The organism is Paracoccus aerius (assembly GCF_014656455.1).
Taxonomy (GTDB): domain Bacteria; phylum Pseudomonadota; class Alphaproteobacteria; order Rhodobacterales; family Rhodobacteraceae; genus Paracoccus; species Paracoccus aerius.
This window is the reverse complement of record NZ_BNCL01000012.1, coordinates 56,379-111,471: the sequence shown is the minus strand read 5'-3', so window position 1 is coordinate 111,471 and position 55,093 is coordinate 56,379. Positions and strand designations below refer to the sequence as shown.

The window sequence follows — 55,093 nt, the reverse complement described above, 5'->3', positions numbered from 1 at the left end:
GCTTGACCGGGACGAGGCCAACAGGCGCTGATGCCCGGCGTCTTCTTCGACACGAATGTCATCCTCTACCTGCTGGACGAAGGCCCCAGATGCGACCGGGCCGAAGCCCTGCTGGCTGGGGGGGGCACCATCAGCGTGCAGGTTCTGAACGAGGCCCTGGTCAACTGCCTGCGCAAGGCCCGCATGACCCCGGACGAGGCCGCGGATTTCCTGCACGGCGTCCGCCAGCTTTGCACGGTGCGGGATCTGGATCTGCGCAGCCATGACATCGGCCGGGCGCTGAACGCGCGCCATGGCTTTTCGGTCTATGATTCCATGATCGTCGCCTCGGCCCTGCTGGCTGGCTGCGACATCCTGTGGTCCGAGGACATGCAGGACGGGATGCTGGTCGAAGGCCAGTTGCGGATCCGCAATCCCTTCGCCTGACCCGCCCTATTCGGCCGCGTGGAGCCGGCGCAGATACAGAAGCTCGCTGAGAATCTGGCGCAGCGAGGTCGGCGGAAAGGGCTTCTGGATCAGGGGCGCATCCTCGAAGCCCTGCGGCAGATGCTCGCGCCCATAGCCCGACACGAAGCAGAAGGGCACCGACGCCTCGCGCAGGCGCAGCGCCACGCTGTCCACCGGCTCTCCCTTCAGGTTGCCGTCCAGCAGCGCCAGGTCGAAACGATGTTCGGAAAGGGCTGACAGGGCGGCATCCACGGTCCGGGCGATCCGGACATGGCCCGCCCCCGCCAGCTCCAGTTCCTCCTGGATGTCCAAGGCGACAAGGGGTTCGTCCTCGATCACCAGGACGGCGCAGCCATGCAGAACAGCGGCGGGACGATCCGCAGCCTCGGCCGAGGCCCGGGGGGCCGCAGGGGTGCTGTCCAGGGCCTTCACGCCCTCGGACAGCCGGATGGCCCAGACGACGCCCTCGGGGCGCCAGTCGGCGGCAACTGCCCCGTCCTCGCCCCCGGCCACGGCTGCGATCAGATCGGACCCGAAGCCGCTGTGGGCGGGGGGAATCACGGCAGGCCCGCCGGTCTCGCGCCAAGTCAGGGCCAGGCCCCCCGCGTCAAGCCGCCAGTCCAGATGCACCATCCCCTGCGGCACCGACAGAGCGCCATACTTGGCCGCATTGGTCGCCAGTTCGTGCAGGGTCAGCGCCATGCGCAACATCGTGTCGGGCGTCAGTTCGACCGGGGGGCCGTTGCGGCGCAACCGGTCGGCGTCCAGCGTGCCCACCCGGATCTGGTCGTCGATCAACTGGTCCAGGGGCGCACTGGCCCAGGTGGAATCCGACAGAATCGAATGGGCGCGCGACAAGGCCTGCAGACGGCCAACGAAGCTTTGCTCGAACTCGGCCAGATCGCGCGACCGGCGCAGGCCCTGTCGTGCGATGGCCTGGACATTGGCCAGGGTGTTCTTGATGCGGTGGTTCAACTCACCAACCAGCAGGGACCGCACCTCCTCGGCGCGGCGGCGTTCGGTGATGTCCAGGATCTGCAGCGACAGGGTGCGCTGCCTGCTGCCCGACAGGATCGATCCGTGGATCTCGCAAGGGATCAGGCCCCGTTCGGCATGGCCCAGCGACAGTTCGGTCGAATGACGGGGCGCGGCATCGCCCGGCGCCAGCCAGCCCGCCAGGACGGCTGCCCCGTCGTCGTCCAGCCAGCAGGTATCAGTGGCCGGCTGGCCCAGCAGGTCTGCGGCCAGGCGGCCGAACATCCGTTCCGCCCCCTTTGACCAGGCTCGGATCACCAGATCCTGGTCGAGCGTCACGAAGGCCAGGGGCGAGTTGTCGGTATGGGCGCGCAACAGGCTGGCCGCGCGGTCGCGGTCATGGGCGATGCGCTGCATCTCGTCGTGCTGGCGCTGCAGGTCGCGGGCCTGCTGGCCGATGCGGAAGAAGACCTCGGCCTTGGATTTCAGAACCACCGGATCGACGGGCTTGAAGATGTAATCGACCGCGCCCGCCTCGTATCCCCGGAAGCGGCGGGTTTCGTCGCGTTCGGCGGCGGTGACGAAGATGATGGGCACGCCCCGGGTCCGTTCCGTGGACCGCATCAGTTCCGCCAGCTCATAGCCGTCGGTGTCGGGCATATGCACGTCCAGCAGCGCCAGGGCATAGTCATGGACCAGCATCAGCTCCAACGCCTCGGTCGCGGAATGGGCGTGATCGACCAGCAGACCGTCGCGGCGCAGCAGCGCTTCAAGCGCCAGGATGTTCTCGGCGATGTCGTCGACGATCAGGAAGCGGATGGGTCTGTCAGGCATGGGCATCTTCGCGGCTGGCGGTGCGACGCCAGATCCGGTCCGGTTCATGGAAGGCGGCGAAATGGCGGGCCTGGGACGAAAACCGCAGCGTTTCGTGGGATCCGAGGCCCAGGAAGCCGCCACGCGTCAGCGCCTCGGCGAACAGGCCAAGCGCCCGGTCCTGAAGCGGGCTGTCGAAATAGATCAGCACATTGCGGCACGACACAAGATGCACCTCGGAAAAGACCTGGTCGGTGGCCAGGTTGTGTTCGGTAAAGACCGTGCGGTCCCTCAGCCGCCGGTCAAAGGCTACCCGTCCATAGGCGGCGGTATAATGATCCGCAAGCGTTCCCGTCCCGCCTGCACGCTGATAATTCTGCGAAAAAGCGGGAAGGCGGTCAATGGCATAGACGCCGGCCTCGGCCCGGGCCAGGGCGCGGCGGTTGATCTCGGTCGCATAGAACAGCGTCCGGTCCAGCAGTCCCTCCTCCTGGAACAGGATCGCCAGCGAATAGACCTCTTCGCCATCCGCGCAGCCCGCCACCCAGACCTTGAGCGAGGGGAAGGTCCGCAGATGCGGCACGACCTCGCGCCGCAGGGCAAGGTAATAGGACGGGTCGCGGAACAGTTCGCTGACCTGCACGGTCATGGCGTCGATCACGTCTGGCAGGATCAGGGGATCGCGAAGCAGCCGCCCCTGCAGATCCGACAGGGTGGCGCAGCCCAGCCGTTCCCGCGCCAGATCCGCCCGCCTGACCAGCGAGGCGCGGGAATAGGACCGGAAGTCGTAATGCCAGCGGCGGTGCAGGGCTTCCAGGAACAGGTCCAGTTCCACCTCGTCGGCGGGATCGGCAGGAACGGGCGCGACGCTCATCTGGGCATCCAGACCCGGGTCAACGACAACAGCTTGTCCACGTCCAGGGGCTTGGACAGATAGTCGTTGGCCCCGGCCTCGATGCAGCGGTTCTGGTCCTCGGCCATGGCCTTGGCAGTCAGCATGATGATGGGCAGCGTCTTCCAGCGGTCGATCTTGCGGATCTCTCGCGTGGCGGTCAGCCCATCCATTTCCGGCATCATCACGTCCATCAGGACCAGGTCGACCTTGGGCGCCGCACCGTCGTTGATCCGTCCCAGGGCCTCGAGCGCCTCGCGCCCATTGCGCGCGATCTGGACGGTCGCGCCGTGGGGTTCGAACACGCCGGTCAGGGCATAGATGTTGCGGATGTCGTCCTCGACCACCAGGATGCGGCGGCCTTCAAGCTGGGCGTCGCGGTTCAGCGATGCGGCCAACATCCGGCGCTGCTTCTCGGGCAGTTCGGACACGACCTGGTGCAGGAACAGCGTCACCTCGTTCACCAGCCGTTCGGGAGACTTGGCGCCCTTGATGATGATCGACTTGGAATAGCGGCGCAGCCGCTGCTCCTCGGCCTCGGACAGGGCGCGCGCGGTATAGACGATCACCGGCGGGAACCCCGCGGTGCCGTCGCCGTCCAGCCGTTCCAGCAGATCGAAGCCCGACGCGTCGGGCAGCGTCATGTCCAGGACGATGCAGTCGACCGTCTGGCTCTGGCAGATGTCGAAGGCCTGGGCGGCGGTGCCCGCGCCCACGGTTTCCACCTCGTCGCTGGCCAGAAGGGCGCGCAGCCCCTCCATCTGGGCGGGATCGTCCTCGACGATCAGCACGCGGCGCAGGCGGCTTTTCAGCCGCTGTTCCAGGCTGCGGATCGCGATCTCCAACTGGTCGCGGGCCACGGGCTTCAGCATATAGCTCATCGCGCCCTGGGCCATCGCCTCGCGGGTGTAATCCTCGGCCGAGATGACATGGACGGGGATGTGCCTGGTCGCCGTGTCGCGCTTCAGCCGGTCAAGGGCCGACAGGCCGGAATGATCGGGCAGGCGCACATCCAGCACGATCGCATGGGGCATGAAGCGCCGCGCCGCGCGCACCGCGTCATCGGCCCTGTCCACGCAGACGCAGGCAAAGCCCAATTCATGCGCCAGGTCGCGCAGGACGCCGGCAAAGACCGGGTCGTCCTCGACCACCAGCATCACCCGGTCGCCGGGACGGATCGTGTCGCGATCGTCGGTGACGCCCGGCAGGCGGGCCAGCGCTGCGCCGTCATCCTCGCCTGCCCCGGCCGGGGCCAGATCGGGCGCGGGCGAGGTTTCAGCCACCGGCCGGGCGGCCGCCGCGGCCTTGCCCGGCGCGTCGGGCAGGATCAGGCTGAAGGTGCTGCCCTTGCCCTTGGCGCTTTCCAGGGTGATCCGGCCCCCCAGCAGATCGGCCAGTTCGCGCGAGATCGAGAGCCCAAGCCCCGTTCCCCCGAACCGACGCGAGATCGTGCCGTCGGCCTGCCGGAACGCCTCGAAGACTGCCTCCTGCTGGTCGGTGTCGATGCCGATGCCGGTGTCGCTCACGGAAAAGGCCGTGCCGCCGCCGGCCGCGGGACCGATGCGCAGCGTGACCCGCCCGCGCTCGGTGAATTTCAGCGCGTTGGACAGGAAGTTCCGCAGGACCTGTTCCAGCCGGGCCGGGTCTGTCTGGATCGGCTTCAGCGCCGGCGCCAGCTCGAAGCCAAGCTCCAGCCCCTTTGCCCGTGCCTGTTCTTCGAAGGCGCGCACAAGCTTTCGGGCGACGGTCTGCGGATCGACGGCTTCCGCCGCCAGATCCATCTTGCCCGCCTCGATCTTGGACAGATCCAGGATGTCGTTGATCAGCACCAGCAGATCCTTGCCCGAGCTTTCGATGGTCTCGGCCCAGCGGACCTGCTCGTCGGACAGGTTGCGGCCCCGGTTCTCGGCCAGAAGCCGGGCCATGATCAGCAGCGCGTTCAAGGGCGTGCGCAACTCATGGGACATGTTGGCCACGAATTCCGACTTGTAGCGGCTTTCGCGGGCCAGTTCGACGGTCTTCGCCTCAAGCTGGCGGCGCGACTTGGCCAGGGCGTCGCGCTGATCCTCCAGTTCCTGGGTCTGGCTTTCCAGCTGACTGTTCTGCTGTTCCAGTTCGGCCTGCTGCTCCTCCAGCCGCCGCTGGCTTTCCTGCAGGGCGCGGCTCTGCTCCTCCAACTCCTCGTTGGTCGCGGCCAGTTCCTCGGCATGGCTGCGCAGTTCCTCGGCCTGGTGGCGGGTTTCCTCCAGCAACTCCTGCAGGCGCTGCCGATACTTGACCGACCGCAGCGCAAGGCCGATCCGCTCGCCCACCCGGTCCAGCAATTCCGTTGCCCGCGGCGGCGGCGGGCCGTCGAAGCCGAATTCCAGAAGGCCGTCGATCTGTCCCCCCTCGCCCACCGGAACGATAAGCGCATGGGCGGCACGGCCCCGCGACAGGCCCGACCCCCAGCCCAATGCCTGGTCGGGGGCCAGTTCCAGATGCACGGGCCGGTCCTCGGCCAGGGCGCGGGCAAGGTGCCCGCGCGCAGCCCCGCCCCCTGCCCCAAGGCTTGCCTCGTCCACGCCCCAGGCAGCAAGCCGCGAAACCCCGGGCGCATCGCTGCCATAGGCCACGGCTGCCCGCGCGCCGATCCGGCCGGCAAGGGTCGACAGCACCCGCTCGCCCAGTTGCGCGGCGCCCGGATCGCCTTGGACCGCCTGCGACACCTCGACCTCGCCCTGGCGGATCCAGGCATCGCGGTCCAGGGCTTCGCGGTTGCGGATCAGCAGGCGGCCCATGTTGCCCAGCACCAGATAGACGATGCTGGCCATGGTCCGGTTGACGGCCGCGATGCGCGGGTCGATCCCGGCAAGATGGCTGTCGAAATAGAAGCCGGCCAGCATGGCGATGCAGGATGCAATGGCCACGGCCAGCGGTATCCAGGGCAGACTTGCGGAAAAGCTGATCGCCAGCGGAACGATGTAGATCAGCCAGACCGCCGTCCCCAGAGGAACGTAGAGATCAAGAAGAAACACGGCGCAAATGATGACAGCGATCAGCGACAGGATCGCAAGGTCCTTGGTCTTCAACACGTTCTCTCCTTGCAGCAAAGGCCGGCCGCAAGCAGCCAGCCTCGAACGCCCGGCCTGCGGCCGGGGTTCCTGGCACTGTGTGGCAAACCCGCGCCCATCTGGCAATGATTCCCGCGGCGTGGCCCGGAACCACTGGCCGAAAGTTTACGTAAGGTAAACTTTAGGTTTCGCCGCGAAACCTATCGTTCCAGAAGCGACTGGATTTCCGCAATCAGGCTCTCCATCAGGTCGTTGTCGATCGCCGCGCCTTCAAACCGCAGAACATGAGCCTTTCCGTCGCGCGCATGGCGGATCGTGATGCCGCTGGTCGTCCGCAGGGTCTGGTCGTCGATCCATCCAAAGCTGGCCTGCGGCTTGGTCCGCGGCCGGCCGCCGCGCGCCGGGCTGCGCGGCGCACCCTCGGCCTGGGTCACGACAGGCTCCAGCAGCGCCCATTCCTCCTCGGCATCGTCGGGCGTTCGTGGTGACAGCGCCTGCCGCAGCCTGGCCTCGGCCCCGCTGCGAAGGGCCGCCGACAGCCGGAGGCCGCGCTTTTCGGTCAGCGCTTCGGGAAAGCGAAGCATGTCGCCCAGTTCCTCGAAGATCAGGGCAAAGGACCGGACCTTGGATCGCTTGGCCTTGGACCCGGTGGCGAACAGCCGGTTGACCGCATCCTCGACATTGGCGAAGGCGCCCTGGTTGGCGGCGATGACCGCGATGCGGCCACGCTCGAAATGGCTCAGTTCCTCGCGAACCTCGTTCTCCTCGACCATGGCGACAAAGGCGGCATCTGCCTGGGTGCGCGGGCGGACCAAGGCACGGATCCGGGCATGGGCGGCGGAGCCGGTCAGTTCATGCAGCGCCCGCATCGCATGAAGCCTGCGATATCCCGACAAAAGGCCATAGCGCGCGCCCTGCCCCGGCTTCTCCAACTCAAAGACCTCGATCGGAAGGCGCAGGCCATTGGCGGCGATGGACAGACGCAGTTCGGTCATCTCGGCTTCATCCATGACCATGCGGTCACGGATCATCGCGCCTTCGTCGATCTGTTCCAGCGGCAGTTCGACGATCAGCAATCCCTGCCCTTCGGCCTGCCGCAGCCGTTCGGCGTCGGCCTGGTCCCGTGCCCTTGCCGCCCGCGCGTCGGCCCCTTCAGGCGCGCCGCTGGCCGCACTTTCTGCAGCCACCTGGGCAATCGGCGCAATGCCCGGCCCGACCGACGGACGGCCCGAGGTTTCGCGGCGAAACTCCGCCTCGATCCGGCTGAGGTCGTCGGTGCTGGGTGTCTCAAGGCGCCTGCGCTTAACCATCTGCCTTCTCCTGCTGCTTGTCCTGTTCGGCCTGTTCCATCTGAAGATCACGCCACCACGCGCCCAGGATCAGTTCCTTCACCTCGGCCCAGGTGCGGTCGAATGTCTCGCGCCCGCGGACATAGGTGTCGCGGTTGAACTCGCGGTAATCGGCTTCGTAGATCCCGTTCACCTGCTCGCCTGCCTGGCCGATCATCGCCGTGACCTCTTGCCGGAAGGTTGTCATGAAGTCCCCGAAATAGGCCTGGATGACATTGGCAAGGTCGGTTTGCTGGGCTGCGTCAAATCGGGTGATGATGGCCCGGACGGCATCCCATTCGAAGCGGATCTCGGGCAGGCCCTCGCGGCGGCGGGCGGCGTTCTCTCCATCCTCGACGCTGGCGAAGGTGGAATAGAGCATGTCGAAAAAGCGGCCGGTGGAATCGAACTCGAGGAAGGACGCTCCCAGCGGCACAAGCAGGATGTCGGCCGCGGCCAGGGCGTTGATGGTCAGGTAGCCCAGGGCAGGGGGCGTATCCAGGATGATGATGTCATAGTCATTGACGATCCCGTCCTTGGTCAGCGCGTTGCCAAGCGCATCCCAAAGAGGCCAGCCCCGCAAGCCCATCCGCCAGACCGGCACCTGGAACTCGGCCCAGTAGAGGTTCAACTGCGCGCCCAGAAGGTCGATGTTGGGCCAATGCGTCGTCTGGATCAGGTCGCGGGCCGAGATGGTAAGCGCCTCGGTCAGTGTCTCGTCGAAGGGCAGGGGGGGCTGGCCCGCCGCGTCGCGGACCCGGTTCTCGTCCTGCAGCGCCAGGGCATAATCCTTGGCCAGCAGCGGGAAGGCCGTGGACCATTCGTCGGCCACGCGGCCGCCCATGATCGACGTCATGCTGCCCTGGCTGTCCAGGTCGATCACCAGCACCTTGTAGCCATCAAGCGCGGCAGACATGGCCAGATGGGCGGCGGTCGAGGTCTTGCCGACGCCGCCCTTGAAGTTCGCGACCGCAATGGTCTTGGCCGGAAGACCCTCGGGCCGCCAGGGGCGGTATTCACGACCCGCCGCGCCCTCGGCTGCGAAATGATCGCGCAGGCGCAGGACATCGTCGAGGCTGAACCATTTCGAATTGCCCTCGCCCGTGCCCTGGGGCAGGTCGGGGAACTTGCGCAACACGCGGCGGAAGTGGGCCGGGGCAACCGGGATCAGGTAGCGGCAGACCTCCCAGGTGGAAAAGCGTCGCAGGCGTTTCTGACCGTCGGGGGCATAGCCACGTTCAGCCAAGTCCTGGCGGCCACGGGTGGCAAAGGCCGCGGCCTTGGCGAATCGGGCCGTGTCGATTGGTTCGGACAGGCGCCGCGCCGCCTTGGCCGGATCGATGTTGAAGTAGGGGGGCAAGGGATCTTTGCCAGAGGACATGTCAAGTTTCCAACGATGTGCTGCTTCCGCAGTCTTTTTCGAAAACTGTAGCACATGCAAAGGAAAAACATCTCGCATCGGCTCAGGTTTCGTGGCGAAACCCCCAGGAACACACGATGAATCAGCGTCTTGGCTTTAAGATCCTATGAATCCTTTAAAGTCTTTGTATTCATCTTCATTATTATTATCAACATTTTACGTCCCATACGGCACCCGTTCTCGGGATCGAAGGAACCCGATTCCGGGATGAGAGGTGCCCGATTCCGGGGCCAAGCGCGCCGATTCGCAGGAAATGCCAAAATAGAGCGGTTTCCGCCCTTCCTGAACCTCGGATCAGCCCCCCCGAGGTTGAGAAGATCCCGTAAACGGGTGCCTCCGAACCCCGCGTCCTATCGAAAGGAACCCGTTTACGGGATCGCCGGACCGGGGCGGTTGGACGCCCACAGGTGCCTGCAGGCGCGTTGCATTCGGGCACCTTTCCGGCCATCATGGAGGCAGGTGAACGCAGATCGGGACCGACAGGCCATGCAGGACATTCCCCGCGACCAGTTGACCGGCGCGTTGCGCCGAGGGGCGGTCAAGAAGCATGTTGCGGCGATCCATGTGTCGGGCAAGCTGACGCTTCTTCAACGCAAGCTGTCCAATGTCCTGCTGCTCAACGCCTATGACACGCTGATCAGCAGCACGCGCCACCAGATCGACGCGCGGACGCTGTGCCTGATGATCGGCTATAACTCGAACGACCTCGATACGCTGAAGCAGTCGCTGCGCGGCCTGGCCGAGACGGTGGCCGAATGGGACATGCTGGACGAGAAGGGGCAGCAGGAATGGGGGGTGTCCAGCCTTCTGTCCTTTGCGCGGCTGAAGGGGGGCGTCTGCGAATACGCCTATTCGCCCGCCCTGGCGGAAAAGCTGCACGACCCCAAGGTCTTCGCGCTGATCAACCTGAACATCCAGCGTCGCTTCACCAGCGGCCATGCGCTTGCGCTGTATGAAAACTGCTATCGCTTCGTCAGGACCGGATCGACCGGCTGGTGGCCGATCGAGCTGTTCCGGCGGCTGATGGGCGTTGACGGGTCGGCCTATTACGAGACCTTCAAGCACCTGAACGCCAAGATCATCAAGCCCGCCGTGGCCGAGGTGAACCGGACCAGCAACATCGTCCTGACACCCGAGACGAAGAAGACCGGCCGTGCGGTGACGGACATCCGCTTCCTGATTGCCGAAAACCCGCAACTGGCGATCCTGGACATCGACGACGGCGAGGGCGCGCGCCACGGTCCGGTTTATGCCCGGCTGCGCGCGCTTGGGGTCAGCGACCGGCTGGCCCGGCAATGGTTGTCATCGCATGGAGAAGAGCAGGTGCTTGCGAAGCTGGCCTATGTCGAAAGCCGCGACGGGGTGCGCAGCAAGATCGGCTACCTGACGGCCGCGCTTGACGGAAAGGAGATCGCCGCATCGGCGGGGCAGGGGGCTGCGCCAGTCCCGCAACCTTCGCCGCGGGCGGAACGGCTGCGCCGCATCCTGGAAGCGGTGAAGGCGCGCACGCCCACGCAGCGCGACGCGGACAAGCGCCTGTTCATGAGCCAGCTTGCCGATGCGCGGCTGCGGGACGATTTTCAGCGGCATGGATGGATGTCGCCGCTGAACGCGGCGCGCATCGTCGAGTTCTGGCAGGACATGTCGCCCGAACTGATGGCCGGCACCGAGGCCGACTGAAGCCGGGTCGGGGCCGCGCGGGGAAGGCCACGCGGCCCCGGCAGATCACTCGGCCGGAAGAACGGCCAGATCCCGCAGATCGGCCGCGTCCGTGTCCGCAACCTTGGCAGCAGCGCCAGTCGCAAGATCGACCGAGTGGACCGCGCCATCGACGACCAGCCAGGCACCGTTGCCGCCCTGGCCGTCCGCCACGATGTCGAAGGCCGCCTGCGACGGCGTGGCGCCCAGTTCGCCCACCGGGTTCAGCACCCCGTCATTCGGCGGATCCTGCAGCACCAGCCAGCCCGCCGCGCCATCGATATTGTAAAGCTGCGTGGCCTCGGCGCCTGCCATCGAATTGGTATAGGCTCCGGCGATCACATTGGGGGTGGCATCGCCTTCGGCATAGGAATGGCTGCCGTCGGTCACGACCTCGCCCGTCTCGACCGTCACGCGCAGGCTGGTGCCGTCGCTGCCCATCACCCGCAGCTTGTCGGCGACCGGGTTGAAGTCGACCGTCGCCGTCGCATCCGCGGGCAGCATGGTGGCAAGCGTGCTGACCGATTCCGCAGCGCCAGTCATCGGGTCGATGACGGCCAGGGTTCCGTCCTCGAACAGGCCGTAAAGCCTGCCATCGGCCGGGCGCACGTCGATGCCCAATAGACGGCCTTCGACGCCGGTGACCGTGGCGCCGCCGGTGCGCTGCCAGGTTTCGGTATCGATCCAGTGCAGATCGGCATCGCCGCTGACGCCTACGGCGGTGGCCGCAAGGGCAGGCGCCGCGCCGGTCAAGGCAAGCGCGGCAAGAAGGGCGGGTTTAAAGTGACGCATGAAGAAATCCTTTTGGGACGGAAAGAGGGGGGCAGGCGGGAATGTCCCGCCTGCCGGAACGGGCCGATCAGCTTTTCGGCAGCAGCACCGCGTCGATCACGTGGATGACGCCGTTCGACTGATCCACGTCGGCGATGGTCACGGTGGCGACCGTGCCATTCTCGTCCGTCAGGGTGATGGTGCCGTCGTTGGCCTGCGCCGTCAGCTGGCAGCCGCCCAAAGTTTCGATGACATGGCTGCCGCCGTCGTCGGCGATCATCTGGGCAAGGGCTTCGGACATGACCTCGGCGCCGACCGCGTGGCAGGTCAGGATGGTGGTCAGCTGTTCCTTGTTTTCAGGCTGCAGCAGCGTGTCCACCGTGCCGGCGGGCAGGGCCTCGAAGGCAGCGTTCACGGGGGCGAAGACGGTGAACGGGCCTTCGCCGCTGAGGGTTTCCGCAAGGCCCGCGGCCTGGACGGCGGCAACCAGCGTGGTGTGATCGGCCGAATTCGCCGCATTCTCGACGATGTTGCGGTCGGCCATCATCTCGGCGCCGCCGACCATCGGGTTTTCTTGCGCAAAAGCAGCAGCGCCGGTGGCGATGGCCAGGCCTGCGATCCATGCCGTCGTGGTGGTCTTCATTGCAAAATCCTCCTTGGTATTGCCCCCCTTTTCAGCGGGGGATGACCAAGTCACGAGGGCGCAGGCGCGGAAGTTTCACCCGATGGCATCTTTTTTCGACATTTCACCGACGATCGATGCGGCTTCAGATGCCGCGCAGGTCGCCCGCCGCCACGACGTCGCCGGTTGGCAGGCCGGTGGCCGATCCGCCCTGCGGTTCAAGGGTGATGGCCAGTTGCGCGCCGGCCTCGACCAGGGCGCGGGTGCGGGCGTCGACGGCCAGATGGGCGGCGGGCTGCCCCGCGGGGATCACCCCCAGCGAGACCGGGGCCTGCTGCGGATCCTGGATCACCCACAGCTCGAAATCCTGGCCCGCAGCCGGGTTTCCGGACAGGTGGGACAGCCCCACCTCGCCATCGTCGGTGTCATAGACGGCCATGTAATGGACGTTGCTTCCTTCATGCGCCAGAAGCGCGACCAGCCGGACTTCCGGCGTGGGGGGCGACAGGGCCGGCAGGGCCAGGGCCAGAAGAAAGGCCGCCGTCGCCGCCGCCGTCAGGCCACGCCACAGGCCCAGGCTGCGCCAGATGCCGGGACGGGCCTGCGCCGTTCCGAACAGATGGGTGTCAAGCGACTGCTTCACCGAAGGCGCCGGGTCGGTCGGTGCAAAACCGTCAGCCAGGGGCAGAAGACGGTCCTGCCAGTCCGACACCAGGCGGGCGAAGGCCGGGTCGGTCTCGGCCCGCCGGGCAAGCGCGGCCTGATCCTCGGGCGGCAGGACGCCCAGGGCGAATTCCGCCGCCAGGATGTCGTCGCCGCCGTCGGGCTGGTCTTCCCCGGGGCGCTGCTGGTCCACGCCGCTCATGGCTCAAGACACTCCTTCAGGCGCATGAGGCTGCGCCGCAGCCAGGTGCGCATGGTATTCAGGGGCACGCCGTGGCGTTCGGCCAGGTCGGCATAGCTGTGCCCATCCAGATAGGCGCCCTTTACCGCGGCGGCGCGTTCGCCGTCCAGTTGCGACAGGCAGCCGTCCAGCCGGGTGCGTTCAGCGGCGGCCAGCACATGGCCTTCGGGCGTGGGCGAGGGGTCGCGGATCTCAAGCGCCGCGTCGTCAAGCGCGCCCGTGACGCCGGCGGATGCGCCGCGCCGGGACCGCAGCCGGTCGATGGCATGGTTGCGGGCGATGGCGATCAGCCAGGACATCGGGCTTTGGCCCGTGACGGAAAAGCGTCCGGCCTTGAGCCAGATCTTGACGAAGACCTCCTGCACGGCCTCCTCGGCCTCGGCGCGGTCGCGCAGGATCCGCAGGCAGGTGCCGAACAGCTTGGGCGCGGTGGCATGATAAAGGCTGTCAAAGGCGCGCCTGTCGCGCAGCGACACGCGCAGGATCAGGCCCGAAATCTTGTCCCCGTGGTGGTCTTCGGGCATTCCCACATCCTGCCTGCGACTTGCCGCAAGAATGCATGTCCCGGGGCGCAGCGCAAGAACCTGATCACCCCGCCACGTCACCCGCGCCGCCCGGTTTCCTTCTGGGTGATCAGGCGGGCGGGGTTCTGGCGGGACAGAAAGCTCCACAGCCAGTTGATCCCGACGGCCAGGCGGGACCGCACGCCGATCAGGAAATAGATATGCGCGATGCCCCAGATCCACCAGGCAAGTCCGCCGGTGAGGCGGAAGCGGCCATAATCGATCACGGCCGCATTGCGCCCGATCGTGGCCAGGTTGCCGCGATGGACATAGCGGAACGGCGCGGGCAGGGGCTTGCCTGCCAGCCTGGCCCGAATGACCGATGCCGCATACTGCCCCTGCTGCTTGGCGGCGGGCGCAAGGCCCGGCACGGGCTTGCCGTCGGTCTCGACATGGGCGGTGTCGCCCAGGACGAAGACCTGCGGATCGTCGGGCAGCGTCAGATGCGCGTTCACCATCACCCGCCCGGCCCGGTCGGCCTCGGCCCCCAGCCAGTTCGCGGCGGGCGAGGCTTGCACGCCCGCGGCCCAGATCACGGTCCGGCAGGGTACCGGCTGGTCGCCGATCACCACCTGATCGCGCGACACCTGCGTGACGGGCCGCCCGGTCAGCACCTGCACGCCGCGCCGTTCAAGCGCCGCGGCCGCGTAATCCGACAGCTTGGGCGCAAAGACCGACAAAAGGCGCGGCCCGGCCTCGATCAGCATGATCCGGGCGGTGCGGGTGTCGATGGCGCGGAATTCGCGGGGCAGGACGCGATGGGCAAGGTCGGCCACGATGCCCGCCAGTTCGACCCCGGTCGGGCCGCCGCCGATGATCGCGAAGGTCAGGTTCGCGTCGCGTTCAGCCGGATCGGACGCAATCTCGGCCCGCTCGAAGGCCAGAAGCAGGCGGCGGCGGATCGTCGTCGCATCCTCGAGCGTCTTGAGACCGGGGGCATCGGCTTCCCATTCGTCATGGCCGAAATAGGCGTGGCGCGCGCCGGTGGCCAGGACCAGCGTGTCATAGGAAACGGTGGTGCCGTTTTCCAGCGTCACCCTCTGGGTCACGCGGTCGACGCCGGTGACGCGGGCCAGCAGCGTGGTCACGTCGGGGCGGTTGCGCAGCACCCTGCGGATCGGCCAGGCGATTTCCGAGGTAGAGAGCAACGTGGTGGCCACCTGATACAGCAGCGGCTGGAACAGGTGGTGGTTCCGCTGGTCGATCAGCGTGACGCGGCATCCCGCGCCGGCCAGACCCTTGACCAGTTGCAGTCCGGCAAAACCTGCCCCGACAACGACGACGTGGTGGGTCAAGGAAACCTCATGTGCAATCTAGGGATGCGGCCAGGGACAGGCCCCGGTCTGGTGGAATCCGCGTCAGGGAAAGCAACCGGGCTTCGCGCCATTTGTTCCTGAGGATCCGGGCTGCCGATGGCGGGTTTTCAGTGATCGCGGCGCTTGCGGGCCTCGGCCAGGGCCTTGCTCAGGCGGTCGGCCAGTTCCTTGAGGCGCGGCGGGATGGGCTGCTGTTCGACATCGCCCAATAGCTCTGCCATCCTCGGATCGCGGTTGGGGTCGCAGAAGGGGCTATCGTCGTCGGTTTCCATGAAGACCATCATAGGGTTCTATTACCGCCAAGCCAATGAAGTTCGGCAGGGATTCGACGCGGACGAAAAACATCGCGCTTTCTTGCATATTCCCGGGAACAAACCCATCCTGACCTGGTTCAGACGCCGCAGCAGCGGCAGGGACAGGCATGTCGGGAAGAGGTATCTTTGGGACAGGCCGACCATCTGCCGCCGGGATGACGGGCCTTTCGCATCGGTCGAACGGCCCGGCATTCCGCCACACCGCAACCGCGGACCCCAAGGAGAGATCGCATGATTGACCAGGTCGGTTCCCTCGAACTTCCCAAACCACCACTACCCTCAAGGCCGACCCTGGCGGCACGCCCGGCTGCAGGCGCATCCGACGACATTCTTGACCATGTTCCGGCCCTGCGGGCCTTTGCGCGGGGATTGTGCCGGGGCACCCAGGATCCGGACGATCTGGTGCAGGAAACACTTTTGCGCGCCATCGAATATGCCGACAGCTACCGGCCCGGGACGAACCTGCGGGCCTGGCTGTTCACCATCATGCGCAGCCGGTTCTACAACAACTGCCGCAAGTCCAGCCGGGAACCGACCGGGCAGGCGGATTGCGTTTCCGCCATGCCGAAAAGCCAGCCGACCCAGGAATGGCATCTTCGGCGCAAGGAATTGCTGCATGCCGTGGACCAGTTGCCGCAGCATTACCGCGAGGCGCTGATGCTGATCACCGTGCTGGGGGAAAGCTACATCAACGCCGCCCAGATCCTGGAATGCGACATCGGCACGATCAAAAGCCGGGTCAGCCGCGCCAGGCGCATCCTGCGCGAAACCCTGCAGCCAGAGTTCTGACAATGCCCTGTCCGGACAGATCTGCGACTTTCATCGCAGACTGCGAAGCCCGGCGCGCCAGCCGACCAAATTGCATTATAAACAGGGGTTCAACGATGCCCGCCCCATGCCATGAAGCGGAGCCGACGATGGAAACAGATTTGAAGGACTGGGGTCGCAAGCTCCAGCAGGAATCCGTGCCGGAACGGCTGCAGGTTCTTGCGGCGCAGTTGCGCGACGTCCTGCTGCAGCGCAAGGCCGGCACCGAAGGCCGAAGGGACAGCTGACGGCCTCAGGTCACTGCAGGTGGATCCGGCCGCGTTCCTTGTATTCCCTGTCCAGCAGATGACATAGCCAGCCGCGGACATTGGGGGGGACCGAACCCTCTCCCTGTTCCTGGATGGCCCGGATCAGCGCGGCTTCGACCAACCGTTCGGCCGAGGCCTTGTCGGGCATCAGGCCGCGCGCGATGTGGATCATCTCGATCACGGCCGATTCCACCGTGTCTTCCTGAAGGTCCGCCCTCAGGCCGTATTCGCGGTGGAGGTTGCTGAGAAGGGGGGCAGCCGGACTGGGCTTGTAGAAGACACTGCGCGCCGAGAACCGCGACGGGATGTGGCGTCGATCGTATCCGGTCAGGAAGACGAAGGGCACGCCCCCGTGGATCAGGGAATCCGCGACCTGGAACGAGGTTTCGTCCTGGACGCGGACATCCAGGATCGCAGCTTGGGCCAGGCCGACGCAATGGATGGCGTCATGGACATCGGCAAACGGGCCCACGACATGATCGCCATTCGCCCGTATTTCCGTTGTCAGCCGTTGCGCTGTGAGAAAGTCATCCTCGACGACCAATATTCTGAGCGAGGTGTCTGTCATTTCTGGCACCAATTGCAAATTATTTCAGCCATACGAACGGGTTGAAAGATCGACCATTTGAACTGCACGCCGAATGATTAACCGATTAATCCACAGGTGCCAGAGCTATCTGCCTTTGCTGGAGATTTGTCTAAGCATGTTTCCGCCGAAGCCTTGTTTCGGCAAAAAACAATTTCGTCCAGCTTGGAAGGACATTTTCTGGAGGGCGAGACTGATCCGGCTTCGGCTCTTCTGCGCATTTGGGCGATCCATTAGATCGTTACCCACAGGAACATTTCAAAGACTTTCCGGTTCCCCGGCTTGATCTTCATTAACGGAGGCTGCCATGGACGCTGATCAGGAAGACCGGATACGGCAACGCGCACATCAATTGTGGGAGGAGCAGGGCCGCCCCGAAGGAATGCATGACCAGCATTGGGAACAGGCCCGGTCCGAGATGGGGGGCGGGGGCAGCGATGACACGCCGCCGTCGCCGCGCCTGCAGGAAGATCCGCCCGAGGGCGACCGCGACACGATCGAATCGGAACTGGCCCGCCGCCAGTATGACGACCTGGAAAACAATAAGGACCAGGGCTGACCCATAGGGGCGGCCCTTTCGGGTGCCGCCCCTAGACGCCGCAAAGATAGACTTCGCGTTCCGGGTGTTCGAGGATCCGGAATCCCGCGCTGCGCAGCATCGCCTCGATCCCCGCGCGGTTCGGGACGAACCAGTTGGTCGGATCGCCCGCATAGCTGTGTTCCAGGAAATAGAACAGCGGCACGTCAGGCCCCTGGAAGGGCGACCAGTCGTCGAAGTCGTAGTCGGCCTGCTGGGCCGCGACCCGGTCCGATCCGCGCTGCATCGACTGGAACAGCATCCGGTCGCCCGCCACATGGTCGTGGATCAGGTCAAGCGCCAGCAGCGGGTGGCGCAGATGGTACAGCACGCCCATGAAGATCACGAAGTCGAACCGCTCGGCCAGGTCGGCCACGTCATAGACCGACATCTGGTGGAACTGCACGCGCGCGCCCGCCACCTCGGCCGCCAATCGGGCCTGGGCCAGATAGCGCGGGTCGCTGTCGATGGCCACCACGCGGTCGGCGCCCCGCCGCGCGGCCTCGAGCGCATAGAAGCCCGCGTTGCAGCCGATATCCAGGACCGTCATACCCGTCATGTCGGCGGGCACGACATGCTGGAAGCCCTGCCACTTGAAGCTGGGATAGTCGCCCAGGAAATGATCGGGCGCGGTCTGGACGCCGTTCAGGCGCAGGTTGTGGAACCAGGGCCCAAGCGCATCGATCCGCGCGCGAAGATCGCTGTCGCCGTTCATCGTTCAGCGTCCCAGGGCCGCGCCCATCAGCACGGTCTTCTTCGCTACCGGGGGCTGCACGACGCTTGCGAAGAAGGCCACCGTCTGCGGCAGGCCCTGCGCAAGCGTGACGCGCGGCTGCCAGCCCAGCAGTTCCCGCGCCCGCGCGATGTCGGGGCGGCGGCGCTTGGGGTCGTCCTGGGGCAGGGGGCGATGGACGATGCGCGACCGGGTCGGGATCATGTCGCGCACAAGGGTCGCCAGCTCGATGATCCGGAACTCCTCGGGGTTGCCCAGGTTGACGGGGGTCGCGGGCGCGGCCTTGGCCTCCATCAGCGCAATCATGCCCGCGACCAGATCCGAGACATAGCAGAAGCTGCGCGTCTGGCTGCCGTCGCCGTAAACCGTCATCGGCGCGCCGGTCAGCGCCTGCACGATCATGTTCGACACGATCCGCCCGTCATCGGCGCGCATCCGGGGGCCGTAGGTGTTGAAGATCCGTGCGACCCGCACGTCCGCCCGCCCCGCGCGCACGAAGTCATAGCACAGCGCCTCGGCCGCGCGCTTGCCTTCGTCATAGCAGGCGCGGGGGCCGGTGCAGTTCACATGGCCCACGTAATCCTCGGGCTGGGGGTGGATGTCAGGGTCGCCGTAGACCTCGCTGGTCGAGGCCTGCAGGAAGCGGGCGCCCTGCGTTTCCGCCAGGGTCAGCAGGTGCAGCGTGCCCGCCACGTTGGTCATCATCGTATGGACCGGATCGGCCTGGTAGTGCGGCGGCGAGGCGGGGCTGGCCAGGTTATAGACCCGGTCCAGCCGTTCACCCACCCGCACCGGCTGCGACACGTCGTGGCGGATCAGGCGGAAGCCGTCATAGGCGCAGAGCGGCAGGATGTTGTCTTCCCGCCCGGTCAGGAAGCTGTCGAGGCAGATCACGCGATGCCCCTGCTTCAACAGCGTTTCGCAAAGGTGAGAGCCGACAAAGCCCGCGCCGCCTGCCACAAGGATCGTCATCCGGTTCGGTGTCGTCATGTCATCCTCCACTTGCGTTCAGGGTTCGACAGGGGCAGCCTCGATCGCCCCGATCATCTCGCGCGCGCGGGCGCGGCCGGTATGGCCTGCCAGCACCACCTGCCGGGCAGCCTGTCCTAGGCGGCGCGACTGCGCGGCGTCCGCCCCCTGCAGGGCGCGAACCACGTCGCCCGTGTCCCGCGCGATGGCGATGGCCGTTCCGTCCGCGAACAACTCGTCCAGACCCGGCCAGTCATCGCTGATGACCGGCACGCCGCAGGACCCGGCCTCGAACAGGCGGACGCTGGGGGACCAGCCCATGCGGCGCATCGCCGCCCGCGTCACGTTCAGGGTGAAGCGCTGCGCGTTGTAGAAGGCGGGATGGTCGGCGGGGGGCAGATGCTCGATCCGGTCCACGTTGGCGGGCCAATCGATGTCGTCCGGGTATTGCGGCCCGGCCACGACGAAGCGCATGTTGGGCAACAGCCGCGCGGGTTCCAGCAGCAGCGCATCCAGCGTCGGCTGGCGGTCGGGGGAATAGGTGCCCAGATATCCGAAGTCCCAGCGTTTCGGCAGGTCAAGCGCGGGATAAAGCGCATCGTCCACCGAACAATACAGCGCCTCGGCCCGGCGCGCGCCGCGGACATCGCGCAGATGCGTCAGCACCTCGCCGCCCGAGAAGCTGAAATAGATGTCGAACAGCGGAATCTGCCGGGGCGCCAGATACTCGCAGGTGCCGTCGTCCAAGGCCTGCATCGTTACCGGCGTATCGATGTCATAGAAGGTCAGTTGCCGCAGGCCCATGCCCGCCAGCCGGTCGATCAGCGCGATGCCGTCGGGGACATAGGATCCGACCATCACGCTGTCGGCCGCCCGCAGCCGGTCGCCATATTCCGCCAGCATCGCCCCCATGTCGTCATACAGCACAAGCTCGCAGAAATCGGGCGCGGGCAGGTCGCGGTGGGGCGCATACCAGGGGGTGTCGCGTTCCAGGAACAGCACGCGATGGCCTTCGGCGGACAGACCCTTGATCAGCGCCCGAAAGGTCGTCGCATGGCCGTTCCCCCAGGAGGAGGACAGCGACAGGCCCAGGATCACGATGTCCCTGCGGCGGCCGGGGCTTGCGATGTTCATTCCGCGGCCTCCATCCGCCCGGCATGGGCGCGGAACAGCGCGTCTGCCTGTTCGGCCCGATTGGCATAGGTGTGGTCGGCCAGCACGCGCGCCAGGGCGGCGCGGCCGATCCGCGCGGCGCGGTCGGGGCTGGTGCCGGCCAGCAGGTCGGCCACGTCCTGACCGTCGCGGGCGACCAGCACCTCCTCGCCGGGTTTGAGGAACAGTTCGATCCCCTCCCACTGGTCGGTGATGAGGCAGGCGCCCGCACCCGCTGCCTCGAAAACGCGGGTGGCGGGGGAAAAGCCGTTGGCCGCCATGCTGTCGCGGGCCACGTTCAGCACCATGCGCGGCGTGCAGTTCAGCGCGTTGTGATCGCCGGTGCCGACATGGCCCAGCTTGCGGATGTTGCCGGGCATCGGCACGTCGCCCCAGCCCGACCCGCCGATCAGGAAGGACTGGTCGGGCGCCAGCCCGGCGGGCTTCAGGAAGAACTCGGCCACGCGCGAGTCGCGGTCGGGCAGGCGGTTGCCCAGGAAGGCCAGGTCGCAGGCGAAGCGCGGGTCAGGATCGACCGGGAAGTGGGTTTCGGGGTCAAGCGCGTTATAGACCGGCACGCATTCCCGCGCGCCAAGGCCGCGATAGGCCGCGACCACCGGATCGCCGCCGCCATAGGTCAGCACCAGATCCAGGTCGGGCAGCATCCGCCGCAGCGGATGATCGGGCGCCGCGCGCATTTCGGCCAGCGTGGCAGGTGCGTCCACGTCCCAGAAGACGCGCAGCGCGCCGGGTCGAGCCGCCGCCATCACGCGGGTCAGCAGCAGGTCGTCCTGGAAGCCCACGCCGGATGCCTTGACGACGATGTCGAAATCCGCGGCTTGGGTTGCCACCTGCTCCAGGGCCTCGACGGTGCCGTCATAGACCACCACCTGGCACCATTCCGGCGGGTCGATGTCGCGATTGGCCTGGCGGTCGTAGACATCCGGTTCGAAGAAGGTGATGTCATAGCCCCGTGCGGCCAGTGCCTTGAGCATCCCGCGGTAATAGGTCGCCGCCCCGTTCCAATAGGCCGACAGAAGGCTGGATCCGTAAAAGGCGATCTTCATGCGCTTTTCCTTTCGCGGGCGGACAGGGTGTCGAGGATGGCCAGCAGTTCGCTGGCGCGATGGGCGCAAGTGTGGCGGGCGCGAATGGTTTCCAGCCCCCGCGCGGCCTGTTCGGCGCGGGCTGCGGGATCGTTCACCAGTTCGCGCAGATGGGCGCGCATCTGGTCGCCGTCTTGCGCCCAGCGGAAGTCGCCGTCGCGGAACAGCCCCTCGGTGTCCGACCAGGGGGCCGACACCAGGGGGATGCCGCAGGCCAAGGCCTCGAAGGGGCGGATGGTGGGGATGCCTGGCAGTTCGCGGACATATGGGCCGCGCGGGACATGGACGGTGACGCGGTGGCGGGCAAAGGCCTCGGGCGCGCGGGCGTTGGCGATCCAGCCGCCATAGGCGATGCTCGCCTCTGCCAACTGCCGCAGCGCGTGGTCGGGATAGCGGACGCCGCGCACGGTGGCGCGCAGATTCAGGTCGCGGGCGGGCCGGATCAGGAACTCGGCCAGTTCGGCGCTGCGTTCGTCGTCGCCCCAGTTGCCGATCCAGATCAGGTCGCCTTCTTCCTGCGCTTGAAGTGGATGGAACAGGGCGGTGTCGGCGGCCTCGTGCCAGGTGAAGACCTGCCGTCCCCAGCCCGCCTTCAGATAGCGTTCGCGCAGCGTTTCGCCGAAGGCCAGGATGCCGTCGTAACCCGACAGGTCCAGGCCCGCGATCTCTCCCTCGCGGCTGACGGCGCGGTGGTGGGTGTCGTGGAACAGCGCGGTGAAGCGGCCGCCCGCGCGGCGCAGATCGCCGATGCGCTTGACCAGGGCGGGGTCTGACCATTCGTGGACCACCACCACATCGGCCCCCTCCACAGCCGCCGCATGGTCGAAGTCCGCCCCGTAGATCTGCGATTGCAGCATGGGAAAAGTCGCGTGGAAATCCGCCACTGCCTGCGGGCCGCCGTCGGCCAGCAGGTTCTGGCGGCTCCAGCTGTCCTCGGGTTCCAGGGCGCGGGCGTGATGGCCCAGGGCCAGCAGTTCCCGCATCACGCCGCGCAAGAAATGGGCGTTGCCGTGGTTCCAGTCCGAGATCAGCGAGTGGGTGTAGAACAGGAAGCGCATGTCACCTCGTGGCGGTGCGGGGTTGCGGTTCGGTCAGGCGGGCGTAAAGCCCCAGCATCGCGTCGGATTGCGCGGCGGGCGAATAATGCCGCGATCGCAGCAGCGCGGCCCGGCCCAGGCGGCGGCGTTCGCCGGAGTCGCGGGCCAGGGCATTGACCGCATGGGCCAGGGCATCCGGATCCGCCGGGTCGAAAAAGGTCGCGGCGCTGTCCCACAATTCGCGAAAGGTCGGGATGTCGGCCAGAACCAGCGGGATCGCCGTTCCTGCCGCCTCGGCCACGGCCAGCCCGAATGGCTCGTAGAGCGAGGGCGAGACGAAGATGCCCGCGTCGCGCATCAGCGCCATGGCCCGGTCATGGGGCAGGTTCCCCGCCGTCGTGGCGTGCAGCGCGGTGAACCGCTGGCCGGTGGGCGCTTCCACCGGACCCAGCATGGTCACCGGCCAGTCCATCCGCCGGGCTGCGGCATCAAGAACGGCACCGTTCTTGCCATCGTCCCACCAGCGGCCGGACGCGGCGACCATCGGCCAGTCGGCAGTGCGGTGGGCGGCGGGGGCCACGGCATTGGGAACCACGGCCGCCGCGACGCCGTAAACGCGCCGCAGCAGATCGGCATGGGACCGCGAGGGCGCAACCACGGCATCGGCGCGGGCAAGCCCTGCGGCGTTCAGGCCGCGCTGCCAGCCCCAGCCGTCGGGCAGGTCGCTGTTCCTGACGGCGCGGAACCAGGTGGCGACGCAGGAATGGCTGACCGCCACCACCGGCAGGGGTGTGCGCAGTCCCGCGGCCTGCGTGGGCAGGTTCAGGTGGATCAGGTCCGCCCGGTGCCGGGCCGCGGCCTCGGCCACCGCCTGTGGCACGCAGGCCAGGGCGTGGGCATCGGCGACCATCCAGTCCAGCGGCAGGCCGGTCCAGTCCAGGACGCCCAGTGCCTCGGCCTCGGCCCGCTGGTCGGGGCTGGGCGTGGGGCCGAAGCCCAGGAACACCACCTCGACGCCGAGCGCCCGGGCCAGGTCCATCGCGTATCGCCAGACCCCGCCTGCCGCATCCAGGGTCATAAGGACGCGCAGGCTCATGCACGCACCCGCAGGGCTTCCCGTTCGGGGAAGCTGCGGTTGGCGCGCAACCAGGCGGCCAGATCCGCCAGCCCCTCGCGCCAGCCGGTGCGGGCCTGCCAGCCGGTCTCGGCCGTCAGGCGGGCGGTATCGGCCACGAAGTAATACTGGTCCCCCTGCCGCCAGTCGGAAAAGGACAGCGGCACGGGATGGTTCACCACGCGTTCGATCTCGTGCAGGACCAGCTTCAGGCTGACCGAGTTCCTGGCCCCGCCGCCCAGGTTGAAGGCCTGTCCCTTCAGCCGCCCGATCCGGTCCAGAACCATCCGGTAGGCCGCCACCGCGTCCGAGACATGCAGGATGTCGCGCACCTGCTTGCCGTTGCCATAAACGGAAATCGGTTCGCCCATCAGGGCGCGGATCAGGAAATGGGCGACCCAGCCCTGATCCTCGGTCCCGAACTGGCGCGGGCCATAGATGCAGGACATCCGCAACACGGCCGAGGGGATGTCGTAGCTTTTGGCATAGTCCAGCACATACTGGTCCGCCACGCCCTTGGAGCAGCCATAGGGCGTGCAGAAGTCCAGCGGGCGCGTCTCGTCGATGCCGTTTTCGCGGATGCGGGCATCGGCGGGAACATAGCGGTCGTCGCTTTCCAGCATCCGCAGGTCTTCAAGCGCGCCATAGACCTTGTTCGTCGAGGCAAACAGGATCGGCACCGGGCGGCCCGTGGCGCGGATCGCCTCGAGCACGTTGATGGTGCCGCGGGCGTTGACCTCGAAATCCTCCATCGGCGCGGTCAGGCTGGTGGTGACGGCGGTCTGCGCGGCCAGGTGGATCACCGCCTGGGCATCGCGCATGGCGTCGCGCATGGCCGTCTCGTCGCGCAGGTCGGCGGGCATCGGGTGGACGCGGTCGCCGTGCCGGTCGGTCAGCCAGCGGAGGTTCTGGTCCACGCCGGGGCGGGACAGGTTGTCCACCACCACCACGTCATGGCCGTCCGACAGGAAGCTGTCGGCCAGGTTCGAGCCGATGAAGCCGCTGCCGCCGGTGATGACGACCGGACGCACCGCCCGGCTGATCGAGGGGGCGGCCAGATGCGTCACCTCGCGCAGGCGGGCCACGCCGCCGTCCTTCAGCAGCCGCGCCAGCAGCTTGGGCTGCCCGTCCGCATCGACGGCGCCCATGTGGTAATGGCGCGGGTCGAACCACAGCCCTTCCTGCACGGCCACGTCGCGCGCCAGATCCTGCCAGCCATACCAGTAAAGACGATCCGCCGGCGCCTCGACCGCGTTGGCGAAGCGGCGGGCCTGTTCCATCTGGTCGCCGCGCCAGGTGGAATAGCCGGTTTCGGTGATCCAGATTTCCGGCGCGCCGTAGCGGGCCAGCACCGCGCGCATCTCGCCCAGGTGCATGTCCCAGCCCTGCCAGGCGCCTTCCTCGCTGTCCCATGTGCCCGGAAAGCCGTGAAAGCCCACCGCGTCGCATTGGGCCAGCACGCCCCGCTGGCCCATCAGGTCCAGCCACAGGGGATCGAAGGGGCAGGGGCCGCCCAGCACGGCCTTCCAGCCGCGCTGCTTCACCCAATAGGCCGCGCCGCCGACCATTTCCGAGAACAACTGGTAGTCGTGGTCCTCGCGCCAGTCCCAGTCCAACAGGTTGTTGGGTTCGTTCCACAATTCGATATGGCTGAAATGGCGGCCATAGCGGTTCAGGACATGGTCGATGAAATCGGCGTAGTCCTTGAGGACCACGGGCGCGCCGGTGCTGCGTCCGTTCCGGGACATGGACGGCGGCGTGTAATGGACGCAGGGCAGAAGGTCGATCTGCTTGCCCAGCTTGGGGATCAGCCAGTCGAACCAGGCCTCGCCGCCCGGCGACAGGTATTCCGCCCAGCTGAGATGCGTGCGCAGGTGGCCGGCGCCAGAGGCCAGAAGCTCGGGCAGCGCCTGTTCGACGCGGTCATGTTCGCCGGGGCGGAACCATTCGACGAAGCCATAACCCTTCATGAAACGAGCCTCCGCTCCTCCAGTTGCCGGCGCATCTCGGCGCCGCGATCCACGACGACTTCGCCGCGTACCCAGGTGACGAACTCGTCCAGCGAATCCTCAAGCTTTTCCTGCGGCTCGAAGCCCAGCAACTCGCGCGCCTTCGAAATGTCGGCGAAGCAGTTGCGGATGTCCCCGGCGCGATACTTGCCGGTGATCTCGGGGGTCAGGTCCGGCAGGCCCATGGCATCGGCCAGCAGCGTCGCCACCTGCGTCACGGTATAGGCGTTGCCCGAACCGATGTTGAACAGCTCGCCCGCGGCGGCCGGGGTCTCGTAGGCCAGGCGGAAAGCGCGGGCCACGTCGCGGACATGGACGAAGTCGCGGCGCTGCTGCCCATCCTCGAAGATCGTGGGCCGTTCGCCCGAGGCCAGACGCGAGGCGAAGTTGGCCAGAACCCCGGTATAGGGGTTGGACAGCGCCTGCCCCGCGCCAAAGACGTTGAACAGCCGCAGGGCCACCGCCTCGACCTCGTAGGCCTCGCCGAAGATCATCACTGCGCGTTCCTGCGCGTATTTCGTCAGCGCATAGATCGAGGCCAGGTCGGGGCGCTTGTGTTCGTTGGTCGGGTGCGGCGTCAGGGCCGCGCCGTCGGGGGCCAGCGGATCCCAGTTGCCGGCGCGCACCTCGGACGGCTTGCGGCGAACGGTTTCCAGAAGGCTGCCGTCAGGGCGGGCGTAATAGCCTTCGCCATAGACGCTCATGGAACTGGCGACGACCATGCGCTTGACCGGATGGGCCAGCATCGCTTCCAGCAGGACCGCCGTGCCCAGGTCGTTCGCGCCGGTATAGCGGGCGATCTCGTACATCGACTGGCCGACGCCAACCTCGGCCGCCAGGTGGATGACGCCATCGCAGCCTTCAAGCGCGCGGCGCAGGCGGTCGGGATCCTGGACGTCGCCACGCACCAGTTCGGCGCCGTCCGGGATCTGCGGCTGGCCGCCGCCGTGGACCTGGTCGATCAGCGCGTCGTAAAGGCGCACCTGATGGCCATGGGCCAGCATCTCCTCGGCCACATGGCGTCCAATGAAGCCGCAGCCCCCGGTTATCAGCACCTTCGTCATTGACCCGTCCCCTGTCGTTCAACACAATGTGAAACCGGGGGCCGCGGGTCGGGTTCCCAAGAAAATGCCCGATCCCTCCGAGGCTTAAGGCGGGCTGCTTCTTGTTCATCATCAATGATGACTTCTTCTTCAACCTTTTCAGTCACTTCGTTGAAGGGAAAAATATCGGGGGAACATGGGCCATTTTCTGCCGTTTCTGCAAGTCGGAAGCGCGGCGCCGCCCGCGCACAGCCCAGCGAGGTGAGGATGAACCAGCCAGCCAGACATTTCACGACGGATGCGGATCTGATGCGGGCGGTCCGCCTGACCGGCGCGGGTCAGATCGCCGTCGAGCAGCTTCCCCTGCCGGAACCCGGCCCGGGCCAGATCCGCATCCGGCTGGAAGGCTGCGGGGTCTGCGCCTCGAACCTGGAACCCTGGGCGGGGCCTGACTGGATGACCTTTCCGACCGAGCCGGGCGGGCTGGGCCACGAGGGCTGGGGCCGGATCGACGCGCTTGGCACGGATGTGGCCGATCTGCGCGAAGGGCAGCGGGTCGCCTTCCTGGGGCAGCGTGGATATGCCACGCACGAGGTCGTGGAGGCTGCAATGGTCGTGCCGCTGCCCGACAGCATCGCAGGCCCGTTCCCGGGCGAGCCTTTTGCCTGCGCGATGAACATCTTCCGCCGATCGGGCATCGGGCAGGGCGACCGGGTGGCGATCATCGGCATCGGTTTCCTGGGCGCCGTGCTGACCCGGCTTGCCGCCAATGTCGGGGCCGAGGTCATCGCGATCTCGCGCCGCCCATCGTCCCTGGCGCTTGCCCGGCAGATGGGCGCGGCCCGCACGGTCCCGATGGAGGATCACCATGCCATCATCGGGCAGGTGTCCGACCTGACGGACGGCCGCTTCTGCGACGTGGTGATCGAGGCCGTGGGCAAGCAATGGCCGCTGGATCTGGCCGGAGAGATCGTGGCCGAGGGCGGACGCCTGGTCGTCGCGGGCTATCACCAGGACGGGCCGCGGCAGGTCAACATGCAGAACTGGAACTGGCGCGGCATCAACGTGGTCAATGCCCATGAGCGCCGCCCCGAGGTTTACCTGCAAGGCCTGCGCGACGCCATTGCCGCGATCGAGGCGGGGCGGCTGGATCCCGCGCCGCTGCTGACCCATGTCTTCCCGCTGGAGGCCCTGGATCAGGCGCTTGACGCCACCCGCGACAAGCCCGAGGGACTGGTAAAGGCCTATGTCACATGCGCATGACCGCCGCCCCCGCCCCGCAGGTCAAGGCCGCGCCCCGCATCGCCTTTCTGGGCCTTGGCTGGATCGGGCGCCATCGGATGCGGGCGATCTGCGACGGGACCAAGGTCGAGGTCGTGGGCCTGGCCGATCCGTCCGACGACTGCCTGGCGGAAGCCGCGGCCCTTGCCCCGGAGGCCGCGACGGGCCGGACGCTTGACGACCTGCTGGCGACCCGGCCCGACGGGGTGGTGATCGCCACGCCATCGGCGCTGCACGCGGAACAGACGATCCGCGCCCTTGACGCCGGTTGCGCGGTCTTCTGCCAGAAGCCCCTGGGCCGGACCGAGGCCGAGGCCCGCGCCGCCGTCGAGGCCGCGCGCCGGGCCGACCGGCTGCTGGCAGTGGACCTGTCCTATCGCGGGACGCGCGCCCTGCAGGCGCTGCGCGACCAGGTGCAGGGCGGCGGCCTGGGACGTGTCTTCGCAATGGATCTGGTCTTTCACAACGCCTATGGCCCGGACAAGCCCTGGTTCTATGACAAGGCGCAGTCGGGGGGCGGGCCGCTGATGGATCTGGGCGTCCACCTGATCGACAGCGCGCTGTGGTGCCTGGATTTCCCCCGCATCGACCGGATCGCGGGCCGCATCTGTCGCGAGGGCAACCCAAACGTGCCGGAGGACCAGGTCGAGGATTACGCCTCGGCCAGCCTGACCACCGACAGCGGCATTGCCATCAACATCGCCTGTTCCTGGCGGCTGCACGCGGGGACCGAGGCGAAGATCGAGATGCATGTCCACGGCACCGGGGGCGGCGCGTCGCTGACCAATCCGGGCGGCGGCTTCTACGACTTCGCAGCCCATCGCCACGACGGCACGGCCACCCGCGAACTGGTCGGCCCGCCGGACGACTGGGGCGGCCGGATGGCGCAGGCCTGGGCGCGGCAACTTGCGGTGGATCCGCGCTTCGAGCCGCAGGCCGAACGGCTGGTCGATCTGGCGCGGGTGATCGACGGGATCTATGGCCAGGCGCGGGGCGGGCGAAGCTAGATACAGCGTTGGCGCGGGCAGGCCGGATCAGGTGGCGGCCTGCCCGCCAAGATCGCCTGGACGGATGACGCGGTTGACCAAGCCGTGCTTCTCGATCTGGGGCGCGCGCAGGTAGCAGTTGTTCCGTGCATGTTCCAGCAGGTTCTCGACCGAGATGTCGCTGCCCTCGACGAACTCGCGAAATCCCTCCAGTTCAAGTGCCTTCGAGGTTTCCAGAAGCGAAAGCTGTTCCCGCACGATCTGCAGGCAGGCCTGGATCGGGCCCTTCAGCTCCAGGGTCTGGGTCAGGTGGCGTTCGTGGATCAGAAGCACCGCATCTTCGGTCAGGTAGCGCAGCGTCCGGGGGAAGGCCGCCAGGATCGTGACCCCGGCCGAATAGACATAGGATTTGCCGATGATCCGGCCGGTTCGTCCCGGCTCGGCCAGGAAATAGCGGATTTCGCTTGCGATGCGGCGCCCGATGTCGGCGTCGCCGCCCTGGGTGTTCAACTCCATCAGCAAGGGCAGTCCGTCGCGCCGGACATGGGCCAGCTTTTCAAGAAAGAAGCCAAGGGCCGACTGATCAATCGGGCCGTTGATCCAGACATTGGGTTCGAACAAGAGGCTTGAAAGGTCGGGGTCCGTCTGCTTGTCCGGCATGATCGCAGTCCCTTGCTTCTGGGGGTCAACCGGCCGTGGGACCGGATGTTCCCCCGCCTGTCGCACTGCCATCCGGCCGGAATCAGGCCCGCAGGGCGCCGCCCGAGGTTCCCGACACCGGGAACGAGATCGCGCATCGGACACCGTCCGGATCAAGGTCGAACCTGACGCGGGCCTTCATCTGATAGGGCAGCGCCTGCTCGATCAACTCGCGCCCTTGGCCGCGGCCTATCTGGTCCTCGGCCGGCATCGACACGCCGCTTTCCCGCCACAGCACATGCAGCCAGGGCTTGCCCTGGGCTTCCGGCGGCTCCAGCCTCCAGGTGATGTCCAACCGGGCGGCGGGCTGTCCCAGGGCACCGTATTTGACGGCATTGGTTGCCAGTTCATGCAGCACCAGGGCCAGCGTCTGCACGGTCGAGGAACGCAGCCTGACCCCTGCTGGTCCCTCCAGCGTCACGCGGTCCGCCGTCGCGGGCATGGCCGACAGTTCGGACCGGATCAGTTCGTCGAAGGTCACGCGGTCGTGGTCGTTCAGGCGCGACAGAAGGCCCTGCACGCGGGCAAGGGCGTCCAGCCGCTTGCCGAAGCGGTCCTGGAAATCCGCAAGGCTGACGCTTGTGCTGCCGGTCCGTTCGGCCAGGGCGCGGACCACGCTCATCAGGTTGCGGGTCCGGTGCTGAAGCTCGGCCACCAGCAGCTTCTGCCGGTCCTCCCATTCGCGCCGCTGAGTGGTGTCGATCATCGCGCCGATCATCCGCACCGGCCTGCCGGCATCGTCATACTGAAACCGGCCGCGGCCATGCAGCCAACGCACCGAGCCATCGGGATGCATGACCCGGAATTCGCGCCCGTATTCCTGATGTGTCTCCATCGCGTGGCGCAGGGCCTGTTCGGTGGCTTCCTTGTCATCGGGATGAAGCCGCGCCGCCCATGTCTCGTAGCTTGGCTCGACCTCTCCGACGCGATAGCCCTCCATGCGGAAATGCTCGTCCGACCAGTGGACACGGTTCGTCTGGACGTTCCAGTCCCACAAGCCCAGCCTGCCGACCTCCACGGCGCTGCGCAGGCGTTCCTCGCTTTGCTCCAACCGCTGCTCGGCCAGCTTCGCCTCGGTGATGTCATGGCCGACGCCGCCGATCATCACCACCTTTCCGGCGGTATCGGTGATGGGAAAGTCGGTGTTGCGCAGCCAGCGGATCTGGCCGTCCAGGGGCCGGCGGATGCGGTATTCGAAGGTCACGTGCTCCCCGGTCCGCACCTGCCGGATCCGCGCGTTCGCGGCCTTTCGGTCGGCGGGAAGGACCAGGCCCAGCCAGTTTCGATAGTTGTTGCCTGACAGGGCGCGGCTCCGGTCGATGCCGTAGATCGTCTCGAAGGCGGGGGTCAGATAAGTCCATCGCAGCGTTTCGGCATCGCGGATCCACAGGACGTCCTGCGACGCCTGGCTGAACTGGCTGAAAAGGTCTTCCCGTTCGCGAAGCGCGGCCTGGGCTTCATGCCGGTGGGTGATGTCCAGCACGAATTCGACATAGCCGTCGTCGACCTTGCGGGCGGTGAACAGCCCCCACCACCGCGTCCCGTCGCGGCGGAGATACTGCTTCTCGTAGGGCTTTCCCTCACCCGTGGTCTCGACTTCCTGGACGAAGCGGGCAGATGCGTCGTGGAATTCGGGCGGGGTCAGTTCACGCCAGGATTTGCCCAGGACGTCCTCGCGTTCAAAGCCGCTCATTGCCAGGAACGCCTCGTTCACGTCGTTCAGCCTGCCGTCGCGGCGCCAGAACAGCATCCCCACGGTGCTGATGGAAAAGGCGGCGCGCAGCCGCGCCTCGCTGTGGCGCAAGGCGCTGTCCGCGCGGACCCGTTCCATCGCAGCCCAGGTCCGCTCGGCCGCTTCCTCGACAAGGGCCACCTCGCCCGGTGACCAGCGGCGGGGCCTGGCCGTGCTGGCCACCATCGACCAGAGCGGCCTGCCCGGCCCCGCCCGCACCGTCGAGGCCACCGCCGCCCGCAGCCCCAGGTCGCGGCGGAAGGCTTGTTCCGCCGGGGACAGCCCCTCACTGTCGTGGCTGTCGTCGATGACCAGGGTCTTGGTCATGGCTTCCCGAAACGAGGCCTGGAAATCCGACAAGCGGACTTGAACCGGCAGGGGCGCCGCATCGCCGCGCGCGATCTGGTGGGTGATGTCGGCCCGGTCCTCGGCCAGCCGGTAGGCGGCGATGAAACAACGGTCGAGCCTGAGCTGGTCGGTCAGCATCCCCATCGCCCGATCTGCGACCCCGTCCGCATCGGGTTCCACCCGCAGGGCATCGGAAAGGCGCAAAAGGAACGCCTGCCATTCCTCTCGCTCTCGGCGCTCGGTCGTATCCTGGAAGACGACGCAGACTTGGCGGCTGTCCGGGGCACCGACCGGCGTGGCATAGACGTCGTACCAGCGGCCCGTGTCGTTGTGATGGCTTTCAAAGCGCCTAGCGCGTCCCGTCCGGACGATCTCGGCGTAATGTTCGATCCACGGGGCTTCCAATCCTGGCGATACCTCGCTTCTGCGTTTGCCTTCGATGCCCGATAGGCCGGTGTGCAGTTCGAACGCCTTGTTCACCTCGACAAAGCGGTAATCGGGGGGACCGCCCAAGGGGTCGTCGATGATGTCGAGAACGCAGAAGCCTTCGTCGATCGAATCGAACAGGGTGCGGAACTTCTGTTCGCTGTCGCGAAGGGCCGCATCGGTGCGCGCCCGCATGATGTCCGCCCAAAGCCGCCCGGCCACTTCCTGCACCAGGCGGATCTGGGCGTCGGGCCAAGGGCAGGGGTCATGGCCCAGCACGGTCAGGTGCGCGACAAGCCTGCCCTGGATCCGCACAGGCACCGCCAGCAGCGCCCTTGCCCCTTGCCGGAACAGGGCAGCCAGGTCGGGCCGCGCAGAGGCGGCATTGTCGTCCAAGACGGCCTCGACAATCCTGCCGGAGCGGAGATCCTGCATGATCGGGTCCGCCAAGGCGGAAAGGCCGCCCGTTCCGCCGTCATCGGCGCACCAGCCGGACAAGACCCCATCGACCTCCGAAAAGACGACGCGCAGCGCGTCCAGCCTGTTGGCCAGCATTCGCGCAGCCGTCGCGACCACCGCGGCGGGATCGGGCTTGGCGCGCATCGCGTCGCTCAACGCCAGCAGGAAGGCCGGGCCGTCGTCGGGCAGGGGCACCGCCATCGTGTCGGGATTTTCCCCAGGGTCCGCAGGCTTGGGAGGGAAATCGTCAGACATGGATCCTCCGGAACATTGCCGGGCGTGGGGGGCCATTATGCGGCCGGGCGGCGCGATGCGCCAACGGAAACAACGTCCGCTTTCTGGTGTTCACCCTGGCCACTGCGACAGCCCGACGGAACATCCCCCGGCCCACCGGGTTGACCCTGCAGGAGGACGTGCCATGACCCGCGAAAAGCCCAAGGATCCCAATCCCGCCGCCGATCCGCCCCGCCATAACGGCCAGGGGGACCACGAGGGGGTGCCCCATTCGCCCGAGGAGTTCGACGTGATGAACCCCGCCAAGGCCGAAAAGACCCCCGGCGGGCCGCAGGAAAACATGTAGGCAACGTGAGGACCCCGCGCCTTGTGGCGCGGGGTCTTTCCCCCGGCCGTCTTCAGCGTGGGCAGAAATCGGTGTCGGGGCGGATGCGGCGGCAATAGGCGGCCGCAAGCTGCGCCGTCCGATCCAGGTCGGCCAGGTCGATCACCTCGCAAGGCGTGTGCATATAGCGAAGCGGCACGCTGAGAAGCCCGGTCGCCATGCCGTTCAGGCTGATCTGCATGACCTGCGCATCGGTTGGCGTGGTGCCTGCCGTCGCATGAACCTGGCAGGCTATGTCGTCCTCGGTCGCGGCCTGCATCAGGATGTCGAAGACCGCGTCGCTGGTATTGGCGCCCCGGTCGATGCCCGGCCCCTTGCCGATGTCCAGCACGCCATAGCGGCGCACATCCGCGTTGGGATAATCGGTCGCCTGGCCCATGTCCACGGCAAGGCCGGTGCGCGCGTTGATCCTGTGGGCGGCGATCTGCGCCCCGCGGGATCCGATCTCCTCCTGAACGGCGGCCACGGCATAGACGCCCACCTCGGGGTGGAGACCGCCGTCCTGGCGCAGCAGCCGCAGCGCCTCGGCCACGACATAAAGGCCGCCCTTGTTGTCAAAGGCCCGCGCCACCGCCCTGCTGCCCATCAGGGGCTGGAACTCGTACTGGAACGTCACCACATCGCCCACGCGCGCGGCCTTTTCGGCCTGGTCGCGGGACGTCGCACCGATGTCGATCCACATCTCGGACATCTTCGGCTTCTGGCCGGCCTCGTCGGGGTCCAGAAGGTGGATCGCCTTGCGGCCGATGACGCCCGGCACCCGGTCCTTGCCATGCACCCAGACCCGCTGGCCAAGCAGGGTCGTGCTGTCATGACCGCCGATCGGGCTGAAATACAGCAGCCCGTCATCGGCGATGTAGTGGATGATGAAGCCGATCTCGTCCAGATGGGCGGTCAGCATCACCCGCATCTCGGCCTCGGGGTTCAGGACGGCGATGACATTGCCCACGATGTCGACCTCGACCTTGTCCGCGAAATCCTTCACGCGGTCGCGAAACACCGTGGCCGAGGGCTGTTCGCTGCCGCTGGGCGATGGGGCGGCGATAAGGGAGGTCAGGAAATCCAGGGATTCGGGCGCCATGTCGGTGATCCTTCGGTCTTGGGCATTCGGGCTGTTCAAAGGACCGAGCCTGCCCTTTGTTCCCGGATTTCCGTCCCGACAAACAAAAGCTGCCTCCCGTGTCCCGGCCGCGCCGGAGGACCGGGCCCATTGCCTTGCCCTTGGCGCGGACCGTTCGGGGGGATATGCCAGCCGCGGGACATGCAGAAAGGGAAGGGGTCGGGATGGCGCTGCTTCTGGGGATCGACAACGGGCTGACCGTCACCAAGGCGGTGATCTTCGCCGAGAATGGTCAGGTCCTGGCAACCGCCCGCCGCCGCGTCGCGCAGTCCATGCCCTGCGCGCGTCATGTCGAGCGGGACATGGGCGATCTGTGGACCCAGACCGCCGCCGCCATTGCCGAAGCCGTCGCCTCCTGCGGCCGCCCCGCGACCCAGATCGCCGCCGTGGCCGCGACCGCGCATGGCGACGGGCTTTACCTTCTGGACCGGCAGGCGCAGCCGCTGGGGCCGGGGATCCTGTCGCTGGACAGCCGCGCGGGCGATCTGGCAGGGGCCTGGCTGCGCGACGGCACAGCCGAACGCGCCCTGGCGCTGACCGGACAGGTTCCCCATGCCTCGGCCCCGTCGGCGATCCTGGCCTGGATCCGCGACAACCAGCCCGAGCGCTTCGGCCGGATCGGCCATGTGCTGGCCTGCAAGGACTGGCTGACCTTCTGCCTGACCGGCCGGATCGGCACCGACCTGACCGAGGCCAGCACGTCATTCACCAATGTCGGCACCCAGAACTTCGACCCGGACGCGCTTGCCGTCTTCGGGCTGGGCGCGCTGCGCAACGCGCTGCCCCCTGTCGCGCTGCCCGATCAGGTCGTGGGTCATGTGACCGGGGCGGCGGCTGCCGCGACCGGGCTTGCGCCGGGCACGCCGGTCGTGGCGGGGCTGCATGACGTGACCGCCTCGGCCCTGGGATCGGGCGGCTATGGCCGGGGCACGGTCGCCATCGTCGCCGGGACCTATTCCATCAACGAGACGGTGTCGGCCGAACCCCGCACCGATGCCCGCTGGTTCTGCCGCAACGGGCTGCGGCGGGGGGAATGGAACGCCATGTCGATCTCGCCCGCATCGGCGGCGAACTATGACTGGTTTCTGGACACGCTCTGCGGCAGTGACCGCCGCGCGGCTGAAGCCGAGGGCCGCGCCTTCCACGCCGAGATCGTGCCCGAGATCGCGGCCGCGCTGTCGCGCCCGTCCTCTGCGATCTTCCATCCCTACCTGTTCGGATCACCCCACGGCCCGCAGGCCAGCGGCGCCTTCCTGGGCCTGCACGGCTGGCACGACCGGGGCCAGATGCTGCGCGCCGTGGTCGAGGGGATCGCCTTCAACCACCGCCACCATGTCGATGCTCTGCGCGACGGCTTTGCGCCCGGCGCGGCGCGGCTGACCGGCGGCATCTCGCGCAGCCCGGTCTTCGCGCAACTGTTCGCGGACGTGCTGGACATGCCCGTCACCACCAGCGACACGGACGAGGCCGCCGCCTGGGGCGCGGCGCTGTGCGCGGGGTCGGGCGCGGGCCTGTTCGACAGCCCCGTCGCCGATCCGCGCGACTTGGCCGCGCTGACCACCACCTACCACCCGGACCCCGGCCGCGCGGCGGACCTGTCGCGCCGCTACGGCGTCTTCAACAATCTTGTCGCCGCGTTGTCGCCGCTTTGGCCGCGGATCGAGGATCTGGCAAAGGCTTCCCATGACTGACATCCAGGACATCGACGTGCTGATCCTCGGCGCCGGCATCAACGGCGCGGGGCTGTTCCGCGACCTCTGCGAACAGGGGCTGCGCTGCGTGATCGCGGACAAGGGCGATTTCGGCGGCGGCACCTCGGCCGCGCCGTCGCGGCTGATCCACGGCGGCATCAAGTATCTGGAAACGGGCGAGTTGCGCCTGGTCGCGCAGTCCACGCTGGAACGCAACTTGTTGCTGAAGAACGCCCCCCATCTGGTGCGCCCGCTGCCCACGGTGATCCCGATCTTTTCCTGGCTGAAGGGGGTGGGAGCCGCCTTGCGGACGCTGCTGGGATCGACGACCGCTCCGCGCAGCAGGGGCGTGCTGCTGATGAAGACCGGGCTGGCGATGTATGATTTCTATGGCCGCCGCCACAGGGTCATGCCCCGCCACCAGCTGTGGTCGAGGAAGCGCGCGATCCGCGAGATCCCGCCCATCACCCCGCGCATCGTCGCGGCGGGGCAATACTACGACGCGACCGTGGCCCTGCCGGAACGGCTGGTCTGGGAACTGCTGGCCGAGGGGATGCGCGCCAGTCCGCAATCGCAGGCCCTGAACTATGCCACGCTGGAGGGGGCAGGGGGCGCGGTGCTGCGTCTGGACACGCCCGCCGGCCTGCAGGCGCTGCGGCCCCGGATCGTGGTCAACGCCGCCGGCCCCTGGATCGACCGGGTGAACGCGGCGCTTGGCGCGCCCTCGCGCCTGATCGGGGGGACCAAGGGGTCGCATATCCTGCTGGATCACCCCGACCTGATCGCCACGCTGAAGGGCCGGATGATCTATTTCGAGGCCGATGACGGCCGCATCTGCCTGGTCTTCGACTATCTGGGCCGGGCGCTTGTGGGATCGACCGACACCCGCGACGACGACCCCGACAACGTGGCCTGCGACGATGCCGAGATTGATTATTTCCTGGATGCGCTGCGCGGGTTGCTGCCGGGGCTGAGCTTCGACCGCAGCCAGATCGTTTACGCCTATTCCGGGATCCGGCCGCTGCCCGCCTCGGACGCGGCCAATCCGGGGCTGATCAGCCGCGACCATTCAGCCCCCGTGGCAGAACCGGACGGGGCGCGGTCCTGGCCGATCATCTCGCTTGTGGGGGGCAAGTGGACGACCTTCCGCGGCTTTGCCGAGGAAGTCGCGGACCTGGTGCTGGACCGCCTGGGCCAAGCCCGGCGCTTCGACACGAAGCTGGCGCCGATCGGCGGCGGGCGCGATTATCCCGCCGATCCCGAAGCCTGGGCCGAAAGCGCGGCGCGCGGCATCGGCACAAGCCCCGCCCGCGCGGCACGGCTGCTGGCGCGCTATGGCACCACGGCCCAGGCGATCCTGACGGTCGAGGGCGCCGCGCCCGAGATGCTGGCCGATGCCGATTATTCGATCCCCGAACTGGACTGGCTGGTGCGGCACGAAAGCGTGCAGCACCTGGCCGACCTGGTGATGCGGCGCACGCCCCTGGCCGTCACCGGCCACCTGTCGCGGCGCGACCTGGACCGGATCGGGGCGCTGTGCGCCGCCACGTTGTCATGGGACGCCGAGCGCAGGACGCGCGAGATCCAGGACACCGAAGCATTGCTGGTCACGCGGCACAGGCTGCGGCTGTCATAGGGCGGCCGGCCCAGAAACTGGCGCATCGCTCGTCGCTGCATGACCAAGCGGTGCCGGTCCGGCATGGGGCATCTGGACTGCAGGGAAAGATTTATCAGCCGGGCGGCGCAACCAACTAAAAAGACGCACTACCATGCCGCCTGGCTGATGCAGACCTTATGTCTGGACTTGACGAGAAGGGAAACCTGTCTTTTCGGCCAAGGGGACGGGACAAGAGTGAGGGTCGGAACAATCCCTATGCCGGGCTGTTCATTCAGCAACGGCAGGGGGCAGTCATGGACGACATCAGGGCGAAGGCACAGGAACTGGGCATCCAGCCTGATTATGAAGGCATGGGCGGCACCGCCCACCGCGTGCCCGACGCCACGCTCGAGAAACTTGTCGCGGCCTTTGGCGGCGGCCCGGCCATGCGCCCGCAGAAACTCGAGGCCCCCCGTGACCTGCATTGCCATCTTCCCGAGGGTGACCGAGCCTGGGGCGTCGCGGTGCAGCTTTACCAACTGCGCTCGGATCGCAACTGGGGCATCGGCGACCTTGCCGATCTCCAGGATCTGGCGGCAGTGCTTGGGGACATGGGGGCGGATTTCATCGGCCTCAATCCGCTGCACGCGATGTTTCTGGCAGATCCTGCGCGGTGCAGCCCCTTCTCGCCCTCGAACCGGCGCTTCCTGAACCCGCTTTACCTGGCCATCGACGGGATCGACGGCTTTGATCCCGCGATGGCGGATGCCGATGCCATTGCCCGACTGCGGCAGACGGACCTCGTGGATTATCCCGGTGTCGCTGCCGTCAAGCTGAAGGCGCTTCGGGCGCTTTGGGAAAAGGCGGGCTGCCCCGATGCCTCGGCCGATTTCCGGCGCAGGGGCGGGACGGACCTGGACCGGCACGCGCTGTTCGATGCGGTCTCGGCCCGTATGGTTGCGGAAGGCCACGGCGCGGGCTGGGCCAGTTGGCCCGAATCCTGGCAGGATCCCAAGGGTCCCCATGTCACCGCCTTCGCGCAGGACCATGCGGCCCAGATCGCCTTCTATCGCTGGCTGCAGGACCAGACCAACCGCCAACTTGGGCAGGTCCGGGATGCCTGCAAGGCCGCGGGCATGGGGATCGGGCTATACCTCGACGTCGCGGTGGGCGAGGCCGGGGACGGGTCGGGAAGCTGGGGCCACCCCGACGTGCTGGCGGATGTGCGGATCGGTGCGCCGCCCGATTACTTCAACGAACTGGGGCAGGACTGGGGGCTGGCACCCTTGTCCCCCGCGGCGATGGCAGCCTCGCGCGCGGCCCCCTTTGGCGCGCTGATGGCCGGGGTCATGGCCCAGGCCGGTGCGGTGCGGATCGACCATGCGATGGGCATCTGGCAGTTGTTCCTGATCCCCGAGGGCGCGGGCCCCGATGCGGGCGCCTATGCCCGCTATCCGCTGGACGACATGCTGACCGCGCTTGCCCGCGCCTCGCAGGAGAATGGCACGATCGTCATCGGCGAGGATCTGGGCAATGTCCCGCCCGGCTTCCGCGAGATGATGGAGGCCGCGAGGATCCTGTCCTATCGCATCCTGTTCTTCGAACGGGACGAGGATGGAGGCTTCCTGCCTCCGCCGCATTACCCCGAGAAGGCCCTGGCCTGCCTGTCTACCCATGACCTGCCCACATTCCTGGGCTGGTGGGCCGGCCGCGACATCGAATTGCGGGAACAGTTCGACCTGATCAGTCCCGACACCGCCCGCGAACAGGCCGAAGCCCGCCCAGGCGAACGTCGTGCCCTGGTCCGCGCCCTGGCTGCCGAAGGACTGCTGGGGGACGAGACCCTGGCCGACAGCCGTCAGGCGCCGCCCGATCTGGTCGTGGCCGCCCATCGCTTCGTGGCCCGCACGCCGGCGCGCCTGATGGCAGTCCGGCTGGAGGATCTTGCAGGCGACGATCGGCCGGTGAACCTGCCCAGCACCGCCGACGAATACCCGAACTGGCGGCCCAAGCTGCCCGGCACCATCGAGGAAATCACCGCCAGCGACATCTTTGGCGCGATCGTCGCCGGCATCAGGGCCGAACGCCCGGGCAAGGCCTGAGGGTCAGCAGATCCTGCGCATCCGGGGAATGTCCTTGACGTGCAGAAGATGCACCCCGGTCTTGCGCGACAGGGCCTTGGCGCTTTCGGTGTAATGGCCGGTGGTAATGACCACGGCCGCATCGACGCGGTGAAAGGCGCGGCCCGAAAACGCCTCTTGCACGGCCTTGTTGCCGACCGCGCCGTCATATCGCTTGCACTGGATGCCGATCTTGCGGCCGTCGCGCTTGGCGATGATGTCAAGGCCCTGGTCGCCCGACCCGGCCGTGACCACGGCCCGCCAGCCATGCAGTTCCAGCCGGTCGGCCACCCATTGCTCGAAATCGTGCCCGTTCCGGGGCAGTGACGGCGATGATGACGACGACGAAGACGACGACGAAGAAGGGGCGCGGGATCTGGCCGGGGGCCGGGGCCGGGCCGAGCTGCGTGCCCGGGACTGCGTGCGCTTGGCGCGCCGCTTGCCCTTGCGCCGCTGCGCCACGGTCCGGGGCAGGAACAGCCAGGGCATCACCAGGGCCGCCAGCACCACCCCCGCCATCGCGGGCGCCCCGCCTGCGCCCGTTGCCGCCACGCCGCCCGCAAAGGTCGCCATCAGAAACCCGCCGATCACGATCAGCGTGGCCGACAGGACGGCATAGCGGAACAGGTAAAAGGCAGTTGCGATCAGGCGGCGCATCGGATTCGGGAAAGGTGACATGCCTGGCGCGACTGTCACCCAGGAAGCACAGCCTAGGGGAAAATTAACCCTTGGGCAATTGGCAAAGAAAAACCCAGTGAATCCAGCCTTGCGGAGGAAATGGCCGTGCCTGTCAGGGCCGGGGCTCGCCCCTGAAGATGATGTTGTTCAACAGATAGCGATAGCCGCGCGACCAGCTTTCATCGGTGTTGCCCCGGATGTCGACGGCCCCATGGCGGACATTGGCCCGCGCCTTGGCATCCCGAAGGAACAGGTTCAGCGCCAGGATCAGTTCCGAGGTCTTCTGGATCTCTCCGGTCACGGAATAATCCGCGCCCAGTTCCTGCGCCAGCTTCATGTCGCAGCCGTTGCACGAGGCGATGTTCTTGACCTGCGCCAGCTTCTGGGCGACGGGCGCCGTATCCACCAGGATGAAACCCCGCGCTTCCAGGTTCCGGGCGATCTGATCCTCGGCCATGGCGATGCGGGCGCGTTCGTCGCTGTCGTCGGGATCGCCCGGATTGTTCATCAGGTAAAGGCCGAAGAAGGCCACGGACCCGCGCGGCACCGGATCCTGCGCCCAGGCGGACGAGAGGACCAGCGTTGCAGCCATTGCCAGGGCAAGAGGTTTCAGCATGGCTTCAGCCCCATCGGATACGGCCCAAGTCTAGCGGTCGGTTGCCTTGCTTCCTATCGAAAAAAAAGGGCCGAGCCGCCTTCAGCCTTCCTCGGACGCGCCCAACTCCTCTTCCAGCATGTCGTCGGGCATCGCGTCGGCGGCCTGCAGGCCGAAGCGCGCCGCCACGTCGGGAGCATAGCGCAGAAGGTCGCCCCGCAGCTTCAGAAGCGACAGATCCTTGGTCTTGGCTTCCAGCATGACATCGAAGTCCAGACCTTGGGCGGTGCGCATGAAGGTCGCGAATTCGAAGGGATTGGTGAAATCGGCATGTCCGGTCCAGATCGGCGGCAGCAGCACCGTCTTGAACCGAGATGTGGCCTTGACCACCTCGCGCGTCAGCGGCCCCTTGGCCGGGGCATCAGCCTTCATCGCCGTGCGGTCCTTGTCGGTGACCTTGCGCTTGATCTCGCGCAGTTCGGTCCGGGGGGACGAGAAATGGATCTTCGGCCGCACGTTCCTGGGCCAGGACGCCATCACCCGTTCAAGCGTGTTGCGCAGGTCCAGGCCCTCGGGGTTCAGGCACCAGAAATGCTGGTAGTCGAAGATCAGCGGCACCCCGCAGCGGTCGTGGATCCACAGCACGTCGGCGGCGGAAAAGCGGATATCGTCGTTTTCCAGGACCAGGCGACGGCGGACATGGTCGGGGCATTTCTGGTATCCTTCGATCCAGCGGGCGCGGCTGGCCTCGCGGTCGTCATAGACGCCGCCAACATGGGTCACCAGCACCCCTTCCGGACCCATCCCCATCCGGTCCAGCATCTCTGCCTGAGAGGCCAGATCCCAGATGCTTTTCTCGGTCAGCGCAGGGTCGGGGCTGTTCAGCAGCACGAATTGCGACGGATGGAAGGACAGCCGGATGTCCAGGTCGCGCGCCTTGCGACCGATCGCCGCCAGTTCGGCATCGCTCTCGGCCACCATGGAATGGAACTGCGGCATGTCCGGATGCGTGGCATAGGGCGCCAGATCCGAGGACATGCGGTACATGTCTATCCGCGCCTCGACCAGATAATCCAGGATCGCGTCCAGGTATTCCAGCGAGGTCTTCAGATGCGGGCTTTGCTGCCATCGCCGGGTGTCGTTGCTTTTCAGGCCGGGCTTGCCCATCACCTTGACGGGAAAACCCAGACGCAGGGGCCGGTTGGTCATTGGGGCACTGTCTCCTCGGGAAAGCCGATGCGGGCGGCGAAGTCGTTCCAATCCTGGGGCCGCAGCGCGCCGCCCGTCGCCTGGGCATGGCCGCTGCCATATTCCGTGCCCGCGCCGGGCGGGCGGTGGCGGGCCAGGAAGTCGATCAGGTCCGTGCCCGTGGCGCTGCGGGCCGCGAAATGCACCCAGCCGGGGCGATAGCCGGTATTGGCCGCCAGCACGATCTTGTCCCGAAGCCGCCCGCGCCAGGACTGCGCGATCAGCGGGTGGATCTGGCAGGCCGAGGCAAAGCGGATCAGCGCGACATCGCCGCGTATGCGGGGCGCCACCCGTCGGGCTCCCTCCAGGGCCGCCGCAACCTCGGCCTTGGCGGCATGAAGAAGATCGGTTTCCGGGTGACCGCCCTTAAGCAGATCCTTGGCCCCGTCGCATTTCAGAAGCAGCGCAAGCGCCGGCGTCGCATCGGCGCTTGCCGTCCGGCGGGGCGCGTTGACAAGGGAAACGGCATCCCGCAGCGCGGTCTTGCCATATCGTGCCTGCGCCTCGGCCAGTTCGGGAAAGCCTTCGTCCGCCATGTCGCCGATCAGGCCAAGGGCCGCCAGCCAAAGAAGGTCGTCACGGGGTCCAAGCGCCCCCGCGCACCAGAAGGCCAGCAGCGACGAGGTCGGCTCGGGCAGCCAACCGTTGCCCGAGATCACGGCCGCATCATCCGGCACGCCCCGGGGGACGTGGTGGTCGATCAGCACAGTGGGAACGCCCGGCAGGATGGGGCCCGCCTGCACGCCAAGGTCCGTCACGATCAGCCCGCCCGGGTCCAGGGCTGAAAGCCCGTCCCGCGACGCGGGCGACCAGGGGTTTTCGCCCTTGCCCATGATGCGGATGTCGGCAGGCCGCCCCGCGCGGTCCAGCATCCGCGCCAGGATCGCAACGGCCGCCAGCCCGTCCGCGTCGAAATGCCCCAGGATCAGGGGCCGGCGCGCGGGGTCAAAGCGGTCAAGCGCCGCGCGAAAGGCGGCTGCGGCATCGTCGGGGGATTGGACGGGTTGCAAGGTCATGGTGCCCAACGGCGCAACCGGCCTGCGGGTTCAGGTCGCAGGACCGGAACAAAGGCCCGCCCCGGCCCGTTCTCGCCACAACTGCGAGGAGCCCCCATGCCGGACGACCCCGATACGCTGGACCGCTTTGTCGACGCGCAGGACGGCATCCATGACCGCGCGCTGTCGGAAGTGCGGCAAGGGCGCAAGCAAAGCCACTGGATGTGGTTCATCTTTCCGCAACTGCGCGGGCTGGGCCGGTCGCAGATGTCCCACCGCTATGGCATCGTCGACGGGGACGAGGCGCGGCGATACCTGGCCCATCCGGTGCTTGGCCCGCGCCTGATCCGCTGCGCCGAGGCGATTCTGGCGCATGAAGGCGTTCCGGCGACGGCGATCTTCGGCCCGGTGGATGCGGAAAAGCTGCGATCCTCGGCCACGCTGTTCGCGCAGGTCGAGGGCGCGCCGGATGTCTTTGCCCGGATCCTGCGGGCGTTCTTCGACGGCAGTCCTTGCCGCCTGACGCTGGACCGGCTGGAGTGACCTTCAGCGAAGCATGTCCAGCCATGCATCCACCGCCGGTCCCATCGCCGCGACGATGGCCGTCACCCCTGCCGCGCTTGGGTGCAACTGGTCGTCCTGCATCAGGTCGGCATAATCCTGGCCCGCGGTGTATCGTTGCGTGATCGGGGCCAGCAGGTCGGGGTAGAGCGTGGCCCCATGTTCCTGCGCCAGTTCGGGAAACATCGCCCCGAAATCCCGCTGGAACTGGGGTCCGAAATTGCCGGGGGCGGGCAGGCCCACCAGCATGGCGGGCACGCCCTCGGCATCCAGCCGGGTCAGGATCGCATCCAGGTTCGCGCGGCTTTCGGCCGGGTCGATGCCGCGCAGCAGGTCGTTGCCGCCAAGCGCCACGATCATCGCGTCGGGCCGGTCGGCCAGCGTCCAGTCAAGCCGCGACAAACCCCCCGCCGTGGTGTCGCCGCTGACGCCCGCATTGATCACGATCACGTCATGGCCCGCCGCCCGCAGCCAGTCCTGAAGCTGCGGAACCAGCCCCTGATCGGCTGGCAGGCCATAGCCCTGGGTCAGCGAATCCCCCAGGGCCACCAGCCGGAACGGCTCTTGCGCAAGGACTGCTGCCGGGGTTGCGGCCAGAAAGGCCGTCGTCAGAATGTCGCGAAACCGTGGCTTGCCTGAACGGCGGCAAGGCCTAGATGCCAGAAAACGCAGGGCAAGGGAAAGGATGGTCATGATGGGTCCGGTTCTGTCGCTGAGGGATGTCCACCTGACCTTGCAAGGCAATGCCGGGCCGGTAGCGATCTTGCGGGGCATTTCGCTGGATGTCCACCAGGGCGAGACGCTGGGCCTGATCGGGCCGTCGGGTTCGGGCAAGTCCTCGCTGCTGATGCTGATGGGCGGCTTGGAACGCGCCACCGGCGGATCGGTCCGGGCCCTGGACCACGACCTGACCGCACTTGACGAGGATGCCCTGGCCCGCTTCCGCCGGGGGCGCATGGGCGTGGTCTTCCAGTCCTTCCACCTGATCCCCACCATGACCGCGCTCGAGAACGTCGCGACCCCGCTGGAACTGGCGGGCCAGCCCGACGCCTTCGACCGCGCGGCCGATGAGTTGCGGGCAGTCGGCCTGGGCGCGCGGATGGACCATTACCCGGCGCAGATGTCGGGCGGCGAACAGCAGCGCGTGGCGCTGGCCCGTGCGGTGGTTCCGCGCCCCGCGATCCTGCTGGCGGACGAGCCGACCGGGAACCTGGACGGGGTGAACGGACAGGCGATCATGGACCTGCTGTTCGGCCTGCGCGACCGGCACGGCACCACCTTGGTTCTTGTCACCCACGCGCCCGAGCTTGCTGCCCGCTGCGACCGCGTCCTGCGCCTGCGCGATGGTTTGGTCGAGGCCGAGGACCGCCGCCAGCGGGCCGCATCGTGACCGCCGCCTGGCGCATCGCCCGGCGGGAATTGCGCGGGGGGCTGGCGGGGTTCTGGATTTTCCTTTCGTGCCTGATGCTGGGGGTCGGCGCCATCGCCGCTGTCGGCACGGTCCGCGCCGCGATCGAGACTGGCCTGTCCCGGCAGGGCGCGGTGCTGCTGGGGGGCGACGCCGCGCTGCGCCTGACGTATCGCTTCGCGACCGATCCCGAACGCGCCTGGATCGAAGACCGCGCCGCCCGCGTATCCGAGATCGTCGATTTCCGCTCCATGGCCGTGGCGGGCGACGACCGCGCCCTGACCCAGGTCAAGGGCGTCGATGCCGACTGGCCCCTGACGGGCGAGGCGCAATTCGACCCGCCAATGCCCGTGGCGCAGGTGCTGGCCGGGCGCGACGGACTGCCGGGGGCGGCGATGGACCCGCTGCTCATCCAGCGGATGGGGCTTTCGGTCGGTGACCGTTTCCGGCTGGGCGTGCAGGATTTCGTGCTGATGGCTGCGCTGACGCGCGAGCCTGACGCGCTTGGCGGCAGCTTCGGCCTTGGCCCCCGCACGCTTGTCGCAACCGCCGGCCTGGCCAATGCGGGCCTGCTGTCGCCCGGCACGCTCTATGAAACCAGCTACCGGGTGCTGCTGCGCCCCGGCGACAGCCTGGACCGGCTGCGGGCCGATGCCTTGGCCCGGTTCGAGGGGGCGGGGATGCGGTGGCGCGACAGCCGCCGCGGTGCGCCGGGGGTCGAGGTCTTTGTGGATCGGCTGGGATCCTTCCTGGTGCTGGTCGGCCTTGCGGGGCTGGCGACCGGTGGGGTCGGCGTGTCCTCTGCCGTGCGCAGCTATCTGGACACCAAGACCCCCGTGATCGCCACGCTGAAGACCCTGGGGGCCGAGGGGCGGACGATCTTTGCCGTCTATTTCGCCCAGATCGGCGCGCTGACCCTTCTGGGGGTGGCCTTGGGCCTTGCGCTTGGCGCGCTGCTGCCCTTGGCCGCGGCACCCCTGCTGCAGGCCCGCCTGCCGATCCCGGTCGAGTTCACCCTTTATCCCGCGCCTTTGGTCGAGGCCGCGACGTATGGCATCCTGACCGCGTTGATCTTCACCCTGCTGCCCCTGGCGCGGGTGGAGGGGGTGCGCGCCGCGGCGCTGTTCCGCGGCATCGGGACCGACGCCCACGCTCGGCCTCGCCGGCGATACATGGCCGCGCTGCTGCTGGCGGTGATGGCGCTGATCGGGACGGCGGCGGTGATGGCCTCGGTTCCCCGGCTGGCGCTGTCGGTGGCGGCGGGGGTCGTGCTGGCCCTGGGCGCGCTGTGGCTGGCGGCGCGGGGGTTGCGCGCCCTGGCACGGCGGCTGTCGCGCCATCCCGCCCTGCGCGGGCGCAGCGCCCTGCGGCTGGCCGTGGGTGCGGTCGGCAACCCGCAGGAAGGCGCGGTGGCCGTGGTCCTGTCCCTGGGCCTTGGCCTGACGGTGCTGGCGACGGTTGGCCAGATCGACGTGAACCTGCGCCGGGCGATTGCGGCCGAACTGCCGCAGCAGGCGCCCTCGTTCTTCTTCATCGACATCCAGCCCGACCAGTTGCCCGGCCTGCTTGACCGGCTGAACGGCGATCCGGGCGTAAGTCAGGTCGACACCGCGCCATCCCTGCGCGGCATCATCACGGCCATCAACGACATCCCCGCGCGGGACTGGGGCGATCATTGGGTGCTGCGGGGCGACCGGGGCGTCAGCCATGCCGCCGCCCCGCCCGAGGGCGCGGCCCTGACGGCGGGTGAATGGTGGCCCGCCGACTACGCCGGTCCGCCCCTGATCAGCTTCGGGGCCGAGGAGGCGGCGGAACTGGGCCTGTCGCTGGGCGACCGGATCACGGTCAATATCCTGGGCCGCGACATCACCGGAACCGTTGCCAATTTCCGCCAGGTCGATTTCCGCAGCGGCGGCATCGGCTTCGTGATGATCTTCGACGGGGCGACGCTGCAATCGGCGCCGCAGACCCATATCGCCACCGTCCATTCGGATCCTGCGGTCGAGGCGCAGCTTCTGCGCGACATCTCGGACAGCTACCCCAACATCACCCCGATCCGCGTCCGCGACGTGGCCGAACGGGTGGCCGAGGCGATGGGCGCGCTTGCGTCCGGCACCTCGCTTGCGGCGCTTGCGGTTTTGGCGACGGGCTTCGTGGTGCTGATCGGCGCTGCCGCGGCCGGCGAACGCGCCCGGGTGTTCGAGGCGGCGGTGCTGAAGACCCTTGGCGCGGCGCGCGGCACGGTCCTTGCATCGTTCGCGCTCAGGTCCGCGCTGATGGGGGCCGCGGCGGGGCTGGTCGCCGTTGTCGTCGCGGCCCTTGCCGCCTGGGCGATCCTGACCCAGGTGATGGAGCTTGACTACCGCTTCGCGCCCGGATCGGCCCTGGCCGTCATTACGGGCGGCATCATCGCCACGATGGCCGCGGGCCTGGCCTTCGCGCTGCGACCCCTGTCGGCGCGGCCCGCGCGGGTGCTTCGCGCGCAGGAATAGAGACGGTTTCCCCCGATCCGGGAACTGTCCTGGCCCTGCACGGTTGCATGACAGGTCGACAAGGAGGAACCGACGTGCTTGCAGCCGATTACAGGGGACCGCGCCGGATGCGCGTGGCCTCGAAGGCCGATCCGGTCATCCAGCATCCGCGCGACGCCATCGTGCGTGTCACCCGGTCCTGCATCTGCGGGTCCGATCTGCATCTTTACAACGGCCTTGTTCCCGACACCCGCATCGGAACCACCTTCGGGCACGAGTTCTGCGGCATCGTCGAGGAGGTCGGACCCGAGGTCCAGACCCTGAAGGCCGGCGACCATGTGCTGGTGCCCTTCAACATCGCCTGCGGGCAGTGCCATTTCTGCAGGCAGGGGCTGTTCGGCAACTGCCATGAATCGAACCCGCAGGCCACCGCCGTGGGGGGCATCTTCGGCTATTCCCACACCGCCGGGGGCTATGACGGCGGGCAGGCGGAATATGTCCGGGTGCCCTATGCCGACGTGGGGCCGATGCCGATCCCGGACTGGATGGATCCCGACGACGCGGTCCTGCTGACGGACGTGGTGCCGACGGGCTATCAGGCGGCCGAGATGGGCGGCATCCAGATGGGCGACACCGTGGTGGTCTTCGGTGCCGGCCCCGTGGGCATCATGGCCGCCCGCTGCGCCTGGCTGTTCGGCGCGGGCCGGGTGATCGTCATCGACCATGTGGAATACCGGCTGGACTTCGCCCGCCATTACTGCCCGGCCGAGGTCTACAACTTCCAGTCCATCGACGACATGGCGGTCTTCATCAAGAAAGTGACCGACGGGCTGGGCGCGGATGTCTGCATCGATGCGGTTGGCGGTGATGCGGCTGGCAGCGCGCTGCGCACCGTGCTGGGCAAGAAGATGAAGATCGAGGCGGGCAATGCCATCGTGCTGCACTGGGCCATCAACTCGGCCAAGAAGGGCGGCGTCGTGTCCATCGTCGGCGTCTATGGGCCCACGGGCAACATGGTGCCGATGGGCAACGTGCTGAACAAGGGGCTGACGATCCGCGCCAACCAGGCCTCGGTCAAGCGGCTGCTGCCCCGCCTGGTGGAACATGTGAAGGAGGGGCGGATCGACCCCAAGGCGCTGATCACCCACCGCGTGCCGCTGGAAGACCTGCCCGATGCCTATCACCTGTTCTCGGCCAAGCTGGATGAATGCATCAAGCCGGTCCTTTACCCCAACAACGGCCGCTAGGAGAGTGACGATGGCACGCCAGATTACTTCCCAGACGATCAACCCGGAAGATGTCATCGGCTGGGGGGTGGACGCGGATTCGCGGAACGACCCGACCTATCCGATGCGGGACAGGACCGTTGAAACCGGGTCCGACTGGAACCGTCCCAAGTCGCAGCGCACCGATATCGAGGTGCTGCAATCGATGGAATACAACCGCCGTCCGGCGGTGTTCGGAACCTCGGTCGCGCCTTCGGGCCTCAGCGGCATGATCCGCCGCGCAGCCTTCGGCTATAGCGAATCCGACTGGCGGCATTGGCTGATGCTGCTGGGCGCCGACCGGGTCAACATGGTCGAGGGGATCGTGGACGACCTGACCCATGGCCATCTGCCGAACGTGCCGGGCGAGATGGGCGTCAGGGCCGAGATGCGCCACAACCGCAACGGCCTGGTCAAGAAGGCGGCCATTGGCGCAGGCATCGCCGTGGTCGCAGTCGCGCTGCTTGGCCGCAACCGCAGCCCAAGCCGCCGCCACCTGCGCTGAGGCATCTTGCACCACGGAAAAAGGGACCGGCCTGATCGGAAGGCCGGTCCCTTGCCGTTTGTCGTGGCCCCTGCCGGTTCTAACGCTTGGGTGTCTGTTCCGCGTCGTCTTCGAACTGTTCGGACGGCTTGCGCAGGTCAGGCTCGGTCGGATCCTTGTAGCCTGCGTGTTCGTCAGCCGGTCGGGTATAGGCCGTGTCCCGCGTCGTGCCCCTTACGCCATCGGGCAGGATCCCTTCGGGATCGGTCGTTTCAAGGGGAGCACCGTGGAGTTCTTGGTTCGTGCCGGGCATCTGCAACCTCCATTTCCTGTCATGCGACAGGTGTTCAGACAATGTCCGAACCGGCCTCGGGGGGCTTTTGTTCCGGAAAGACCTGCCGCCCTGCAGGTGCGCGGTCGCCACAGCTTGCACGTGAACGTGGTAAATCGATGAAGTTGGATATGAAACTTCGGCGTCGGTTTCGTGCACGTTGTGCCGATCAAGCAGCTCAACTGGAGGTAACGGCCGTCCGCCCTGACACATGGACGGTCGGGCGCGCGGGTCGGGCCGCGCGCCCGGGGCTTATCTAGTCCGGGTCTTGCCCGATGACGACCATCCCATCGACGACCGCCACCGGAACCGCGTCCAGCCCGCAATCCGCCCCCCCGAGTGCCGCGCCGGTGCTGATGTCGAAGCGGGCGCCGTGGGCTGAACACATCAGCATCGTGCCATCCGCCGACAGCAGCTGGTCGCTGCGGTAATCCAGCGGCAGATACTGGTGCGGGCAGGCATTCACATAGGCCCGCAGGCCGCCCGCCTGCGTCACCAGCAAGGGAAAGCTGCCCTTGTCGGTGACAACAGACAGCGACAGCACGCCCGCAACCTGGGCCAGCGGACAGACCCGCGTTCCCGGCGCGGGGGCAGAGGAATAGTCGGTCCAGGCCATCCCGCCCGCGTCCGCAGCCGGGCCTATTCCGCCGGAGAGGCGCTAAGCACCCCGCGGCGAACCTGGTCTTCCTCGATGGATTCGAACAGCGCGCGGAAATTGCCCTCGCCGAAGCCGTCGTCGCCCTTGCGCTGGATGAACTCGAAGAAGATCGGCCCGATCACGGTCTTGGAAAAGATCTGCAGCAGGATCCGCGTCTCGCCGCCGCCAACCACGCCTTCGCCGTCGATCAGGATGCCGTGCTTCTTCATGCGCTCGATGGGCTCCTGGTGGCCCTTCACCCGCTTGTGCGACATCTCGTAATAGGTGTCGGGCGGCCCCGGCATGAACTCCATCCCCGCGTCGCGGATCCGGTCCGTTCCGGCATAGATGTCGTTTGAGGCGATCGCGATGTGCTGGATCCCCTCGCCCTTGTATTCGCGCAGATATTCCTCGATCTGGCTGTGATCGTCGGTGGATTCGTTGATGGGGATGCGGATCTTGCCGTCGGGCGAGGTCAGCGCGCGGCTGACAAGGCCGGTCTGCTTGCCCTTGATGTCGAAATACTTGATTTCGCGGAAATTGAAGGTGTCGTGGTAGAACTTGTACCAGGTATCCATGTTGCCGCGGATCACGTTGTGGGTCAGGTGATCCAGGTAGAAGAAGCCGAAGCCCTCGGGGCGCGGGTTGGGCGCGCCCAGCCAGTCGAAGTCGGCCTCATAAGCGCTGCCGGTGTCGCCATAGCGGTCGATGAAATACAGAAGCGAGCCGCCGATGCCATAGACGGCAGGCGCCTCGATCGACTTGCCGGGGCCGGTATATTCGGTGGCGCCCAGGTCAAGCGCACGCTTCAGCGCCGCCTGCGCATCCACCACCCGCCAGGCCATCGCCGGCGCGCAGGGTCCATGTTCCTGGACAAAGCCCGCAGCATGGCTGTCTGCATCCGCGTTCAGCAGGTAGTTGATGTCGCCCTGGCGATACAGCGTGACGTTCTTGGTCTTGTGGCGCGCGACCGGCGCGAAGCCCATCTGCCGGAAGATCCGGTCCAGCACCTGCGGGTCGGGATGGGCATATTCGACAAACTCGAAGCCGTCGGTGCCGGCGGGGTTGATGTCGCTGATCGTGGCCTTTGGGGCATCATGCGGAAACGGTCCCATGCGCGCTCCTCCTGTTCGCTGCGGTTCCATGTCAGAATGACACGGGTTTTGTGCATGAGGGTTGCGAAGTATCGCGCAGAACGGCGATATATGCACGGAACGTGCATGAAAATGGAAAAGGATGCGACGGATGAAGCTGGATGGATTCGATATCGCCATTCTGACGGCCTTGCAGCGGGACGGCGCGATGACCAATGCCGCCCTGGCCGAAGTCGTGAAGCTGTCACCGTCCCAATGCTCGCGCAGACGAGCGGCGCTTGAGGAGGCGGGCGTGATCGAGGGCTATTCGGCGCGGCTTGGCGCGGCCAAGCTGGGCTACGGAATGCGCGCGATCATCCGCGTCAACCTGTCCAGCCATGGCCAGCAGAAGGAAGACGAATTCGCGCGCTTCGTCGCGACGCATCCGCAGATACGCTCGGCCTTCTCGGTGTCGGGCGATGCGGATTACATCCTTGATGTGCGCGTGCGCGATCTGGAAGCCTTTGCCGACTTCGTCCACCGCCACCTGCTGCCCCATCCCCAGGTGTCGCAGGTGCGGTCCGAGATCGTGCTGAAGACGCTGAAGGACGAAAAGGGCGTGGCGCCCGGTCTGGTCGCGACGCCAGATCCATCCTGAAGACCGCGTCAACGGGTGGTCGGTCCACCCTTGACGCCTAGCACTCTTTCGGTTGCCCCTGCCGGCGCCATCAGAACTTGTATCCGGCAAGGCGCGGCAACCATGTGGCCAGATCGGGAAGGGCCAGGATGGCCAGCATCCCGCCGATCATCAGCAGCACGAAGGGCGCTGCGCCCCGGATGACGGTCGACAGGGGGCTGCCGGTAATCCCCTTGATGACGAACAGGTTCATGCCGACGGGCGGCGTGATCATGGCCAGTTCCAGGTTGATCATCAGCAGGACGCCATACCAGATCAGGTCGATGTCGAGCGCGATCAGTGCCGGCAAAAGGATCGGCGTGGTGATCAGGATGATCGCGATGCTTTCCAGGAACATGCCCATCACGAAGATCATCGCCATGACGACCAGCATGAAGACCAGCGGCGTCAGGTTCATCGCCACGATCAGTTCGGATACCTGGTTCGGCAAACGGATGATGGTGATTGCATTTCCGAAGACGGCGGCACCCGCGATGATGGCAAAGGCCATCAGCGAAGTCAGGACCGTGTCTTTAAGGCAGGCCGTCAGGACGCGTGGTCCCAGGTTGCGATACACCAGGGCACCGACCAGCAGCGCATAAAGGCAGCCGACGGCCGCGGCTTCGGTTGCGGTGAAGATGCCGAAGTAGATGCCTCCCATGACCACGGGCGGCATCAGCAGCGCCCAGATCGACTTGTTCATCGCCGCAAGCACCGCCCGCCAGCCGGGAAAGGGCGCACGATCGATGTCGCTGGAGCCACGCGCGCTGATCAGGCAGAACACCGCGAAGACCAGGGCCAGCAGCAGGCCCGGAATGATGCCCGCCAGGAACAGGGCGCCGATCGAGGCATTGGCGACGACCGCGTAAAGGATCATCGGGCCGGATGGCGGGATCAGGATGCCCAGCGTCCCGCCGGCCGCCACCAGGCCCAATGCGCTGCGCTCGGGGAAGCCATAGCGCTTCATCTGCGGGATTGCCGTCTGGCCGATGGACACGGCCGTGGCGACCGACGAGCCCGAGATGGCTGCGAAGATCGTGCAGCTGAGGATGGTCGCGACGCCGATGCCGCCCTTGACGTGGCCGATCAGCGTGTTGGCCATCCCGAACAGGTCGTCCACCGCGCCCGACCGGATCATCAGCTGCGCCATCAGGATGAACAGCGGGATCGTCAGCAGCACGGGTGAATTGAGATGCGCGAAGACCGTGTCCGCCACGCTTTCGACCGAGCCTTCGAAGAAGAACAGCACCGCCGAGCCGGTCAGCAGAAGCGCCGCGAAGATCGGGATGCCCGACAGAAGCAGCGCGATCAGCCCGATGACGATCAGGATTCCCGTCATGTCTCGTCCCCCTTCATGGCGCGCAGCAGGCGCAGCAGTGCGGAAAGGCCCAGAACGATGGCACCCGGAACCATCGGCGCCTGCACCCACCAGACCGGGACCTCGAGGGGGCCGGTGGAATAGGTGCCGAAGTCGCGGTTGAACATGACGGTATGCCAGGCCGACCAGGTCAGGATCGCGGCGCATCCCAGCACGCAGAGCGCGGCCCAGATTTCAAGCCCGCGGCGGGCCCGCGGTCCGGTCGAGGCGGTCAGGATGTCGACGCCGATATGCTGGTCCAGCAGAAGCGCGCTGCCCAGCCCGCAAGAGGCGATCGCGACGACCAGATAGCCGGTCAATTCGTCCACCCCGTTCAGCGGAGCGCCCAGGAGATAGCGATAGAAGACCGCCACCACCACGGCGGCAAAGCCCACCGCCACAAGCGCTGCCGAAACGGCCGCAAGCGCATGGATCGGCCAGGCCAGAAGGGTCCAGGCCGAACCGTGCCGGCCCGCCGCAACCTTGTGGTCCCCGGACGGACGGGCCATCGTCATTGCACCATTCCATCGACCAGCTGCAGCAGTTCGGCGACGTCCTCGCCACCCTCTTCGGTGAAGGCGTGGTCGAAGGCGGGCTGCATCACGGCGCGCATCGCCTCGTTTTCCGCGTCTGTTGCAACATGCAGCGTCACGCCCTCGGCTTCCAGTTGGGCGGGCGCTGCCTGTTCGGCGGCCAGTCCGTCTTCGACCGCCCAGACAGCAGCCTTCCTGCCGGCCTCGTCCAGGGCTGCCTTTTGCGTATCCGACAGTCCGTCATAGAAGGCCTGGTTCATGTAGCCGTTGAAAAAGACCGAGATGACGGGCGATACCGTCATGTGGTCCTGAACCTCGTAGTACTTGCGGGAATAGGCGGCGGCCACATCGGTGATGGCCGCGTCGATGACGCCGGTGGAAAGCGCCTGGTAGACCTCGGACCCCGGCATCGAGCTGGTCGCGGCCCCCATGGCGGTCAGGCTGGTATCGAAAGCCGGGTTCAGCCCGCGGATCTTGATCCCTTGGAAATCAGCGGGCGCGATCAGCGACTTGCCGTTCGAGGTGAAGACGCTCATCCGGGTCTGGAACAGCCAGGCGATGTTCTTCAGCCGCTTTTCCTCCATCAGCCCTTCCAGATAGGCGGCGGGTTCGGAATCGGGCCATTTGCGCCAGATCTCGGGATCGCTGAAGGCATAGGGGCGCAGGGTCACGTTCATGGCGGGCATGGTCTTGCCCCACTGGAAGTTGACCGAGAAGGCGCATTCGAAGCTGCCCTTCGCGACCGAGGGGATGTTCTCCTCGGGCTTTGCAAGGGCGTTGGCTCCGAAAAGCTGGACGTCCAGTTCGCCGTTCGACAGCGTCTCGACCTCGGCAGCCCAGCGTTCGATGACCTGCGCCACCTCGTGCTGGGGCGGCAGCTGGTGGCTGCAGCGGATGGGCGTTTCCGCCAGAGCCGGGATCGCGGTCAGGGCGACCAAGGCCGTGCCGGCAAGGATCGTGCGTGCGTTCATGTGGGTTCCTCCTCCCCGTGTTGTTGTCCTGTCAGGCCGCGTGGGCCTGCCAAGTCATTCCCTTGGGCAGCCCGGCCTGCGCCAAGGTGCCGTGCAGCGTCTCATCAGGCATCTCACGCGACAGGATCTCGCGGATGGCGATAACCTCCTCCAGGTCGATGCCGGTGCTGATCCCCGCCGTCTCGAACAGGTAGACCAAGTCCTCGAAAACGAC

General features: G+C 67.2%; 53 protein-coding genes (2 of these 53 only partly in view). 18 read left to right on the top strand and 35 right to left on the bottom strand.

What is annotated here, in order from left to right; translation table 11 throughout:
• Together IE224_RS14310 and IE224_RS14305 are read left to right on the top strand one after the other, a co-directional pair.
• Positions 1 to 31 carry the end of an AbrB/MazE/SpoVT family DNA-binding domain-containing protein gene (locus IE224_RS14310; RefSeq protein WP_167623887.1) on the top strand. Its footprint begins 197 nt before the window's first position, so the window shows 31 of its 228 coding nt (coding positions 198–228); its start codon lies beyond the left edge, outside the window; it ends in the stop codon at positions 29 to 31.
• Positions 31 to 426, top strand: a complete 396-nt coding sequence (locus tag IE224_RS14305) for a PIN domain-containing protein (protein WP_191311311.1) — start codon at positions 31 to 33, stop codon at positions 424 to 426. Before IE224_RS14310 ends, IE224_RS14305 begins: the two co-directional genes overlap by 1 nt.
• A gap of 6 nt (positions 427 to 432) precedes the next feature.
• On the opposite strand, the gene IE224_RS14300 is transcribed toward IE224_RS14305, so the two are convergent.
• From IE224_RS14300 to IE224_RS14280, 5 genes are all read right to left on the bottom strand, one after another.
• The gene (locus IE224_RS14300) at positions 433 to 2,256 is read right to left on the bottom strand and encodes a response regulator (protein ID WP_191311309.1); all 1,824 of its coding nucleotides are present in this window, start codon (positions 2,254 to 2,256) and stop codon (positions 433 to 435) included.
• A complete protein-coding gene (locus tag IE224_RS14295) occupies positions 2,249 to 3,109 on the bottom strand; it encodes a CheR family methyltransferase (protein WP_191311307.1) in 861 nt (286 codons plus the stop codon). The genes IE224_RS14300 and IE224_RS14295 overlap by 8 nt, the downstream gene beginning before the upstream one ends.
• Positions 3,106 to 6,198: a response regulator gene (locus IE224_RS14290; RefSeq protein ID WP_202380137.1), complete on the bottom strand. Its 3,093-nt coding sequence runs from the start codon at positions 6,196 to 6,198 to the stop codon at positions 3,106 to 3,108. Before IE224_RS14290 ends, IE224_RS14295 begins: the two co-directional genes overlap by 4 nt.
• 182 nt (positions 6,199 to 6,380) lie before the next feature.
• Complete coding sequence (locus tag IE224_RS14285; protein ID WP_191311303.1) at positions 6,381 to 7,490, bottom strand: ParB/RepB/Spo0J family partition protein; 1,110 nt, start codon at positions 7,488 to 7,490, stop codon at positions 6,381 to 6,383.
• Positions 7,483 to 8,889, bottom strand: coding sequence for an AAA family ATPase (locus IE224_RS14280; protein WP_191311300.1), 1,407 nt, complete (start codon positions 8,887 to 8,889; stop codon positions 7,483 to 7,485). Before IE224_RS14280 ends, IE224_RS14285 begins: the two co-directional genes overlap by 8 nt.
• A gap of 525 nt (positions 8,890 to 9,414) precedes the next feature.
• Here IE224_RS14280 and IE224_RS14275 point away from each other — a divergent pair.
• Positions 9,415 to 10,608 (top strand): replication initiation protein, encoded by a 1,194-nt coding sequence (locus tag IE224_RS14275; protein WP_167624254.1) that lies wholly within the window; start codon positions 9,415 to 9,417, stop codon positions 10,606 to 10,608.
• A 45-nt stretch (positions 10,609 to 10,653) separates the two neighbouring features.
• On the opposite strand, the gene IE224_RS14270 is transcribed toward IE224_RS14275, so the two are convergent.
• The 6 genes from IE224_RS14270 to IE224_RS14245 all read right to left on the bottom strand — a co-directional run bounded on the left by IE224_RS14270 (position 10,654) and on the right by IE224_RS14245 (position 15,074).
• Complete coding sequence (locus IE224_RS14270) at positions 10,654 to 11,418, bottom strand: DUF4394 domain-containing protein (RefSeq protein WP_191311298.1); 765 nt, start codon at positions 11,416 to 11,418, stop codon at positions 10,654 to 10,656.
• Between the two features lie 67 nt (positions 11,419 to 11,485).
• On the bottom strand, positions 11,486 to 12,040 hold the full coding sequence (locus tag IE224_RS14265) for a fasciclin domain-containing protein (protein ID WP_167624253.1): 555 nt from the start codon (positions 12,038 to 12,040) through the stop codon (positions 11,486 to 11,488).
• 124 nt (positions 12,041 to 12,164) lie between these two features.
• Positions 12,165 to 12,884 carry an anti-sigma factor gene (locus tag IE224_RS14260; RefSeq protein ID WP_167624252.1) on the bottom strand — a complete coding sequence of 240 codons (720 nt, stop codon included), beginning with the start codon at positions 12,882 to 12,884 and terminating at the stop codon, positions 12,165 to 12,167.
• Positions 12,881 to 13,447 (bottom strand): sigma-70 family RNA polymerase sigma factor, encoded by a 567-nt coding sequence (locus tag IE224_RS14255; RefSeq protein WP_191311281.1) that lies wholly within the window; start codon positions 13,445 to 13,447, stop codon positions 12,881 to 12,883. Before IE224_RS14255 ends, IE224_RS14260 begins: the two co-directional genes overlap by 4 nt.
• Positions 13,448 to 13,524: 77 nt before the next feature.
• The gene (locus tag IE224_RS14250) at positions 13,525 to 14,781 is read right to left on the bottom strand and encodes an NAD(P)/FAD-dependent oxidoreductase (protein WP_167624250.1); all 1,257 of its coding nucleotides are present in this window, start codon (positions 14,779 to 14,781) and stop codon (positions 13,525 to 13,527) included.
• Between the two features lie 128 nt (positions 14,782 to 14,909).
• A complete protein-coding gene (locus tag IE224_RS14245) occupies positions 14,910 to 15,074 on the bottom strand; it encodes a hypothetical protein (protein WP_191311279.1) in 165 nt (54 codons plus the stop codon).
• A 273-nt stretch (positions 15,075 to 15,347) separates the two neighbouring features.
• Here IE224_RS14245 and IE224_RS14240 point away from each other — a divergent pair, with 273 nt between their 5' ends.
• Together IE224_RS14240 and IE224_RS14235 are read left to right on the top strand one after the other, a co-directional pair.
• Positions 15,348 to 15,905 (top strand): sigma-70 family RNA polymerase sigma factor, encoded by a 558-nt coding sequence (locus tag IE224_RS14240; RefSeq protein WP_167624248.1) that lies wholly within the window; start codon positions 15,348 to 15,350, stop codon positions 15,903 to 15,905.
• A gap of 128 nt (positions 15,906 to 16,033) precedes the next feature.
• Positions 16,034 to 16,171: a hypothetical protein gene (locus tag IE224_RS14235; RefSeq protein WP_191311277.1), complete on the top strand. Its 138-nt coding sequence runs from the start codon at positions 16,034 to 16,036 to the stop codon at positions 16,169 to 16,171.
• A gap of 10 nt (positions 16,172 to 16,181) precedes the next feature.
• Here IE224_RS14235 and IE224_RS14230 read toward each other — a convergent pair whose 3' ends face one another.
• A complete protein-coding gene (locus IE224_RS14230) occupies positions 16,182 to 16,760 on the bottom strand; it encodes a response regulator (protein ID WP_167624246.1) in 579 nt (192 codons plus the stop codon).
• A gap of 325 nt (positions 16,761 to 17,085) precedes the next feature.
• Between IE224_RS14230 and IE224_RS14225 the strand changes: the two genes are divergently transcribed.
• A complete protein-coding gene (locus tag IE224_RS14225) occupies positions 17,086 to 17,337 on the top strand; it encodes a DUF2934 domain-containing protein (protein WP_191311275.1) in 252 nt (83 codons plus the stop codon).
• A 31-nt stretch (positions 17,338 to 17,368) separates the two neighbouring features.
• On the opposite strand, the gene IE224_RS14220 is transcribed toward IE224_RS14225, so the two are convergent.
• From IE224_RS14220 to IE224_RS14185, 8 genes are read right to left on the bottom strand one after another with little or no spacing between them, the layout of a single operon-like run.
• Positions 17,369 to 18,070 carry a TIGR04290 family methyltransferase gene (locus IE224_RS14220; RefSeq protein ID WP_191311273.1) on the bottom strand — a complete coding sequence of 234 codons (702 nt, stop codon included), beginning with the start codon at positions 18,068 to 18,070 and terminating at the stop codon, positions 17,369 to 17,371.
• Between the two features lie 3 nt (positions 18,071 to 18,073).
• On the bottom strand, positions 18,074 to 19,078 hold the full coding sequence (locus IE224_RS14215; RefSeq protein ID WP_191311271.1) for a UDP-glucuronic acid decarboxylase family protein: 1,005 nt from the start codon (positions 19,076 to 19,078) through the stop codon (positions 18,074 to 18,076).
• Between the two features lie 18 nt (positions 19,079 to 19,096).
• Positions 19,097 to 20,191: a CgeB family protein gene (locus IE224_RS14210; protein ID WP_191311269.1), complete on the bottom strand. Its 1,095-nt coding sequence runs from the start codon at positions 20,189 to 20,191 to the stop codon at positions 19,097 to 19,099.
• On the bottom strand, positions 20,188 to 21,276 hold the full coding sequence (locus IE224_RS14205) for a CgeB family protein (protein WP_191311267.1): 1,089 nt from the start codon (positions 21,274 to 21,276) through the stop codon (positions 20,188 to 20,190). The genes IE224_RS14210 and IE224_RS14205 overlap by 4 nt, the downstream gene beginning before the upstream one ends.
• Positions 21,273 to 22,373, bottom strand: a complete 1,101-nt coding sequence (locus IE224_RS14200) for a CgeB family protein (RefSeq protein WP_191311265.1) — start codon at positions 22,371 to 22,373, stop codon at positions 21,273 to 21,275. Before IE224_RS14200 ends, IE224_RS14205 begins: the two co-directional genes overlap by 4 nt.
• A gap of 1 nt (position 22,374) precedes the next feature.
• Positions 22,375 to 23,448 carry a glycosyltransferase family 4 protein gene (locus IE224_RS14195; RefSeq protein ID WP_202380138.1) on the bottom strand — a complete coding sequence of 358 codons (1,074 nt, stop codon included), beginning with the start codon at positions 23,446 to 23,448 and terminating at the stop codon, positions 22,375 to 22,377.
• Positions 23,445 to 25,436, bottom strand: a complete 1,992-nt coding sequence (locus IE224_RS14190; RefSeq protein ID WP_191311263.1) for an SDR family NAD(P)-dependent oxidoreductase — start codon at positions 25,434 to 25,436, stop codon at positions 23,445 to 23,447. Before IE224_RS14190 ends, IE224_RS14195 begins: the two co-directional genes overlap by 4 nt.
• The gene (locus IE224_RS14185; RefSeq protein ID WP_191311261.1) at positions 25,433 to 26,539 is read right to left on the bottom strand and encodes an NAD-dependent epimerase/dehydratase family protein; all 1,107 of its coding nucleotides are present in this window, start codon (positions 26,537 to 26,539) and stop codon (positions 25,433 to 25,435) included. Before IE224_RS14185 ends, IE224_RS14190 begins: the two co-directional genes overlap by 4 nt.
• A gap of 246 nt (positions 26,540 to 26,785) precedes the next feature.
• Between IE224_RS14185 and IE224_RS14180 the strand changes: the two genes are divergently transcribed.
• Entirely contained in the window at positions 26,786 to 27,781 is a 996-nt protein-coding gene (locus IE224_RS14180; protein WP_229849394.1) for an MDR/zinc-dependent alcohol dehydrogenase-like family protein, read from the top strand.
• Positions 27,772 to 28,806: a Gfo/Idh/MocA family protein gene (locus tag IE224_RS14175; protein WP_191311259.1), complete on the top strand. Its 1,035-nt coding sequence runs from the start codon at positions 27,772 to 27,774 to the stop codon at positions 28,804 to 28,806. The genes IE224_RS14180 and IE224_RS14175 overlap by 10 nt, the downstream gene beginning before the upstream one ends.
• 27 nt (positions 28,807 to 28,833) lie before the next feature.
• Here the strand turns inward: IE224_RS14175 and IE224_RS14170 are convergent, their stop codons facing one another.
• Both IE224_RS14170 and IE224_RS14165 read right to left on the bottom strand, forming a co-directional pair.
• On the bottom strand, positions 28,834 to 29,445 hold the full coding sequence (locus tag IE224_RS14170; protein ID WP_191311257.1) for an ATP-dependent Clp protease proteolytic subunit: 612 nt from the start codon (positions 29,443 to 29,445) through the stop codon (positions 28,834 to 28,836).
• 82 nt (positions 29,446 to 29,527) lie between these two features.
• Positions 29,528 to 32,704, bottom strand: a complete 3,177-nt coding sequence (locus IE224_RS14165; protein WP_191311255.1) for a PAS domain S-box protein — start codon at positions 32,702 to 32,704, stop codon at positions 29,528 to 29,530.
• 163 nt (positions 32,705 to 32,867) lie between these two features.
• Between IE224_RS14165 and IE224_RS14160 the strand changes: the two genes are divergently transcribed.
• A complete protein-coding gene (locus IE224_RS14160) occupies positions 32,868 to 33,029 on the top strand; it encodes a hypothetical protein (protein WP_167624234.1) in 162 nt (53 codons plus the stop codon).
• A 52-nt stretch (positions 33,030 to 33,081) separates the two neighbouring features.
• On the opposite strand, the gene IE224_RS14155 is transcribed toward IE224_RS14160, so the two are convergent.
• On the bottom strand, positions 33,082 to 34,149 hold the full coding sequence (locus IE224_RS14155) for a M20/M25/M40 family metallo-hydrolase (protein WP_191311253.1): 1,068 nt from the start codon (positions 34,147 to 34,149) through the stop codon (positions 33,082 to 33,084).
• A 203-nt stretch (positions 34,150 to 34,352) separates the two neighbouring features.
• Between IE224_RS14155 and IE224_RS14150 the strand changes: the two genes are divergently transcribed.
• The 3 genes from IE224_RS14150 (at position 34,353) to malQ (ending at position 39,578) form a co-directional block, all read left to right on the top strand.
• On the top strand, positions 34,353 to 35,879 hold the full coding sequence (locus tag IE224_RS14150; protein WP_191311251.1) for an FGGY-family carbohydrate kinase: 1,527 nt from the start codon (positions 34,353 to 34,355) through the stop codon (positions 35,877 to 35,879).
• Positions 35,872 to 37,515, top strand: a complete 1,644-nt coding sequence (locus IE224_RS14145; RefSeq protein ID WP_191311249.1) for a glycerol-3-phosphate dehydrogenase/oxidase — start codon at positions 35,872 to 35,874, stop codon at positions 37,513 to 37,515. Before IE224_RS14150 ends, IE224_RS14145 begins: the two co-directional genes overlap by 8 nt.
• Positions 37,516 to 37,790: 275 nt before the next feature.
• Positions 37,791 to 39,578, top strand: coding sequence for a 4-alpha-glucanotransferase (gene malQ / locus IE224_RS14140; RefSeq protein WP_191311247.1), 1,788 nt, complete (start codon positions 37,791 to 37,793; stop codon positions 39,576 to 39,578).
• A 3-nt stretch (positions 39,579 to 39,581) separates the two neighbouring features.
• Here the strand turns inward: malQ and IE224_RS14135 are convergent, their stop codons facing one another.
• From IE224_RS14135 to IE224_RS14120, 4 genes are all read right to left on the bottom strand, one after another.
• Positions 39,582 to 40,274, bottom strand: a complete 693-nt coding sequence (locus IE224_RS14135; protein WP_202380139.1) for a restriction endonuclease — start codon at positions 40,272 to 40,274, stop codon at positions 39,582 to 39,584.
• A 112-nt stretch (positions 40,275 to 40,386) separates the two neighbouring features.
• The gene (locus IE224_RS14130; RefSeq protein WP_191311243.1) at positions 40,387 to 40,890 is read right to left on the bottom strand and encodes a DUF3280 domain-containing protein; all 504 of its coding nucleotides are present in this window, start codon (positions 40,888 to 40,890) and stop codon (positions 40,387 to 40,389) included.
• Between the two features lie 81 nt (positions 40,891 to 40,971).
• Positions 40,972 to 42,078 carry a UV DNA damage repair endonuclease UvsE gene (gene uvsE, locus IE224_RS14125; RefSeq protein ID WP_191311241.1) on the bottom strand — a complete coding sequence of 369 codons (1,107 nt, stop codon included), beginning with the start codon at positions 42,076 to 42,078 and terminating at the stop codon, positions 40,972 to 40,974.
• Entirely contained in the window at positions 42,075 to 43,133 is a 1,059-nt protein-coding gene (locus IE224_RS14120) for a DHH family phosphoesterase (protein ID WP_191311239.1), read from the bottom strand. Before IE224_RS14120 ends, uvsE begins: the two co-directional genes overlap by 4 nt.
• Before the next feature lie 96 nt (positions 43,134 to 43,229).
• On the opposite strand from IE224_RS14120, the gene IE224_RS14115 reads away from it, so the two are divergent.
• Positions 43,230 to 43,655 (top strand): DUF1810 domain-containing protein, encoded by a 426-nt coding sequence (locus IE224_RS14115; RefSeq protein ID WP_191311237.1) that lies wholly within the window; start codon positions 43,230 to 43,232, stop codon positions 43,653 to 43,655.
• A gap of 3 nt (positions 43,656 to 43,658) precedes the next feature.
• Here the strand turns inward: IE224_RS14115 and IE224_RS14110 are convergent, their stop codons facing one another.
• Positions 43,659 to 44,366 carry an arylesterase gene (locus IE224_RS14110; protein WP_167624224.1) on the bottom strand — a complete coding sequence of 236 codons (708 nt, stop codon included), beginning with the start codon at positions 44,364 to 44,366 and terminating at the stop codon, positions 43,659 to 43,661.
• On the opposite strand from IE224_RS14110, the gene IE224_RS14105 reads away from it, so the two are divergent.
• From IE224_RS14105 to IE224_RS14090, 4 genes are all read left to right on the top strand, one after another.
• Positions 44,365 to 45,063, top strand: coding sequence for an ABC transporter ATP-binding protein (locus IE224_RS14105; RefSeq protein ID WP_191311235.1), 699 nt, complete (start codon positions 44,365 to 44,367; stop codon positions 45,061 to 45,063). The two genes, IE224_RS14110 and IE224_RS14105, sit on opposite strands and share 2 nt — an antisense overlap.
• Complete coding sequence (locus IE224_RS14100; RefSeq protein ID WP_191311233.1) at positions 45,060 to 47,573, top strand: ABC transporter permease; 2,514 nt, start codon at positions 45,060 to 45,062, stop codon at positions 47,571 to 47,573. Before IE224_RS14105 ends, IE224_RS14100 begins: the two co-directional genes overlap by 4 nt.
• Positions 47,574 to 47,647: 74 nt before the next feature.
• Positions 47,648 to 48,799, top strand: coding sequence for a zinc-dependent alcohol dehydrogenase (locus IE224_RS14095; protein WP_191311231.1), 1,152 nt, complete (start codon positions 47,648 to 47,650; stop codon positions 48,797 to 48,799).
• A 10-nt stretch (positions 48,800 to 48,809) separates the two neighbouring features.
• A complete protein-coding gene (locus tag IE224_RS14090) occupies positions 48,810 to 49,322 on the top strand; it encodes a hypothetical protein (protein WP_191311229.1) in 513 nt (170 codons plus the stop codon).
• A gap of 79 nt (positions 49,323 to 49,401) precedes the next feature.
• On the opposite strand, the gene IE224_RS14085 is transcribed toward IE224_RS14090, so the two are convergent.
• The 3 genes from IE224_RS14085 to hppD form a co-directional block, all read right to left on the bottom strand.
• Positions 49,402 to 49,614, bottom strand: coding sequence for a hypothetical protein (locus IE224_RS14085; RefSeq protein ID WP_191311226.1), 213 nt, complete (start codon positions 49,612 to 49,614; stop codon positions 49,402 to 49,404).
• 274 nt (positions 49,615 to 49,888) lie between these two features.
• Positions 49,889 to 50,248 (bottom strand): Rieske (2Fe-2S) protein, encoded by a 360-nt coding sequence (locus IE224_RS14080; RefSeq protein WP_191311224.1) that lies wholly within the window; start codon positions 50,246 to 50,248, stop codon positions 49,889 to 49,891.
• 23 nt (positions 50,249 to 50,271) lie between these two features.
• On the bottom strand, positions 50,272 to 51,384 hold the full coding sequence (hppD, locus tag IE224_RS14075; RefSeq protein ID WP_167624218.1) for a 4-hydroxyphenylpyruvate dioxygenase: 1,113 nt from the start codon (positions 51,382 to 51,384) through the stop codon (positions 50,272 to 50,274).
• Positions 51,385 to 51,514: 130 nt separating this feature from the next.
• Here hppD and IE224_RS14070 point away from each other — a divergent pair, with 130 nt between their 5' ends.
• A complete protein-coding gene (locus tag IE224_RS14070) occupies positions 51,515 to 52,000 on the top strand; it encodes an Lrp/AsnC family transcriptional regulator (protein WP_229849393.1) in 486 nt (161 codons plus the stop codon).
• A gap of 70 nt (positions 52,001 to 52,070) precedes the next feature.
• On the opposite strand, the gene IE224_RS14065 is transcribed toward IE224_RS14070, so the two are convergent.
• The 4 genes in view from IE224_RS14065 to IE224_RS14050 are tightly spaced (at most 31 nt apart) and all read right to left on the bottom strand, a layout consistent with a single transcriptional unit that may run on beyond the window.
• Positions 52,071 to 53,357: a TRAP transporter large permease gene (locus tag IE224_RS14065; protein ID WP_191311222.1), complete on the bottom strand. Its 1,287-nt coding sequence runs from the start codon at positions 53,355 to 53,357 to the stop codon at positions 52,071 to 52,073.
• Positions 53,354 to 53,890 carry a TRAP transporter small permease gene (locus IE224_RS14060; RefSeq protein ID WP_191311220.1) on the bottom strand — a complete coding sequence of 179 codons (537 nt, stop codon included), beginning with the start codon at positions 53,888 to 53,890 and terminating at the stop codon, positions 53,354 to 53,356. Before IE224_RS14060 ends, IE224_RS14065 begins: the two co-directional genes overlap by 4 nt.
• On the bottom strand, positions 53,887 to 54,879 hold the full coding sequence (dctP, locus tag IE224_RS14055; protein ID WP_191311218.1) for a TRAP transporter substrate-binding protein DctP: 993 nt from the start codon (positions 54,877 to 54,879) through the stop codon (positions 53,887 to 53,889). The genes IE224_RS14060 and dctP overlap by 4 nt, the downstream gene beginning before the upstream one ends.
• 31 nt (positions 54,880 to 54,910) lie before the next feature.
• Positions 54,911 to 55,093: the 3' end of a hydroxymethylglutaryl-CoA lyase gene (locus IE224_RS14050; RefSeq protein ID WP_191311216.1), read on the bottom strand. 771 nt of this gene lie beyond the right edge of the window; only the last 183 of its 954 coding nucleotides appear in the window; the start codon falls outside the window, past its right edge; its stop codon occupies positions 54,911 to 54,913.

What these genes read in the sequence shown, in the direction of transcription:
- IE224_RS14305 (WP_191311311.1), top strand. Translation starts at nt 31, where the DNA reads ATGCCCGGCGTCTTCTTCGACACGAATGTCATCCTCTACCTGCTGGAC.
- IE224_RS14300 (WP_191311309.1), bottom strand. Translation starts at nt 2,256, where the DNA reads ATGCCTGACAGACCCATCCGCTTCCTGATCGTCGACGACATCGCCGAG.
- IE224_RS14295 (WP_191311307.1), bottom strand. Translation starts at nt 3,109, where the DNA reads ATGAGCGTCGCGCCCGTTCCTGCCGATCCCGCCGACGAGGTGGAACTG.
- IE224_RS14285 (WP_191311303.1), bottom strand. Translation starts at nt 7,490, where the DNA reads ATGGTTAAGCGCAGGCGCCTTGAGACACCCAGCACCGACGACCTCAGC.
- IE224_RS14280 (WP_191311300.1), bottom strand. Translation starts at nt 8,889, where the DNA reads ATGTCCTCTGGCAAAGATCCCTTGCCCCCCTACTTCAACATCGATCCG.
- IE224_RS14275 (WP_167624254.1), top strand. Translation starts at nt 9,415, where the DNA reads ATGCAGGACATTCCCCGCGACCAGTTGACCGGCGCGTTGCGCCGAGGG.
- IE224_RS14270 (WP_191311298.1), bottom strand. Translation starts at nt 11,418, where the DNA reads ATGCGTCACTTTAAACCCGCCCTTCTTGCCGCGCTTGCCTTGACCGGC.
- IE224_RS14265 (WP_167624253.1), bottom strand. Translation starts at nt 12,040, where the DNA reads ATGAAGACCACCACGACGGCATGGATCGCAGGCCTGGCCATCGCCACC.
- IE224_RS14260 (WP_167624252.1), bottom strand. Translation starts at nt 12,884, where the DNA reads ATGAGCGGCGTGGACCAGCAGCGCCCCGGGGAAGACCAGCCCGACGGC.
- IE224_RS14255 (WP_191311281.1), bottom strand. Translation starts at nt 13,447, where the DNA reads ATGCCCGAAGACCACCACGGGGACAAGATTTCGGGCCTGATCCTGCGC.
- IE224_RS14245 (WP_191311279.1), bottom strand. Translation starts at nt 15,074, where the DNA reads ATGGAAACCGACGACGATAGCCCCTTCTGCGACCCCAACCGCGATCCG.
- IE224_RS14240 (WP_167624248.1), top strand. Translation starts at nt 15,348, where the DNA reads ATGATTGACCAGGTCGGTTCCCTCGAACTTCCCAAACCACCACTACCC.
- IE224_RS14235 (WP_191311277.1), top strand. Translation starts at nt 16,034, where the DNA reads ATGGAAACAGATTTGAAGGACTGGGGTCGCAAGCTCCAGCAGGAATCC.
- IE224_RS14230 (WP_167624246.1), bottom strand. Translation starts at nt 16,760, where the DNA reads ATGACAGACACCTCGCTCAGAATATTGGTCGTCGAGGATGACTTTCTC.
- IE224_RS14225 (WP_191311275.1), top strand. Translation starts at nt 17,086, where the DNA reads ATGGACGCTGATCAGGAAGACCGGATACGGCAACGCGCACATCAATTG.
- IE224_RS14220 (WP_191311273.1), bottom strand. Translation starts at nt 18,070, where the DNA reads ATGAACGGCGACAGCGATCTTCGCGCGCGGATCGATGCGCTTGGGCCC.
- IE224_RS14215 (WP_191311271.1), bottom strand. Translation starts at nt 19,078, where the DNA reads ATGACGACACCGAACCGGATGACGATCCTTGTGGCAGGCGGCGCGGGC.
- IE224_RS14210 (WP_191311269.1), bottom strand. Translation starts at nt 20,191, where the DNA reads ATGAACATCGCAAGCCCCGGCCGCCGCAGGGACATCGTGATCCTGGGC.
- IE224_RS14205 (WP_191311267.1), bottom strand. Translation starts at nt 21,276, where the DNA reads ATGAAGATCGCCTTTTACGGATCCAGCCTTCTGTCGGCCTATTGGAAC.
- IE224_RS14200 (WP_191311265.1), bottom strand. Translation starts at nt 22,373, where the DNA reads ATGCGCTTCCTGTTCTACACCCACTCGCTGATCTCGGACTGGAACCAC.
- IE224_RS14195 (WP_202380138.1), bottom strand. Translation starts at nt 23,448, where the DNA reads ATGAGCCTGCGCGTCCTTATGACCCTGGATGCGGCAGGCGGGGTCTGG.
- IE224_RS14190 (WP_191311263.1), bottom strand. Translation starts at nt 25,436, where the DNA reads ATGAAGGGTTATGGCTTCGTCGAATGGTTCCGCCCCGGCGAACATGAC.
- IE224_RS14185 (WP_191311261.1), bottom strand. Translation starts at nt 26,539, where the DNA reads ATGACGAAGGTGCTGATAACCGGGGGCTGCGGCTTCATTGGACGCCAT.
- IE224_RS14180 (WP_229849394.1), top strand. Translation starts at nt 26,786, where the DNA reads ATGAACCAGCCAGCCAGACATTTCACGACGGATGCGGATCTGATGCGG.
- IE224_RS14175 (WP_191311259.1), top strand. Translation starts at nt 27,772, where the DNA reads ATGCGCATGACCGCCGCCCCCGCCCCGCAGGTCAAGGCCGCGCCCCGC.
- IE224_RS14170 (WP_191311257.1), bottom strand. Translation starts at nt 29,445, where the DNA reads ATGCCGGACAAGCAGACGGACCCCGACCTTTCAAGCCTCTTGTTCGAA.
- IE224_RS14165 (WP_191311255.1), bottom strand. Translation starts at nt 32,704, where the DNA reads ATGTCTGACGATTTCCCTCCCAAGCCTGCGGACCCTGGGGAAAATCCC.
- IE224_RS14160 (WP_167624234.1), top strand. Translation starts at nt 32,868, where the DNA reads ATGACCCGCGAAAAGCCCAAGGATCCCAATCCCGCCGCCGATCCGCCC.
- IE224_RS14155 (WP_191311253.1), bottom strand. Translation starts at nt 34,149, where the DNA reads ATGGCGCCCGAATCCCTGGATTTCCTGACCTCCCTTATCGCCGCCCCA.
- IE224_RS14150 (WP_191311251.1), top strand. Translation starts at nt 34,353, where the DNA reads ATGGCGCTGCTTCTGGGGATCGACAACGGGCTGACCGTCACCAAGGCG.
- IE224_RS14145 (WP_191311249.1), top strand. Translation starts at nt 35,872, where the DNA reads ATGACTGACATCCAGGACATCGACGTGCTGATCCTCGGCGCCGGCATC.
- malQ (WP_191311247.1), top strand. Translation starts at nt 37,791, where the DNA reads ATGGACGACATCAGGGCGAAGGCACAGGAACTGGGCATCCAGCCTGAT.
- IE224_RS14135 (WP_202380139.1), bottom strand. Translation starts at nt 40,274, where the DNA reads ATGTCACCTTTCCCGAATCCGATGCGCCGCCTGATCGCAACTGCCTTT.
- IE224_RS14130 (WP_191311243.1), bottom strand. Translation starts at nt 40,890, where the DNA reads ATGCTGAAACCTCTTGCCCTGGCAATGGCTGCAACGCTGGTCCTCTCG.
- uvsE (WP_191311241.1), bottom strand. Translation starts at nt 42,078, where the DNA reads ATGACCAACCGGCCCCTGCGTCTGGGTTTTCCCGTCAAGGTGATGGGC.
- IE224_RS14120 (WP_191311239.1), bottom strand. Translation starts at nt 43,133, where the DNA reads ATGACCTTGCAACCCGTCCAATCCCCCGACGATGCCGCAGCCGCCTTT.
- IE224_RS14115 (WP_191311237.1), top strand. Translation starts at nt 43,230, where the DNA reads ATGCCGGACGACCCCGATACGCTGGACCGCTTTGTCGACGCGCAGGAC.
- IE224_RS14105 (WP_191311235.1), top strand. Translation starts at nt 44,365, where the DNA reads ATGATGGGTCCGGTTCTGTCGCTGAGGGATGTCCACCTGACCTTGCAA.
- IE224_RS14110 (WP_167624224.1), bottom strand. Translation starts at nt 44,366, where the DNA reads ATGACCATCCTTTCCCTTGCCCTGCGTTTTCTGGCATCTAGGCCTTGC.
- IE224_RS14090 (WP_191311229.1), top strand. Translation starts at nt 48,810, where the DNA reads ATGGCACGCCAGATTACTTCCCAGACGATCAACCCGGAAGATGTCATC.
- IE224_RS14085 (WP_191311226.1), bottom strand. Translation starts at nt 49,614, where the DNA reads ATGCCCGGCACGAACCAAGAACTCCACGGTGCTCCCCTTGAAACGACC.
- IE224_RS14080 (WP_191311224.1), bottom strand. Translation starts at nt 50,248, where the DNA reads ATGGCCTGGACCGACTATTCCTCTGCCCCCGCGCCGGGAACGCGGGTC.
- hppD (WP_167624218.1), bottom strand. Translation starts at nt 51,384, where the DNA reads ATGGGACCGTTTCCGCATGATGCCCCAAAGGCCACGATCAGCGACATC.
- IE224_RS14070 (WP_229849393.1), top strand. Translation starts at nt 51,515, where the DNA reads ATGAAGCTGGATGGATTCGATATCGCCATTCTGACGGCCTTGCAGCGG.
- IE224_RS14065 (WP_191311222.1), bottom strand. Translation starts at nt 53,357, where the DNA reads ATGACGGGAATCCTGATCGTCATCGGGCTGATCGCGCTGCTTCTGTCG.
- IE224_RS14060 (WP_191311220.1), bottom strand. Translation starts at nt 53,890, where the DNA reads ATGACGATGGCCCGTCCGTCCGGGGACCACAAGGTTGCGGCGGGCCGG.
- dctP (WP_191311218.1), bottom strand. Translation starts at nt 54,879, where the DNA reads ATGAACGCACGCACGATCCTTGCCGGCACGGCCTTGGTCGCCCTGACC.